Genomic DNA, 57,671 nt, shown 5'->3' with positions numbered 1-57,671 from the left:
AGCAGAGCTTGTCGAACGGCTCGGTCTGGGCGCCTTGCTCAAGCGCTATCCCGAACAACTGTCTGGCGGGCAGCAACAACGTGTCGCCATCGGACGGGCGCTGGCGTCGCGACCGGGCCTGCTGCTGGCCGACGAGCCCACCGGCAATCTCGATGAAGCCACCAGCGATGAAGTCCTGCAATTGCTGCTCGACATCCTCGCGGACAGCCCGACCAGCCTGTTGATGGTGACGCACAGCCCCAGGGTTGCCGCGCGTCTGCAGCGTCAGGCGGTTCTGCATCTGGGACGTCTGCTCCCGGAAGGCGAACGCTGAGATGCCCGTTTTCCATTGGACGCTGAAGGCGCTGCTCAGCCACTGGCGCCGCCATCCCGTGCAGTTTTTCAGCGTGTTGACCGGTCTGTGGCTGGCCACCAGTCTGTTGACCGGCGTGCAGGCACTCAATAGCCAGGCCCGCGAAAGTTACGCCAAGGCCAGCCAACTGATCGGCGGTGAGCCGCAGAAGATTCTGGTGTCGCCCAACGGCGCGAATTTCTCTCAAGAACTGTTTGTCACGCTGCGTCGCGCGGGCTGGCCGGTTTCGCCCGCGCTCAGAGGGCGCGTGACACTCAAGGAAGCGCCCGACGTGCGGCTGACGCTGTTGGGCATCGAGCCAGTGTCGCTGCCCGTCAACACCGCACTGGCCGGCCAGTCGCTGAGCACCGCGCAGATCGTCGATTTTTTCACGCCCCCCGGCGTCACGTGGATTTCTCCCCAGACCCTGTCCGCGCTTGGCCTGCATGAGGGGCAAAGGCCGTTGACCGAATCGGGCCGCGCGTTACCGCCGCTGCACGCGCAGGTGGACATGGCGCCGGGGCTGTTGCTGATGGACATTGGCTTCGCCCAGCAACTGCTGAATCAGCCTGATCAGATTTCGCGGCTCGTGCTGCCCAAGGACTTCGCCGACAACGCACCCGCCCTGCCGGCCGCGTTGAACGGCGAGCTGGTCATTCGTAAAAGTGGCGAAGACAACGACCTGGGCCGCCTGACCGAAAGTTTCCACCTGAACCTGGACGCGCTCGGTTTTCTTTCATTCGTGGTCGGGCTGTTCATCGTCCATGCCGCCATTGGCCTTGCACTGGAGCAGCGTCGCGGACTGCTGAGGAATTTACGTGCCTGCGGCGTCAGTGCCCGAAGCCTGATCGCCAGTCTGATCGTCGAACTGGGCGTGCTGGCCCTGCTCGGCGGCATTGTCGGGGTCATCAGCGGCTATTGGCTGGCGAGTGTGCTGTTGCCCGATGTCGCCGCCAGCCTGCGCGGCCTGTACGGCGCCGAAGTGGCCGGGCATTTGAACCTGAGCGTCTGGTGGTGGCTGAGCGGGCTGGGCGTGAGTCTGCTGGGTGCCTTTCTGGCGGGCGCCAGCAGCCTGCTGCGCGCCGCTCGATTGCCGTTGCTGGCACTGGCGAACGCGCAGACCTGGCACGAAACCCACGCCACCTGGCTCAAGCGTCAGGGCTGGATTGCCGGGGTTTGCGCGCTGATTGCAATGCTCGCCGCACTGTTTGGCAACAGCCTGGCGGCGGGCTTCTTGCTGATGGCCAGCCTGCTGCTCAGCGCGGCATTGGGGCTGCCTGTGCTGCTCAACGGCTTGCTCAATGGTCTGCTCGGAAAAAGCCGCTCCGTCCTGGGCCAGTGGTTTCTCGCAGACTGCCGCCAGCAATTGCCGGCGTTGAGTCTGGCCTTGATGGCGCTGTTGCTGGCAATGGCCGCGAACATCGGCGCAGGCAGCATGACCTCGGGCTTTCGACAGACCTTCACGCACTGGCTGGAGCAACGCCTGAGCGCTGAGCTGTACATTAACCCGCAAAACCCGGCTCAGGCCGCGCCGCTGCAAAAATGGCTGAGCGAGCAACCGCTGACGTCCGCAGTGCTGCCCAACTGGCAGGTTTCGCTGCAACTGCACGGCTGGCCGGCCGAGCTGTATGGCGTGATCGATCACCCGCACTACCGCCAACACTGGCCGTTGCTGGAGTCGGCCGACGGCGATCCCTGGGCGCGACTGGCCAGCGAGGATGCGTTGATGCTCAGCGAACAGCTGGCCCGACGGTTGAAGGTCAGCGTCGGCGACGAGCTCAAGGTGCCTGCGCCGGACGGCGACTGGACGCTGCGCGTGGTGGGCATTTACGCGGACTACGGCAACCCCAAAGGTCACATGCTGGTGAACGCCGACCATTTGCTCAAGCACTGGCCACAACTGACGCCCAACCGTTTCAATCTGCGCATCGATCCGCGGGCGATCCCGCAACTGCTACGCGTGCTGCACAACAAATTCACCATTGACGACAGCCGCATCGTCGATCAGATCCAGCTCAAAGCCTGGTCGCGCCAGGTCTTCGAGCGCACCTTCGCCGCCACCGCCGCCCTCAACAGCCTGACCCTGGGCGTGGCGGGCGTGGCACTGTTCATCAGCCTGCTGACCCAGAGCCAGAGCCGGCTCGGTCAGCTGGCACCACTATGGGCGCTGGGCGTCACACGGCGGCAACTGATGCTACTCAATCTCGCGCAGACCTGGCTGCTGGCGGTGCTGACGCTGGTGCTGGCGATTCCGCTGGGATTGTTGCTGGCCTGGTGCCTGGATGCCGTGATCAATGTGCAGGCGTTCGGCTGGCGGCTGCCCTTGCAGGTGTTCCCGATGCAGCTGTTGCGCCTGATGCTGCTGGCGATGTTCGCCACACTTCTGGCATCGGCGTGGCCGTTGTATCGCCTGTATCGCACTCGCCCTGCCGACCTGCTGAGGACGTTCGCCAATGAAGGTTAAGGCGCTGGCCGTGTTCCTCGTCGGGCTCTTGCTGAGCGCGTGCGACGACAAACCGGCGGAAGAAAAAGGCTTCGCCGGGCTGGCCGACGATGCCGCAAGTTACGCCCGGGTAACGCCAGACAAGCGTTTCGCGTTTCCCGACGATCACGGCGCCCACGACGATTTCCGTATCGAGTGGTGGTACATCACCGCCAACCTGACCGATGCCGACGGACAATCGTTCGGCGTGCAGTGGACGCTGTTTCGCAACGCCCTGCCGCGCGCCAGAGAGGAAAAGGGCGCGACCGTCGGCTGGAGCAATCGCAACCTGTGGATGGGGCACGCTGCGGTGACTTCGGAGGATGAGCATTACGCCACCGAACGCTACGCACGCGGCGGTGTAGAACAGGCCGGGGTGAAGCTGACGCCGTTCAGTGCCTGGATCGACGACTGGTCGCTGACCAGCGATGCCGAACACGCCGATCCACTGGCGGACATGCACCTGCAGGCCGCAGGGCCGCAGTTCAGCTATCGCCTGCACTTGAAGGCCGACAAGCCGCTGGTGCTGCAGGGCAAGCAGGGTTTCAGTCAGAAATCCAAGGAAGGTCAGGCCTCGTATTACTACAGCCAGCCGTTCTTTCAAGCTGACGGCAGCCTCGAGATCGACGGCAAAACGTATCAGGTCAGCGGGCCTGCCTGGCTGGACCGCGAATGGAGCAGCCAGCCACTGACCGCCGATCAGACGGGCTGGGACTGGTTTTCCCTTCACCTGAACAATGGCGCCGAGGTGATGCTCTACCGAATGCGCAATAAAAACGGCGAGCCGTACCTTACCGGAACCTGGATCAACCGCGACGGCAGTACCGAAATGCTCGCGCCCGGCGACATCGGACTCGAGCCCGAAGACACCACCGAGGTGGAAGGCCGCGACATGCCCACCCGTTGGTCGGTAAAAATCCCCGGCAAGGGCATCGATATCTCGGTCGAGGCGCTCAACCCCAAGGCCTGGATGAACCTGCAGATCCCCTACTGGGAGGGCCCGGTACAGGTGAGCGGAAGTCACGACGGCGTCGGGTATCTGGAGATGACAGGCTATTGAGCTTCAGAGGGTGCACGCATGCCCTGCGGAAGTAGGCTTGCTCGGGGCCGCCATTGGACGAAGATTGAGTTCCCACCACTGCATCTCCGCAGCCTGCGCCGGCCTTTTCCCGGCTGAAGCCGGTCCTACGGACGTCCGGCAGATGTTGAAAGCTGTTCGTAGGACCGGCTTTAGCCGGGAAGGCGTCGGGTGCAACGCCGTTGATCGAAGGCTGGGTTAAAAGCCGCCGGCTCATTCTCACAATAAGCCGCACGCCTTGCCGGATGTGGCCTATGACGCAGTCCTCGCCTTGCGCTTATAACCGATCGTTCTAAAACTCTGGCAAATCCTGCCGGTCAGTCTTTGGGTAGCCGGACTCCCCGTCTACGCTCCCCAACGGAAAACCGGTAAGGATAATATGTGCGGATTAGCTGGTGAATTACGTTTCGACAACCAACCTGCGGACCTCGCCGCGGTAGAACGCATCACCCATCATCTGGCGCCTCGTGGCCCGGATGCGTGGGGCTTTCATAGCCAGGGGCCGATTGCCCTGGGCCACCGCCGATTGAAAATCATGGACCTGTCTGACGGCTCTGCGCAGCCGATGATCGACAGCCATCTGGGCCTGTCACTGGCCTTCAACGGTGCGATCTACAACTTCCCCGAACTGCGTGCCGAGCTTGAAAGCTTGGGCTATCAATTCCATTCCGGTGGCGACACCGAAGTGCTGCTCAAGGGCTATCACGCCTGGGGCGCAGACCTGCTGCCCAAGCTCAACGGCATGTTTGCCTTCGCCATCTGGGAGCGCGACAACAATAGCCTGTTCATCGCCCGCGACCGTCTGGGCGTCAAGCCGCTGTACCTGTCGCGCACCGACAAGCGCCTGCGCTTCGCATCGGCATTGCCCGCCTTGCTCAAAGGCGGCGACATCAACCCGATGCTCGATCCGGTGGCGCTCAATCACTACCTGAATTTCCACGCGGTGGTGCCGGCCCCGCGCACCCTGCTGGCGGGCGTCGAAAAGGTGCCGCCTGCGAGCTGGATGCGCTTCAGCGCCGACGGCAAGGTCGAGCAGAAAGTCTGGTGGACGCTGCCTTACGGCCCGCGCGCCGACGAAGCCAATCTGACCCTCGAAGACTGGCGCGACCGCGTTCTGGACAGCACCCGCGAAGCGGTCGCGATTCGTCAACGTGCGGCCGTCGACGTCGGCGTGCTGCTGTCGGGCGGCGTAGATTCGAGCATGCTGGTCGGCCTGCTGCGCGAAGTCGGTGTGAAAGACCTGTCGACCTTTTCCATCGGTTTTCAGGACGCCGGGGGCGAGCGTGGCGACGAATTCCAGTATTCGGACCTGATCGCGAAGCACTACGGCACCCGCCACCATCAGCTGCGGATCAAGGAAAGCGAAATCATCGAGCAGCTGCCGGCTGCGTTTCGCGCCATGAGCGAGCCGATGGTGAGCCACGACTGCATCGCGTTTTATCTGCTGTCCCGCGAAGTCGCCAAGCATTGCAAAGTGGTGCAAAGCGGCCAGGGTGCGGACGAGCTGTTCGCCGGTTATCACTGGTACCCGCAAGTCGATGGCGCGGCCGATCCTTATGCCGCTTACCGCGATGCCTTCTTCGATCGCAGCTACGACGAGTACGCGCAGACGGTTGCTCCGCAATGGCTGACGGCCAACGACGCCGCTGGTGATTTCGTCCGCGAGCACTTCGCGATGCCGGGCGCCGATGCGGCGGTCGATAAAGCGTTGCGTCTGGACAGCACCGTGATGCTGGTGGACGACCCGGTCAAACGCGTCGACAACATGACCATGGCCTGGGGCCTGGAAGCGCGCACGCCGTTCCTGGATTACCGGCTGGTTGAACTGTCGGCCCGCATTCCTGCGCGGTTCAAGCTGCCCGACGGCGGCAAGCAGGTGCTCAAGGAAGCGGCGCGCCTGGTGATCCCGTCCGAAGTCATCGACCGCAAGAAGGGCTACTTCCCGGTACCGGGTCTCAAGCACCTCGAAGGCGACACGCTGAATTGGGTACGCGACCTCCTGCTCGATCCGAGCCAGGACCGTGGCCTGTTCAACCCGAACATGCTCGACAAGCTGTTGACCGATCCCGATGGTCAATTGACTCCGCTGCGCGGCTCCAAGCTGTGGCAGCTCGCGGCCCTCAATCTGTGGCTCAGCGAACAAGGACTCTGACCGATGAAAGCCAACGCTTCGATCTATAACCAGCGCCTCTTGCGTGGTCAGCCGCCGTCCTACGAGCGCCTGCAGGCACGGCTCGCCGAGGATGGCAGCGCGATGGACGCCGAGCCTCTGGCCCTGCATTGCGGCTGGGGACGCCTGTTGATCGGGCATACCTATCCCGATCCTGCGACGCTGGCAGACGACCTGCTCAATGAAAAGCCCGGGGAGCGCGACATTGCGCTCTATGTGGCAGCGCCCCAGCAAGTGCTGGCACAGTCGCCACAGCAGCTGTTTCTGGACCCCTCCGACACGTTGCGTCTGTGGTTCAGCGACTACCGCCCTGCGCAACGAGTGTTTCGCGGATTTCGCATTCGGCGCGCGCAGAACCAGGACGACTGGACCGCCATCAACAACCTGTACATCGCGCGCGGCATGCTGCCCATCGATCCGAACCTGCTGACGCCTCGCCATCTGGGCGGCCCGGTGTACTGGATCGCCGAGGATGAGAGCACTAATGCGGTCATCGGCAGCGTGATGGGACTCAATCATCAGAAGGCCTTCAACGACCCGGAAAACGGCAGCAGCCTCTGGTGCCTGGCGGTCGACCCGCAATGCACGCGGCCTGGTGTCGGCGAAGTGCTGGTGCGCCATCTGATCGAGCATTTTCAGAGCCGGGGGCTGGCGTATCTGGACCTGTCAGTCCTGCACGACAACCAGCAGGCAAAAAACTTGTACAACAAACTCGGCTTTCGCAACCTGCCGACGTTCGCTATCAAACGTAAAAACGGTATCAACGAGAAACTCTTCCTGGGCCCCGGTCCGCAGGCGGAATTCAACCCTTACGCACGGATCATCGTCGATGAAGCCCACCGTCGCGGCATCGAAGTGCAGGTGGACGATGCCGAGGCAGGCCTGTTCACGCTGATTCATGGCGGGCGCCGAATTCGTTGCCGCGAGTCGTTGAGCGACCTGACCACGGCGGTCAGCATGACGCTTTGTCAGGACAAGCGACTGACGCAGAAAGCGCTCAAAGCCGCAGGTCTTGAAGTACCGGTCCAGCAGATGGCGGGCAATGGCGACGACAACCTTGCGTTCCTCGATGAACACGAGCGGGTGGTGGTCAAGCCGGTGGACGGTGAACAGGGCCAGGGCGTGGCCGTGGATCTGCGCACTATCGATGACGTGCAGGCAGCGGTCGAGCGCGCTCGACAGTTCGACAGCCGTGTGTTGCTGGAAAGCTTCCACGAAGGCCTCGACCTGCGCATTGTCGTCATCGGCTTTGAAGTGGTGGCGGCGGCCATTCGCCGTCCTGCCGAAATCATGGGCGATGGCCGACACACCGTCGGCCAGTTGATCGAAGCCCAGAGCCGCCGACGCGCCGCAGCGACGGGGGGAGAAAGCAAGATCCCGATGGACGACGAAACCCGTCGGACCGTGGAGGATGCCGGCTTCACGTTCGACAGCGTGCTGCCCGCCGATCAGCGGCTGGCGGTCCGTCGCACCGCCAACCTGCACACCGGCGGCTGCCTGGAGGACGTCACCGCAATCCTTCATCCAGTGCTTAAAGATGCGGCTGTCCGCGCCGCCCGCGCCCTCGACATCCCGGTGGTGGGCCTGGACCTGATGGTCCCTGCCGCCGATCAACCGGAATACGTGTTCATCGAAGCCAACGAACGCTGTGGTCTCGCCAATCACGAACCGCAGCCGACCGCCGAACGCTTCGTCGATCTTCTGTTCCCCCATAGCTTGCCTGTGCACGGCTGAATAACAGCAGCGGCAAGCTTCAAGCATCAGCTGCAAGCGAGGTCAGCGCGACCACTTGCGGCTTACAGCTTGAAGCTCGTAGCTGCTCCGATAGGAGCCTCCCATGACCACTGCAAAAATCCTCGAACCGGATCTGAATTACCTGCAGAAAGTCCTGCTGGAAATGCTCGCGATTCCCAGCCCTACGGGCTTTACCGACACCATCGTGCGCTATGTCGCAGAGCGCCTGGAAGAACTCGGCATTCCCTTCGAGCTGACGCGTCGGGGGACGATCCGCGCCACCCTCAAAGGCAAGCAGAGCAGTCCGGACCGGGCCGTTTCCGCTCACCTGGACACCATCGGCGCCAGCGTGCGCGAAGTTAAAGACAACGGCCGGCTGGGCCTGGCACCGGTAGGCTGCTGGTCGAGCCGCTTCGCTGAAGGCAGCCGCGTCAGCGTGTTCACCGACACCGGCGTGATTCGCGGCAGCGTGCTGCCGCTGATGGCGTCGGGGCACGCGTTTAACACCGCCGTCGACACCATGCCCATCAGCTGGGACCACATCGAGTTGCGGCTGGACGCTTACAGCGCCACCCGCGCCGACTGCGAATCGCTGGGCGTCAACATCGGCGACTTCGTGGCGTTCGATCCATTACCTGAGTTCACCGACAGCGGCCACATCAGCGCGCGCCATCTGGACGACAAAGCCGGCGTCGCCGCCCTGCTCGCTGCGCTCAAGGCGATTGTCGACAGTGGCGCGGAACCGATGATCGACTGTCATCCGCTGTTTACCATTACCGAGGAAACCGGCAGCGGGGCGGCGGGCAGCCTGCCGTGGGACGTCAGCGAGTTCGTCGGCATCGACATTGCGCCGGTTGCTCCGGGCCAACACTCCAGCGAACACGCGGTGAGCGTAGCGATGCAGGATTCCGGCGGGCCGTATGACTATCATCTGTCCCGCCACCTGCTGCGCCTGGGGCAGGAAAAAGAGCTCTCGGTGCGGCGCGACCTGTTCCGCTACTACTACAGCGATGCCCACTCGGCGATCACTGCCGGTTACGACACCCGCACGGCGTTGCTGGCCTTCGGCTGTGACGCGACCCACGGTTATGAAAGGACGCACATCGACAGCCTCAACACCTTGAGCCGGCTGCTGACCGCCTACATCATGAGCCCGCCGGTCTTCGCCAGCGATGCGCATCCGTCCAACGCTTCACTGGAAAACTTCAGTCACCAACTGGAGCACGACGCGCAGATGGAAAGCGACACCCGCGTGCCGTCCGTGGACACGTTGATGGGCCAGCGCTGATCGGCCCAGTCGTGGAAGCCCGCTCGCGCAGAGTGGGCTTCCTGCAGTCGGCAACTGGTGTGGGAATCTGACATGGCGGATGTAGCCTCGATTCTCGGACCGCGCTAGCATCGCCGCCATCCGCCCCTGCGCACACCGAGAATTCCATGCTGATCCCTCACGACCAACTCGAAGCCGACACCCTTACGCGACTGATCGAGGATTTTGTCACCCGCGATGGCACGGATAACGGTGATGAAACACCGCTGGAAACCCGGGTCCTGCGCGTCCGCCATGCACTGAGCAAGGGTCAGGCGGTGATTTTTTTTGACCTCGACAGCCAGCAGTGTCAACTGATGCTCAAGCACGACGTACCGAAAGAATATTTCGAGGAGTGAAAACCGTCGTCTACCTGCCGGCCCTCTGCGCCGCCAACTGCTGCAGGCGTGCGGCGATCCGTCGGTAGACCTCGGCACGATGGATCTTTACGTACTGCGGCGCCTCGATACCGAGACGAACCTGATTGCCCGTGATGCCCAGAATCTGCACGGTAATGTCGTCGCCGATGGAGAATGTGTCTCCGATTTCCCTCGTCAATACCAGCATGTTTCCTACTCCCTTGGAGGTCACCAAGTCAGCAGGTTGACCCGCAGGCATCGGTGCATCAATGCGTACAGGACAAATCAGTAACGCCCTTCAACGACTTGCGCACATGGCCGACAGACGATTCCTACAAGAAGCCGCGTCGGCTGGACTCCGTGTGAAACCCGCTTTGCAGACGTCAGATTTTTCCTGGCCCGAACAGGCTCGCGTCAAAGGGTCTGGGTCCAGCGAGGGCCCAGCAGGATGATGGTTGCGCCGATCACACAGAACGCGACGCCAATCCAGTCTGAGCCCAGCGGCCGCGCGCGCTCGATGATCCCCAGCCAGGCAATCGAGGCAATGATGTAGATGCCGCCGTAAGCGGCATAGGCCCGGCCGGCAAACTGAGCTTCCGCACGGGTCAACAGCATGGCGAACAGGGTCAGACTGACCAGCGCAGGCACGATCCAGAGCGCACTTTTGCCCTGTCGCAGCCACATCCAGAAGGCGTAACAGCCAGCAATCTCGAACAGCGCCGCGAGGAAGAACCAGAGGTAGTTGAGCACGGGAATTCTCTACAAAGGTGGCCAGAACGATGCCGGCCACCCTATCAGAAATGGCCGGCTTCAGGCCGTCACGAACTGACCGACCTGGCCTTCGCGCGCATCTTCTCGGCCATGATTGCCATCTCGTCGTACAGCATCTGCGGATTTTTCTGCTTGAGATGCCAGGCCATGCGCCCCTGTTCGTGAGGCAGAATCATGAACTCGCCTTCGGCCACTTGCCGGAAGATGTAATCGGCGATGTCACTGGCGCTGATGGGTGAACTTTCCAGCAGTTTGCCAACCTGGGCTTTCATGGCAGGCGTCGGCCCGCGGAAGGAATCAAGCAGATTGGTCTGAAAGAAGGAAGGACACACGACGTGCACGCCAACCTCCGATTGACGAAGCTCGACCAGCAGGCTTTCCGACAACGCAACCACACCGGCCTTGGCAACGTTGTAATTGCTCATCGCCGGACCCTGCATCAACGCTGCCATCGAGGCGATGTTGATGATCTTGCCCTTGCTCTGCGCGAGCAACGGCAGGAACGCTTTGCAGCCTTTGACGACGCCCATCAGATTAATCGCGATCTGCCAGTCCCAGTCCTCGAGTGAAAGCTCGTCGAAGAAGCCGCCAGAGGCCACACCTGCGTTGTTGACGATAATGTCGATGCCGCCGAACTTCTGCTCGCACGCCTGGGCCAATGCGGTCAACTGGCTGTAGTCCCGCACATCGCAGCGTTGCACGAAGCCTTCCCCACCCGCCTCGCGCACGCCTTTCAACGTCTCTTGCAGCCCGCCGTCAGTGATGTCCGACAGCGCCAGTCGCCAGCCTTCACGCGCCCAGCGCAGCGCGATCTCGCGACCCAGTCCGGACCCGGCGCCAGTGATCATGATGCGATTTTGCATAGCAATTGCCTTGTCGGTTACGAGGGAGTTGGCCTCAGTTTAAACAGACAAATTGTCCGACAACCCCTTCATCAGCTCGCTGAATATGCAATGCAAACCGCCACCCGCCTGAGCAGATTTCACTTCGCCTCATCGGCAACGGCGGGCGAATAAAGACAATAAACAAAAGATGCGACGGTGAGTCGACGTACCAAACCGAGGACGACTGTTAGCTTGCTTGCTATTACGGCAGGTTCAGAACTTTCTGCCGACCCATCCGTCAATCATTAGTTCCGGACTCAAACCGCCTCTTACAAGAGGAGATAAAGCGATTTAACATCATGAGAAGCCAACCAATAAATATTACAAGCCCATAATTTATAAGCCTTTTTTTCTGTTGTTAATTTTTATTTCCTGAAATCAGAACCTTTTGATTATGCCGACAGTCGGATTAATCAGGCAGCACAACATTTCGCCAAGTTGGCAGAATCTTGAACTGCACGGCCATCTACCAAGTACACAAGAAGGAACTCGTCATGGGCATCGGCACAATTCTTATCATCATTCTGATCCTCCTGTTGATCGGCGGTCTTCCCGTCTTCCCACACTCCAGAAGTTGGGGCTACGGTCCGTCGGGTATCATCGGTACGATCCTGGTGATTCTGTTGATTCTGGTGCTGCTCGGCAGGATATGACCTCCTGGCAACCAGTGAAAAAACCCGCCTTCGTGGCGGGTTTTTTTATAGGTAGCAAATAGAAGTCCCTCCACTCTTCTCAAGGCCAGATGCATTCGATGCCAGGAGCAGATTCATCCGCGAAACACCCGCTCGCAGGCGATACATTGAGGGGCCGGCCCCACTTCCGCAGCCGTGAAACCCATAAAAAACCCCGCCGAAGCGGGGTTCATGTAGCGTTGAAACCTCAGATCAGTGAGAAACCGCCCCACTGGCGCCGAGGCCGGTCTGCGAACGCACGAACTGCGGGAAGAACAGGGCTCGCTCGCCCTCGGCCGCTTTCGACTTGTCGGTGATCGAGAAGAACCAGATCCCCACGAACGCGATGATGATCGAGAAGAATGCCGGGTATTCGTACGGGAAGATGGCCTTTTCGTGGTGCAGGATCTGCACCCAGATGGTCGGGCCGAGAATCATCAGCACCACGGCGCTGATAAGCCCCATCCAGCCGCCGATCATGGCGCCGCGGGTGGTCAGGTTCTTCCAGTACATCGAGAGCAGCAGCACAGGGAAGTTGCAGCTGGCTGCGATCGAGAACGCCAGGCCCACCATGAACGCGATGTTCTGACTTTCGAAGGCGATACCCAGCACGATGGCAACGATTGCCAGCGCGACGGTGGTGATCTTCGATACGCGGATTTCATCTTTCTCGTTGGCTTTGCCCGCCTTGATCACACTGGCGTACAGGTCATGGGACACCGCCGATGCACCCGCCAGTGTCAGACCTGCCACCACCGCTAGGATGGTCGCGAACGCCACCGCCGAGATGAAGCCCAGGAACAGACTGCCGCCTACCGCGTTGGCCAGGTGAACCGCCGCCATGTTGTTACCGCCCAACAGAGCGCCCGCTGCATCCTTGAACGCCGGGTTGGTGCTGACCAGCAGGATCGCGCCGAAGCCGATGATGAAGGTCAGGATGTAGAAGTAGCCGATGAAGCCGGTCGCGTAGAGAACCGATTTACGAGCCTCCTTCGCGTCGCTCACAGTGAAGAAGCGCATCAGGATGTGCGGCAGACCGGCGGTGCCGAACATCAGCGCCAGACCGAGAGAGAACGCAGAGATCGGATCTTTCACCAGACCGCCCGGGCTCATGATGGCCTCACCTTTAGGGTGAACCTTCACGGCTTCGGAGAACAGGACGTTGAAGTCGAAGTTGACGTGCTTCATCACCATCAGCGCCATGAACGATGCGCCGGAGAGCAGCAGCACGGCCTTGATGATCTGTACCCAGGTGGTCGCCAGCATGCCGCCGAAGAGCACATACAGGCACATCAGGATACCGACGAGCACGACCGCGACGTTGTAGTCCAGGCCGAACAGCAGCTGGATCAGCTTGCCGGCACCGACCATTTGCGCGATCAGGTAGAACGCCACCACCACCAGCGAACCGCAGGCGGACAGGGTACGGATTTCCTTCTGCTTCAGGCGGTAAGACGCCACGTCAGCGAAGGTGTATTTACCCAGGTTGCGCAGGCGTTCGGCGATCAGGAACAGAATGATCGGCCAGCCGACGAGGAAGCCGATCGAATAGATCAGGCCGTCGTAACCGGAGGCGTACACCAGAGCGGAAATACCCAGGAAGGACGCAGCCGACATGTAGTCACCGGCAATGGCAAGGCCGTTCTGGAAACCGGTGATCTTGCCGCCAGCCGCGTAATAGTCCGCTGCCGACTTGTTCTTCTTGGCCGCCCAGTAGGTCACGCACAACGTGGCGCCGACGAAGATCACGAACATGACGATCGCGGCCACGTTGAGCGGTTGTTTCTGCACAGCGCCAGTCAGGGCATCCGCCGCCCAGAGTGTCGGTGCAAAGGCCGCAAGGCCCAAAGCTGCAAACAGGCGCCTGATCATTGTTGTGCCTCCTTCAGGATCGCGTTGTTCAGCTCATCGAATTCGCCGTTTGCGCGACGAACGTAGATGGCGGTCAACACGAACGCGGAGATGATCAGACCCACGCCGATTGGCATTCCCCAGGTAATGGATGATGTGGCGCTGAGTTTGGCGCCAAGCACTTGAGGCCCGTAAGCGATCAGAAGGATGAAAGCGGAATAGAGCCCAAGCATGATCGCCGAGAGAATCCAGGCGAATCGTTCCCTTTTCGAGACCAGCTCCTTGAAACGGGGGCTGTTCTGAATCGAGAGGTAAATGCTGTCGTTCATTGTTTTTGTCCTCGCAGCACAGATGGATGTCACGTATTGCACTTTAGTCGGCTCTGAGCCGCACTCCAGACGACCTTAGTATTAGAACGACATTAGCTGATGTGCGCGGAGCTGCACTTTCCGTCACCGGCGGAAAACCGGAGGCATGTTTGGCGCAAGTGGCGTATCAGGCAGGCCTGCAGGATTGAAGGTTGAGCGTGCTCCGGTTACGTCAGACAGGCGATAAAAAACCGCCTGGCGATCACTCACCAGGCGGTTCGGGTACAGATTAAATCTTTGTGGCGATTTACTTACCGGTCCACTCTTTTACGCGGTCAGGGTGCTTGGCGACCCAGTCCTTGGCGGCTGCTTCAGGCTTGGCGCCGTCCTGAATGGCGAGCATGACCTCGCCGATCTCGTCCTTGCTGGTCCACTGGAATTTTTTCAGGAAGTCAGCCACGTCCGGCGCTTTCTTGGCCAGGTCCAGGCTGCCGATGTTGTCGACGGTTTCTGCTGCACCGTATACGCCCTTTGGATCTTCCAGGAATTTCAGCTTCCATTTGGCGAACATCCAGTGAGGCACCCAGCCGGTCACGGCAATGGATTCCTTCTTGTTCTCGGCGCGGGTCAGCTCGGCGATCATGCCGGCGCCCGAACTTGCCTGCAGTTTGTAACCGTCCAGGCCGTAGTCTTTGATCGCCTGATCGGTCTTGATCATGACGCCCGAGCCTGCGTCGATACCGACGATTTTTTTCTTGAAAGACTCATCGGTCTTCAAATCAGCCACCGAGTTGGCTTTTACGTACTCCGGCACGATCAGGCCGATTTTCGCGTCCTTGAAGTTCGGACCATAGTCGGTGACCTTGTCCTTGTTCTTGGTCCAGTACTCGCCGTGGGTCACAGGCAGCCAGGCGGACAGCATCATGTCCAGTTTGCCGGTTGCCACGCCCTGCCACATGATCCCGGCAGCGACCGCCTGCAGTTTCACGGGGTAGCCCAGTTTTTCCTTGATCACTTCGGCGGCCACGTTTGTCGTCGCAACGCTGTCGGACCAGCCATCCACATAGCCGATGCTCAGCTCCGGTTTAGTGTCGGCAAGGGCCAGCGTGGAACTGATGGCAAGCGCCAGAGCGGCACCCGCACCCAGGATTTTTCGCATCTTCATCTTTACTTCCCCGGTAGTCCTGAACCCGACGGTCGTCGGGAATCGTTAACGTTTTTTTTGTCCGCGGCCCGCGCCCGCATTTGGCGCATCGCAGGACATTCACGCTTCAACCACTTGCCTGCGCAGCTGCACACGCTGCGTTGACCAGCCGATCATCTGCCCCCACCGACCTTGTGCCTTTCCTGTCAGCGACACTCAAACAGGTGGAAACGACATCACCAGGCCATCAACGACAGACAGGTCGTAAAACGAGGAACAGTCCGTCCGAAAATTGCATGGTTAATCGAATACCCCGCCTGACTCCCTTTCCCAAAAGCGTCGTTATCCCCGCAATGGGCTGCGAGGCAGTGGTTGAAAACAGGCGTTCAGGGTGCGTCAGCGATGACCGCAATCCCAGGTTTCATGGCCGGTTCACGGCGGATCGTGCGACGAGCCTCGCGCCCACAGATGTAACGGCGCCGTCTTGCTAGACTGCGGCCTTCTGCCCCCTCTCGGCTCGATCATGTCCGCCACCTCCCGCTCGCCTGTTGTGCTTTACCTCTTCTCCTGTCTGATCGGGCTGATCGTGATGTGCGGTTACTGGTATGGCCTGGGCCGGCCCGTGGTTCTGCCGGATGCCGCGACGCCAACCCATAAACTGCAATGCGCGTCTTACACGCCCTTCGATAAGGATCAGTCGCCTTTCGATCAGCCATTCACCCTGCGCCCGGCACGCATGGACGCTGACCTTGCCTTGCTGGCGACGCGTTTCGAATGCATCCGCACGTACTCGATGACAGGCCTGGAAGCGATTCCGGAGATCGCCCGCAGACACGGTCTGAAAGTCATGCTCGGGGCGTGGGTGAATGCCAATCCGGTGGACACGGCGAAGGAAATCGCGGCTCTGATCAAGGCAGCCAATGAGGCACCGGACGTTGTCACCTCTGTCATCGTCGGTAACGAAACCCTGTTACGCAAGGAAGTGACGGGCGCTCAACTCGCCCGGCTGATCGGCCAGGTCAAAGCCCAGGTGAAGCAGCCGGTCACCTATGCCGATGTCTGGGAATACTGGCTGCAGTATCCCGAAGTCGCGCCGGCCGTGGATTTCCTGACGATCCATTTGCTGCCGTACTGGGAAGATGACCCCACCGGTATCGATGACGCGCTGGCCCATGTCGCGCAGATCCGTCAGGTGTTCGGTCACACATTTGCGCCCAAGGACATTGTCATAGGCGAGACCGGTTGGCCAAGCGAGGGGCGTCAGCGAGAAACGGCACTGCCGAGCCGGGTCAATGAGGCGAGGTTCATTCGCAGCTTTGTGGCGATGGCTGAACAGAACGGCTGGCATTACAACCTGATCGAAGCCTTCGACCAGCCGTGGAAACGTGAGGCCGAGGGCGCGGTGGGCGGTTACTGGGGGCTGTTCGATGCCGACCGCCAGGAAAAGGGCGTGCTGGCCGGGCCGGTTTCGAACTTGCCGTACTGGCCGCACTGGTTGGCAACAAGTGGCGCGATCAGCCTGCTTGCGCTGTCCATCGCAGGCCCGACTGCCCAGGCCCGCCAGGCGCTGGTGCTGCCGTTGATGGCCGCGTTCGGCGGTTGCTGCATCGCCACGTGGGGCGAACTGGCGCGCGTGAACAGCCGCTTCGTGGGCGAGTACATCTGGGCGGCGGCGCTGGTGGGCCTGAATCTGGTGGTGCTGGTGCATGCCGCGCTGTCCCTGTCGGAAAGAACCGGCTGGCGCGGTCGCGCCTTCAACGCTCTCGAACGCCGCGCGGGCTGGTGGCTGAGCGCGGCAGGTTTCGCTGCGGCAGTGATGATGCTGGCGATGGTGTTCGACCCGCGCTATCGCAGCTTTGCGACGCCAACGCTGTGGTTGCCCGCCCTCTTTTATCTGTTCCGGCCAGTGCGCGCGCCATGCCGGGAGATCGCTCTGCTGGCGTCCATCGTCGGCATCGGCATCGTTCCACAGTTGTTTCGTGAAGGGCTGAGCAATCCACAGGCCTGGGCGTGGGCGGCGGCCAGTGCCGTCATGACCCTGGCGCTGTGGCGCAGTCTGCGGGTCACCCGCACGGTCGCGGTAACCGAAACGCCGCTGTTACCCGATCCAGAGCGTTCGGCGGGATGACGGGGCAAGGAACACATTGTGTTACCGATGGACCGATTCCAAATAAGAATGCGGGTAACACGGAAACAGAATAGCGACGTCGAACGGGGGCTCCCAGGGCCTATCTAGACCAACCCATTGATTCTAAAGGCTTTGCAAAAGTTGGCACGGCACCTGCTATATCTCTGGCATAACAAGAACAAAATGTGAAAACCCAATAAAAATAAGATGAATCGGCTCTGACATAACAAGAACAACGGTACAGAGACGCAGCCAACAGATTTTTTTGGAGTAGATGTGCTTTACAGAGGCCTCACGCCTCACAGCCCGACCGAGAACAATAAAACTACCTTCAGGTAGCGTCCAGAACGGGTTGGATACTTCGCCAAACGAAGGCATCGAAGCAGATCAGCGCTCAAAAAAATACGTTTGCTCTTGTGTCCCGGATGGGGACCACTGAAGACGCTGTAGAGGGACCGGTTGCCAAAAACAACAACAGACCGCCCTACAACAATAAAAAAGAGCACGTGCAACGATTTAAAGGGGAGCCTCGGCTCCCCTTTATGCTGTCTGGCGTTTGGAGTTGCTGCGGTCGAACGCGACCCCGGGCAGATCGCCTGCAAGCAAGGCGCCTGCGCCCTCTCGGCAGAATCAAAAGCGGATCACCGCGCCCGCACCAACCGCAACCCCGCAATCACCACCGCGAACACCGCCAGACTGGCCGTGTACAGCACCAGCGCCAACACGCCCAGCAGCAATCCTACGATGGCCAGCCCGCGGCCGCGGCCTCGCGGAACGAAAAACGCGACCAGCGACACGATCAGCGCGCCCCAGCCGAACACGCCGAAATGGATCAACAGCCCCAGTTTCGCCCGCACAACACATTGCCATTGCGAAGCACCGTCGGCACACAAACCGACCCATCGCACCTCCTCCATCAACCCGTAGCGCAGGCCGTAACTGGCGGCCAGCCAGAGAGCCAGTGCAATAAACGCTAAAAACAGCGGCAAACGATGCGACACGGAACGCTCCTGACGAAAAACGACGCCCAGCATAGCCGCTGGCAGCACGGGATACGTACCGGTATGCATTAAAAGCACATACGCACACGCCATCCGAGCCAGAACGTGTATTGTCGCCTAGGATTTGTACGGGGCAGCGCGGTAAATAATGCAGAATGCCACTACGGCACTTTTCGCACTCCCCCTGTGTCATAGCCTGCGTATCTCAACAGCACTTCTTTCCCAAGGGATTCAGTCATGCTTCGTTTTCTACGCCTCGCCGCCCTCTCCGGCGGCCTGTTTTTGAGTGCGTCCGTGATGGCGGTCGACATCGACCCGTCCAGCTATGGCTTCCCCTTGACCAATCCGTTCGAAGCGACGATCGCCACGACCCCACCGGATTTGCGTGCCAAGGTGCCTGAAGACGCCGACATCGATCAGGACGATTACAGCCTGACGCTGCGCCCCGAGCGCGAGTTCACGCTGCCGGACAACTTCTGGGCCGTTAAAAAACTGCGTTATCGCCTCGCCAGACAGGACCACCCTGCCCCGCTGATCTTCCTTATCGCGGGCACAGGTGCTCCTTACAACAGCACGCTCAACGAATACCTGAAGCGGCTTTATTACGGAGCCGGATACAACGTCGTTCAGCTCTCGTCGCCAACCAGCTACGACTTCATGAGCGCTGCCTCACGCTTTGCCACGCCAGGCGTGACCAAGGAAGACGCTGAGGACTTGTATCGGGTGATGCAGGCGGTGCGTGCCCAGCAGAACAAACTTCAGGTCACCGAGTATTACCTCACCGGTTACAGCCTCGGGGCGCTGGACGCAGCGTTCGTCAGCAAGCTGGACGAGACCCGTCGCAGCTTCAATTTCAAGAAAGTGCTGCTGATCAACCCGCCAGTGAACCTCTACACCTCGATCACCAACCTGGACAAAATGGTTCAGACCGAGGTTAAAGGCATCACCAACAGCACCACATTCTATGAACTGGTGTTGCAGAAACTGACGCGCTACTTCCGCGAGAAAGGCTACATCGACCTCAACGATGCGCTGCTCTATGACTTCCAACAGTCCAAACAGCACTTGTCCAACGAACAGATGGCGATGCTGATCGGCACGTCCTTCCGCTTCTCTGCCGCCGACATCGCGTTCACCTCGGACCTGATCAATCGACGCGGCCTGATTACGCCGCCGAAAACCCCGATCAGCGAAGGCACCAGCCTCACGCCGTTCCTCAAGCGTGCGCTGCAATGCGACTTCGACTGCTACGTCACCGAGCAAGTCATCCCGATGTGGCGTGCGCGCACTGACGGCGGCAGCCTGTTGCAACTGGTCGATCAGGTCAGTCTGTACGCGCTGAAGGATTACCTGAGCACCAGCAAGAAAATCGCCGTGATGCACAACGCCGATGACGTGATCCTCGGCCCTGGCGACCTCGGATTCCTGCGCAAGACCTTTGGCGATCGCTTGACCGTTTATCCCTACGGCGGTCATTGCGGCAACATGAACTATCGCGTCAACAGCGACGCCATGCTGGAGTTTTTCCGTGGCTAAACGTCTATTGCTTATCGCTGCCCTGCTGTGTGCAGGCGTGGCTCATGCCGACGACGCTCCCATCGTCTCCAAGGCCGCGCCGGTGCAACGCGTCGACAATCCGGACGGTTTCACCGAGCCATTGAAGTCGCTGAAATTCAATCCGGGCCTCGACGCCCAGGAGTTCGAGCGCTCCTCGCTCAACGCCCTGAATGTGTACGACCCGCTGGAGTCCTGGAACCGCCGGGTCTACCACTTCAACTACCGCTTCGACGAGTGGGTATTCCTGCCGGTGGTCAACGGCTACAAGTACATCACCCCAAGCTTCGTTCGCACCGGCGTGAGCAACTTCTTCAGCAACCTGGGCGATATCCCCAATCTGGTGAACAGCCTGCTGCAGTTCAAAGGCAAGCGCTCGATGGAAACCACCGGACGCCTGATCATCAACACCACGCTGGGCATCGCCGGGCTGTGGGACCCGGCCACCAAAATGGGCCTGCCCAAGCAGAGCGAAGACTTCGGCCAGACGCTGGGCTTCTACGGCGTGCCTGCCGGCCCGTACTTCGTATTGCCGATCCTGGGGCCGTCCAACTTCCGCGACACCGGTGGTCTGGCGTTCGACTTCACGGCCGAATCGCAGATCAACTTCCTTAACGTAGCGCAGGTCAGTCAGGACCATCCTGAGCTGTACCTGCTGCGCGCGATCGACCGCCGCTACTCCACCAGCTTCCGATACGGCCAGATGGATTCGCCGTTCGAGTACGAGAAGGTGCGGTACGTGTATACCGAAGCGAGGAAGTTGCAGATTTCGGAATAACCCCAGCCCTCTCGTAGGAGCGTGCTTGCACGCGATTGCAGGTTTTTGCGGCACACCGATGCCGACTGACTGAACGCGTTCGCGGGCAAGCACGTTCCTACGGTGAACAATCTATAAAATCGATTAATCCCTCGCAAAAACGTCACCCATCCATCGCATCAACAGGCATACCATAGGCGTCATTCCCACCTGTTCTGGAGTGAGCCTCATGACTCAATTTCGTAAAGTGCTGTCGATCCAGGCCGGCCAGCCGACTTCGGACGGCGCTGGCGTCAAACTGACACGGGTCTTTGGCGGCCCGGGCGTCGAACTCTTCGACCCGTTCCTGATGCTCGATGAATTCGGTTCGGATAAAGCCGACGACTACATCGCAGGCTTTCCGCCACACCCGCATCGTGGCTTCGAAACCGTGACGTACATGCTCGAAGGCCGCATGCGCCATGAGGACCACATGGGCAACGTCGGCCTGCTGCAAGGCGGTGGCGTGCAATGGATGACCGCCGCACGCGGCGTGATCCACAGCGAAATGCCCGAGCAGGAAGAAGGCCTGATGCGCGGTTTCCAGCTGTGGCTGAATTTGCCGGGCAAGTCGAAGATGGGCGACGCCGGTTACGACGACATCCAGCCCGAACGCATTCCTCGTGTCACCACGCAGAACGGTGTCGAGGTGATCGTGATTGCCGGTCAGTTCGACGACGGTCAGACCCGTCAGGCAGGCGCCGTGCAGCGGCCTGATACCGAACCGCATTACTTCGACTTCCATATGCCGGCAGGCTCGACCGTCAGCCCGCGCGTACCGGAAGGTCATCGAGTGCTGCTTTATGTGTACGAAGGCGAAATAGAGATCGCCGGACAGCCTCAGACACTGGGCAAGAGTCGTCTGGCAAGGCTGTCGGAAAACGGCGAGCTGCAACTGACGGCAGCAGTGGACACCAAGGTGATGCTGATCGCCGGCAAACCGCTGCGCGAACCGATCGTCCAATACGGCCCGTTCGTCATGAACAGCCGCGAAGAGATCGAGCAAGCGTTGCGCGATTTCAGGGATGACAAACTCACGGCGTAGCCGATTGCGAGACGCCGCTGATGCTGCCGGGAACGCCTGACCTGAGGGAGTAAGGCAACTGTGTTTAACGCCTTCGATCAACGGCGTAACACCCGACGCCTTCCCGGCTAAAGCCGGTCCTACGGAAAGCTTGCAGCGTCTGTAGGACCGGCTTCAGCCGGGAAGAGGCCAGGGCTTATTTCGGCAGTGGACGGAAATCAGTCTTCGTCCGATGGCAGCCCCGAGCAAGCTCACACTCACAGAGTCCGCAGACACTTCAATCCAGACGCAGAAACTTCATCAGCTGTTCCTTCTGGGCCATCGCATCGCGTCGGCCCAGTTCGATCAATTCGCTGCAATACCCCGACTCGAACAACAGATAACTCAGCACCCCTGCCCCGCTGGTCTTGGTCGCGCCCGGACCTCGCAGAAACGTGCGCAAGGCTGCTGGCAGTTCCCGGCGATGTCGGGCAGCAATTTCATCGAGCGGCTGACTGGGCGAGATCACCAATACCTCCACCGGCGCCAGCGACTGAACCGGCGTGGGCTGCTCGGAAATCTGCGGCGATGGCTGATGAGGCATGCTCGGGGGCAGCATGCGGCTCAACAGATTCAAACGCTCGAGCAATTCGATATCGCTTTCAAGGCTGTCGATAAACGTGCTGTTGAGCATGTGCCCGCTGATCTGCGCAAGGCTCGGCTGTGCGCCACTCACGGCCCGGTGAACGGGCTTGTTCGCGCCCGGTCCGCGTGGATTGCCGCTGACACCCACGACCAGCACCCGATTGGCGCCCAGGTGCAAGGCCGGGCTGATCGGAGCCGACTGCCGCACGGCGCCGTCGCCGAAATACTCGTGCTCAAGCTTGACCGGGGCGAACAGCAACGGGATCGCGGAACTGGCCAGCAGATGATCCACCGTCAGTTGCGTCGGCTGACCGATACGCCGATGGCGCAGCCAGGCGTCGATGGTGCCCTTGCCCTGATAAAAGGTGACCGCTTGACCTGATTCGTAGCCGAACGCGGTGACTGCCACGGCGCGAAGATGCCGGTCGTTGATGGCCGCCTCGATGCCGGCCAGATTCAGCCGTTCGGTGAGCAGTTCCTTGAGCGGAGAGCTGTCGAGCAGCGCCACTGGCACCTGTTTGCGGCCGATCCCCAAGAGGCTGCGGACAAAAAACCGCGATGCCTGGCGCATGACCCCGGCCCAGTCGCTGCGCAACACCTGATGACTGCGAAAGCTCTGCCAGAACAGGGTCAGCTCGTGAATGGCGGTCCGAAAATGCGCCGCGCCGCTGGCCAGCTTGACGGCGTTGATGGCGCCAGCCGACGTGCCGACGATGACCGGAAAAGGGTTTTGCGCACCCGCGGGCAGCAGGTCGGCGATACCCGCCAGTACGCCGACCTGATAGGCCGCGCGAGCGCCACCGCCGGACAGAATCAGGCCGGTGACCGACTCCGCGACGGCAGGGGCATCGCAAGCGCTGCGCACGGTTTGTTGTTCGATGGCGCTCGTTGTCATGGGCATTCAGCTCTGGGTATCAACCACGCTTTTTATAAAGTTTCGGCTCACCGGGCGGTCGGCTCTTGAAGCGCCGATGCGCCCACAAATACTGTTCCGGGCATTCGGTGACGGCCCGCTCGACCCATTGGTTGATGCGCAGGCAGTCGGCCTCGTCGCTTTCGCCGGGGAAGTCTTCAAGGGGCGGATGGATGACCAGCTTGTAGCCGCTGCCATCGTCCAGACGCTTCTGGGTGAACGGCACGACCCGCGCGCGTCCCAGGGTGGCGAACTTGCTGGTCGCCGGCACCGTGGCTGCCGGAATGCCGAACAGCGGGACGAAGATGCTTTGCTTGGCGCCGTAGTCCTGATCCGGCGCATACCAGATCGCGCGGCCTTTGCGCAGCTGCTTGATCATGCCGCGCACGTCCTCGCGCTCCACCGCGATGGCGTCCAGATTGTGACGCTCGCGGCCGCGGCGCTGAATGTAGTCGAACAGCGGATTCTTGTGCTCGCGATACATGCCGTCGATGGTGTGTTGCTGCCCCAGCAGCGCGGCGCCGATTTCCAGCGTGGTGAAATGCAGCGCCATGAGAATCACGCCTTGCCCGTCCTGGTGCGGCTGCTGGAGGTGCTCCAGTCCTTCGACATGGGCCAGCCTGGCGAGGCGTTGCCTGCTCCACCACCAACTCATGGCCATTTCAAAAAAAGCGATGCCGGTGGACGCGAAATTCTCCTTGAGCAGGCGTTTGCGTTCCGCTTTCGAGTACTGCGGGAAGCACAGCTCCAGATTGCGCGCGGCAATGATCCGGCGATCCGTCGCAAAGTAGTACATGACCGACCCCAGCATCCGGCCGATGGCCACCAGCATGCGAAACGGCAGCTGCACGACCAGCCAGAGCAGGCCCAGCCCCAGCCAGAGCGGCCAGTAGCGCGGATGAAGAAATTCGGCACGAAAACGCGGGCGTTCCATTACAGCTTCCGTCAGGGCAAAGGCGGGCATTCTACATGGGTTAGAGTGGATCGGTGAGGCTTCGTCGGATGCGGCTCCCTTGCGGCTGGCGGGCGATCTCGTTATAAGTCTCGGCACTTTTAGCGACAAGCCGCTGTATGCCGACATGAGCCAAATCGAATTGCAAGATCAGGATCCCGTGTTTCAGTTGAAGGGCAGCATGCTGGCCATAACCGTGCTGGAGCTGGCCCGCAACAACCTCGAAGCGCTGGATCGTCAACTGGCGGCCAAAGTCGCCCAGGCACCCAACTTCTTCAGTAACACCCCGCTGGTCCTGGCGCTGGACAAGCTGCCGCCCAATGAAGGCGCGATCGACCTGCCGGCGATGATGCGGGTCTGCCGCCAGCATGGCCTGCGCACCCTGGCCATCCGCGCCAACCGCATCGAAGACATCGCCGCAGCCATCGCCATCGACCTGCCGGTTCTGCCACCCTCCGGCGCCCGTGAAAGACCGCTCGATCCGACGGAAGGCGAAGTCCGGAAAAAGCCTGAAGTCATCGAGAAACCGCCTGAGCCTCTGATCAAGCCGACCAAGATAATCACGGCTCCCGTGCGTGGCGGTCAGCAGATTTACGCCCAGGGCTCCGATCTGGTGGTGATTTCCTCGGTCAGTCCCGGCGCGGAACTTCTCGCCGATGGCAACATCCATGTGTATGGTCCGATGCGGGGCCGGGCGCTGGCAGGCATCAAGGGCGATACCAAAGCCCGCATTTTTTGCCAGCAGATGGTCGCCGAACTGGTCTCCATCGCAGGCCAGTACAAGGTTTCCGAAGACCTGCGCAGAGATCCGCTGTGGGGCGCCGGGGTACAGGTCAGTCTGTCCGGCGACGTGTTGAACATCACCCGTCTTTAACGGATACTGCGCCATTTTCAAAGCCACTCTGATTCGTCGCGAAAACGATGCAAAGGGAAAGGAAAACCGGGAAATTCGTTTGTTTTCTCGAAACATGAGCCCCAGCCGGGCTCTGGCTTCCACCGTTGCTCGCGTACCGTTGCGTCACGAGGGGCTATTCAGGGACTAGATTCGTTCGAAAAGTCGGCGAGCGAAGGTCAGGCAAGGCAAAAGCAGGCGAGCAAGCGGAGTTTAGGCCCCTAAATGAGCATTGCGAGCCAGCTTTAACGCAGCATGACCGAGCGCAGCCACTTGACGAGCGAAGCTGGCCTTCCTTTTCCTCTAGGGGTGAAACACCTTGGCCAAGATTCTCGTGGTTACATCCGGCAAGGGTGGTGTGGGCAAGACCACCACCAGCGCCGCTATCGGTACAGGCCTCGCACTGCGCGGCCACAAAACAGTGATCGTCGACTTCGACGTCGGCCTGCGTAACCTGGACCTGATCATGGGTTGCGAGCGTCGCGTGGTGTATGACTTCGTCAACGTGGTCAATGGCGAAGCCAACCTGCAGCAGGCACTGATCAAAGACAAGCGCCTGGAAAATCTTTACGTACTTGCCGCCAGCCAGACTCGCGACAAAGATGCCCTCACCCAGGAAGGCGTCGAAAAGGTCCTGATGCAGCTCAAGGAAGACTTCGAGTTCGTGGTATGCGACTCGCCGGCCGGTATCGAGAAAGGCGCTCATCTGGCGATGTACTTCGCCGACGAAGCCATCGTCGTGACCAACCCGGAAGTCTCCTCGGTACGTGACTCGGACCGCATGCTGGGCCTGCTGGCCAGCAAATCCCGCCGCGCCGAAAACAACGAAGACCCGATCAAGGAACACCTGCTCCTGACCCGCTACAACCCGCAGCGCGTCAGCGATGGCGAGATGCTGGGCGTCGAAGACGTCAAGGAAATCCTCTCGGTGACCTTGCTGGGCGTGATCCCGGAATCCCAGGCAGTGCTCAAGGCGTCCAACTCCGGCGTACCTGTGATCCTCGATGACCAGAGCGATGCTGGCCAGGCCTACAGCGACGCAGTTGATCGCCTGCTGGGCAAAGCCGTTGAGCACCGCTTCCTGGACGTAAAGAAGAAAGGATTTCTGGAACGTCTGTTCGGGGGTAACTAATGAGTATTTTTGACTTCTTTCGTGCCAACAAAAAGCCCAGCACCGCGTCGGTAGCGAAAGAGCGTCTACAGATCATCGTGGCGCACGAACGCGGCCAACGCAGCACCCCGGACTACCTGCCAGCCTTGCAGAAGGAACTGGTCGAGGTGATTCGCAAATACGTCAATATCGGCAACGATGACGTGCATGTCGCGTTGGAAAACGACGGCAGCTGCTCGATTCTGGAACTCAATATCACCCTGCCTGATCGTTGATCGAAAAGGCAGCCGCCACGGCGGCTCGGTTGCTCGCATCCTTGCACGGGATGCGGGTGAGCGAGCCGCCGTTGGCGTTTGCTACAGGACCGTTTTTGTCCTGAGACTGTTTAGCTGCGAGGCTGTCTGATGCCGCTGTCCAACGTTCACATTCTCCATCAGGACCCCGCCGTTCTGGTGGTGAACAAGCCTACCCTTCTGCTTTCCGTGCCCGGCCGGGCGGACGATAACAAGGACTGCCTGATCACCCGCTTGCAGGAAAACGGCTATCCCGAGGCGCGAATCGTCCATCGCCTGGATTGGGAAACCTCCGGGATCATCCTTCTGGCACGCGATGCCGATACCCATCGGGAACTGTCCCGGCAGTTTCACGACCGGGAAACCGAAAAAGCCTACACCGCGCTGGCCTGGGGACAACCTGAACTGGACAGCGGCAGTATCGACCTGCCCTTGCGTTATGACCCGCCGACCAAGCCCCGGCATGTGGTCGACCACGAATCCGGCAAACATGCACTGACGTTCTGGCGGGTGCTGGAGCGTTACGACACCCATTGTCGGGTCGAGCTGACGCCGATTACCGGCCGTTCGCACCAGTTGCGGGTGCATATGTTGTCGATCGGGCACCCGTTGCTGGGCGATGGTTTGTATGCACATTCCGAGGCACTGGCGGCGTATCCGCGGTTGTGCCTGCACGCGAGCATGTTGGCGTTCACGCATCCTGTGACGGGTGAGCGGGTGCGGTTTGAGTGCCCGGCGCCGTTTTGATGTTGTTAGTCAGTACAGACTTTGCATGATCGTTCCCGCGCTCCGCGTGGGAATGCGTGGCAAGACGCTCTGCGTCCAACTCGACGCGGAGCGTCAATCGATGCGTTACCACGCAGAGCGTGGGAACGATCAGCAAAAGCACCCCAAGTAACCAAGGGTGCTTGCGCTCGGTTGGGCCCGACTTCGTCGGGTTCCCTCACTCCGACAATGCTCCGTGGGCCCCGAAATGTAGGAGCGCGCTTGCTCTGGGCCGCACTCGGACGATCTGCCGGGAACCGGCAGCAAGACCGGTACAGGCGGCATGTCAGGCATAACCGAGTCGTCTGGTTTTGCTACTGCTGCGCGGTAGATCGCGGGCAAGCGCGCTCCTACAGAATTCGCGTCATCCGAAGTTTTTGCTTTTGATCTTCATACCGAGAACGTTTGGACGACACAAAACGCGACTTGGGTGCAGGCTGAACGCAGGCGTCGCGGAGAGGCCCGAGCGTCATAAACTCAAGCTGCGTCGATACCGACGTCAGATATGCCCCCGCCATAAAATCCTACAACCACCAAGCTCGCTACCTCACTCAGAGGCCTGTAAACTCCCGCCATTGCTGTCTGGAGTAACTTATGCGCGAAGAGCTGAACCAAGGCCTGATCGACTTTCTCAAGGCCTCTCCCACCCCGTTTCACGCCACCGCAAGCCTGGTGCAACGTCTGGAAGGCGCAGGCTATCAGCGACTGGACGAACGCGAGCCATGGCACACCGAAACCGGCGGTCGCTACTACGTCACCCGCAACGATTCCTCCATTGTCGCCTTCAAACTCGGTCGCCTGTCCCCCCTGATCGGCGGCATCCGCCTGGTCGGAGCACACACTGACAGCCCGTGCCTGCGCGTCAAACCGCAGCCTGAGCTGCAGCGCCAGGGTTTCTGGCAACTGGGCGTCGAGGTGTACGGCGGCGCCCTGCTCGCCCCGTGGTTCGATCGCGACCTGTCCCTGGCCGGGCGCGTGACCTTCCGCCGCGACGGCAAGGTCGAAAGCCAGCTGATCGATTTCAAACTGCCCATCGCGACCATCCCCAATCTGGCGATCCACCTCAACCGCACCGCCAACGAAGGCTGGCCGATCAACGCACAGAACGAACTTCCGCCGATCCTGGCGCAGGTCGCGGGCGACGAGCGCGCCGATTTCCGTGCCCTGCTGACCGACCAGTTGGCCCGTGAGCACGGCCTGAACGCCGACGTTGTCCTCGATTACGAGCTGAGTTTCTATGACACGCAAAGCGCAGCGGTGATCGGCCTCAACGGCGACTTCATCGCCGGCGCGCGTCTGGACAACCTGCTGTCGTGCTTCGCGGGTCTGCAGGCGCTGTTGAACGCCGATGGCGACGAAACCTGCCTGCTCATCTGCACCGATCACGAAGAAGTGGGGTCGACGTCGGCCTGCGGCGCCGATGGTCCGATGCTCGAACAAGTGCTGCAACGCCTGTTGCCCGAAGGCGACGACTACGTGCGCACGATTCAGAAATCGCTGCTGATCTCGGCCGACAACGCCCACGGCGTGCACCCTAACTACGCCGAAAAGCACGACGGCAATCACGGCCCGAAACTCAACGCCGGGCCCGTCATCAAGGTCAACAGCAACCAGCGCTACGCCACCAACAGCGAAACCGCCGGTTTCTTCCGTCACCTGTGCATGGCTGAAGAAGTGCCGGTGCAGAGCTTCGTGGTGCGTTCCGACATGGCCTGCGGCTCGACCATCGGACCGATCACCGCCGGCCATCTGGGCGTGCGCACGGTCGACATCGGCCTGCCGACGTTCGCCATGCACTCGATCCGCGAACTGGCAGGCAGCCAGGACTTGGCGCATCTGGTCAAAGTGCTCTCGGCGTTCTATGCCAGTGCCGAGCTGCCCTGACTCGCAGTCGCGCAGGGGCCTGGCATGGCCGCCTGCGCGGACCGCATTATCAAGATAGGCATCCGGTCAAGCCTCACAGGCCGGGTGCCGCGGTGCACGACCTTCGCAGCGCGGCTCACGGGACAGCGCCACGTCCGCACCTCAAGCGCACTACAATCCTATCGCCCGCCCGACTCGAGGTTGATGATCCGGTGACTGCTCCTCCCCGCTTTTGCACCCTGCCACGCCTGTTGCTGATCTTTCTGCTGGCACTGTTCCCCGTCGCCCTGACGCAGGCGGCTGGCCTGCCGAGTCTGCTCAGTGGCCAGACAGCTCAGCCGCAGGCGCAGGAGCCGCTGGGGCAGTCGCTGGATGAAGTGATCACGTCGTTGGAGAACGATCAGCAGCGCAGCAAGTTGCTGGAGGACTTGAAGAAGCTTCGCGATGCCACGCAGAAAGCCCAGCCCAACGCCGAGCAAGGCGTGCTGGGGCTCATCGGCAGTTCCTTCGCGGAGCTGGAGAAACAGTTCACCGGGCAGAACAGTCCGCTCAGCCGCTGGGGCGATGAGGTGTCGCAGGCCCAGGATGAACTGGTCGCATTAATGTTACCGGCCAATCAATGGTGGCCGATCGTCTTCGGTTTCGCGGTGGTCCTTGCGCTCTGGAGCCTGTTGGCGGCGGCGCTGATCTGGCTCGGGCACAAGGTGCGGCTGCGCTTTGGCCTGTCCGAAGAACTGCCACAACACCCACGCCCATGGGACATGCTGCGCTTTGCGCTGCGCAAGCTCGGGCCCTGGCTGGTGGCGCTGGTGATCACGGTGTACCTGAGTTACTCGCTGCCGCCGTCGCTGGGTCGTGATCTGGCGATGGTGCTCGCTTACGCACTGGTGGTCGGCACGCTGTTTTCGGCCATCTGCGTGATCGCGTTCTCCCTGCTGGACGGTCCTCATCGGCATCAGGCGCTGTACATCCTGCGCCACCAGGCCTTCCGCCCGCTGTGGTGGATCGGCAGTTTCGCAGCGTTCGGCGAAGCGTTGAGCGATCCGCGTCTGGTGGCAAGCCTGGGCGTGCACCTGGCGCACACCGCCGCGACACTGGCGAACGTCATGGCCGCGCTGTCGACCGGGCTGTTCATCATCCGTTTCCGTCGGCCCATCGCTCACCTCATTCGCAACCAGCCCCTGGCTCGCCGTCTGAAACGACGCGCGTTGAGTGACAGCATCGAAGTGCTCGGCAGCTTCTGGTACCTGCCCGCGCTTGTGCTGGTGGGCGTGTCGCTGTTTGCGACGTTTTTCTCCGCCGGCGATACCAGCACGGCGTTGCGTCAGGCGCTGATCTGCACGGTGCTGCTGGTGCTGTGCATGGTGATCAACGGGCTGGTGCGGCGCTACGCACAAAAACCGTCCCACGGCCATAAGCGTCATGCACTGTATTCGGATCGTCTCAAGAACTTCTTCTACACCGTCGTGCACCTGCTCATCTGGCTGGTGTTCATCGAACTGGGGATGCGCGTGTGGGGCCTGTCGCTGATTCGGTTTGCCGACGGCGACGGGCATGACATCAGCCTGCGAATCATTGGCCTTGCCACCACGCTGATGTTTGCCTGGCTGGTGTGGATCCTTGCCGATACCGCGATTCATCATGCCCTTACCCGCTCGCGCAAGGGCCTCGCCAACGCCCGTGCGCAGACGATGATGCCGCTGATTCGTAATGTACTGTTCGTGACGATTTTCATCATCGCGGTGATTGTCGCGCTGGCGAACATGGGCATGAACGTCACGCCGCTGCTGGCGGGTGCCGGCGTCATCGGCCTGGCGATCGGTTTCGGCGCGCAGTCGCTGGTTGCGGACCTGATCACTGGCCTGTTCATCATCATCGAGGACTCGCTAGCGATCGACGATTACGTCGACGTCGGCGGTCACCTGGGCACCGTCGAAGGACTGACGATCCGGACCGTGCGGCTGCGGGACATCGACGGCATCGTTCACACCATCCCTTTCAGCGAGATCAAGAGCATCCAGAACTACTCGCGGGAGTTCGGCTACGCGATCTTCCGCATCGCGATCCCGTCGAACATGAACATCGACGACGCCTTGAAAATGATCCGCGACGTCGGCCAGAAGATGCGCACCGATCCGCTGCAGCGCCGCAATATCTGGTCACCGCTGGAGATTCAGGGCGTCGAAAGCTTCGAGTCGGGCAACGCCATTCTGCGTGCACGCTTCAAGACCGCGCCGATCAAGCAGTGGGAAGTCTCGCGTGCCTTCAATCTGTCGCTCAAACGCTACCTGGATGAAGCCGGAATGGACCTGGCGACACCGCGCCTGAACGTGCAGGTCAGCACCAGCGGCGGCAGCGTGAGTGAGTTGCGCGGGAAGAAGGACGGCGCGTCCGCTGACTGATGCACAGCAGGACCGGTGGGAGCGAGTCTGCTCCCACAGGACCAAGCTTTCCCGTCGATCAGCAGCAGGCCGCCCCTTTCTTACAGCATCAAGGGCTGGTTGCCGCCGTCTTGTTGCCTTCGGCCATCGCCACGAACCTCGCCTTGTTCTGCGCGTAATAAGCTGCGACGACTTTTTCCGGCGAGTTACCTGGCTCCCGCGCCGCAGACATCATTGTCTGCAGGTCAGCCTGCGGGATGGAGTAATGGGAGAAGAACCGGGCCACGTTCGGGTATTGCTCACTGAATCCCTTGCGGGCGACGACGTGGATCTGCTCGGTGCCGCCGAACAAATGTTCCGGGTCATTCAGATAGCGCAGCGGGTATTTGGCGAACATCCAGTGCGGACTCCAGGCGTTGACCAGTGACCATTTCCCGCGTTTGAGGTTGCGGTCCAGCTCGCTGAGCATGCCGCTTTCCGAAGACGCGACCATTTTGTAGCCGACGATCTTCTTGTCGTTGAGGACTTTCTCGGTCAGCTTGTACTGCCCGTTGCCCACCTCCGACGTCAGGATCTTGCCGTCGAATTGCTGCGCGATACCCGGCTTGTTCAGGTCGGCAAGGCTCGACACCTCGCTGGCCGGCACGATGTCCGGCACCGCCATGCCGATGCGGCCTTCATACAGCACGCCCAGATCTTCGAGCTTGTCCTTGTACTTGTCGTAGAAAGCCTTGTGCGTACCCGGCAGCCAGACCATGGGAATCAGGTCGATGTTGCCGTTGGCCATCGCTTGAAACTGGATGCCAATGTCGGCCATCACCAGCTTGACCGGCTGTTTCAGCTGATCTTCCAGAACGATGTTGGCCAGCTTGACGGCGATCTCCGTGTCCGACCAGTTCACCCAACCGATGCGAACCGGCGGCTGATCGGCGGCGTGGCTGAGCACGCTCACTGTCGTCAAAGCGATCCCTACCAACCAATACGTTTTTTCTTATACGGCGAATAAGCATCCATCGTGCATGTCCCCTGTCGTGTATGGGTGTTACTGGGTGCGGCAGTGAAAGTGTCGAATCGCCAGTCTCGGCCAGCTGTTCGGCCGATAGTAGCCACACGGTGAGTGTGGACGCAAGCGAAATGTACACAGCCGTCAGCCATGCTTGACACCTATGTACATTCCACCTAATTTTGCGTCAAACCAAGCCTGATGTTCCCTCCCAGGAGCGCACCACGATGTCCAGCGATCCGCTGTTGCAGCCCTACACGATCAAGCACCTGACGCTCAGAAACCGCATCATCACCACCTCCCACGAACCCGCTTATCCCGTGGACGGCATGCCCAAGGATCTTTACCGCGCCTATCACGTGGAGCGGGCGAAGGCCGGCGTGGCGCTGACCATGACAGCCGGTTCGGCCGCGGTGTCGCGAGACAGTCCGCCAGTGTTCAACAACGTGCTGGCGTACAAGGATGAAGTGGTGGGCTGGCTGAAGGACCTGACCGACGAGTGCCACGAACACGGCGCGGCAGTGATGATTCAGTTGACCCATTTGGGCCGCCGCACCCGTTGGGACAAAGCCGACTGGCTGCCGGTGGTTTCGCCCTCGCATCGACGGGAGGCTGCACACCGCGCGTTCCCCAAGAAGCTCGAAGAATGGGACATCGGGCGCATCATCAAGGATTACGTCGATGCCGCCGAACGCATGAAAGCTGCCGGCATGGACGGTCTCGAACTTCAGGCCTACGGCCATTTGATGGATCAGTTCTGGTCGCCACTGACCAACGAGCTCGAAGGGGAATACGGCGGCCCGCTGGAGAATCGGCTGCGCTTCACCTTCGACGTCCTGCGCGGGATCCGCCAGCGCTGTGGCGAGGACTTCCTGCTGGGCGTGCGTTACACCGGCGACGAAGACCTGCCAGGCGGCTTCGGCGCCCAGGAAGGCATCGCGATCTCGCACCTGCTCAAGGACAGCGGGCTGGTGGACTTTCTCAACGTCGTCAAAGGCCACATCGACACCGATGCCGGCCTGACCGACGTGATTCCGATTCAGGGCATGCGCAACTCGCCGCACCTGGATTTTGCCGGCGAGATCCGTGCAGCGACCGGTTTTCCGACCTTCCATGCCGCGAAGATCCCCGACGTGGCGACCGCGCGTCATGCCATCGCCTCGGGCAAGGTCGACATGGTCGGCATGACCCGCGCGCACATGACCGATCCGCACATCGTGCGCAAGATCATCGAAAAGCGCGAAGAGGAGATTCGGCCCTGCGTCGGCGCCAACTATTGCCTGGATCGCATCTATCAGGGTGGCGCGGCCTACTGCATCCACAACCCGGCGACCGGTCGCGAGACCACCATGCCCCACGATATTCCCAAAGCCGCGACCCGGCGCAAGGTCGTGGTGATCGGCGCAGGCCCTGGCGGGCTGGAAGCTGCACGGGTCGCGGCCGAGCGCGGGCACGACGTGACGGTGCTGGAAGCGGCGGATCGGCCCGGCGGTCAGGTTCGGCTGACGTCTTTGAGCGAGCGACGCCGCGAGATGATCAGCATCATCGACTGGCGCATGGCGCAGTGCGAACGCATGGGTGTGAAGTTTCACTTCAACACCTGGGCCGAAGCGCAGACAGTGCTGGATCAGGAGCCGGACGTGGTGATCGTCGCCACCGGCGGCCTGCCGGATACCGAGGTGCTCAGGCAGGGCAACGAGCTGGTGGTATCGGCCTGGGACATCATTTCCGGAGACGTGAAGCCAGGCAGGAACGTGCTGATCTTCGACGACGCCGGGGATCATGCCGCGCTGCAGGCAGCCGAAGTGATCGCACAAAGCGGCGCTCGTCTGGAGATTGTCACGCCCGACCGGGCCTTCACGCCGGAAGTGATGGCCATGAATCTGGTGCCCTACATGCGCAGCCTGCAGGACCTGGACGTGGTGTTCACCGTGACGTACCGCGTGGAGTCAGTGCTCAGGCGCGACGGCAAACTGGTGGCGGTGTTCGGCAGCGATTACGGCAAGGTCAACAAGGAGCGCGTCGTCGATCAAGTGGTCATCAACCACGGCACGTTGCCGATGGACGAGTTGTATTTCGAACTGCGTCCGCTCTCCAGCAACGGCGGCGCGGTCGAACAGCATGACCTGATCGCAGGCAACGCCCAGCATCTGGTGACCAACCCCGAGGGGCGCTTCCAATTGTTTCGCATCGGCGATGCGGTGGCTGCACGCAACACCCATGCGGCGATTTACGATGCATTGCGTTTAGTGAAGGATCTTTAGAAGCCTTGCAAGCGGCGAAGGGGTCACATCCCTCTGCGAGCGACCTCTGCGCCGGCCTGCACCGCCTCACCGATCTGCCGCTCGAAGCCCGCATCCAGCAGGCTCTGCAACGCCGCCGCCGTCACGCCTTTATAAGCGACCAGCGAATCAATCATCGCCTGCGGGTCATGTTCGGCGAGCAACTGACTCGCCGACAGCACCACACCGCGCGCCGCCTGATGCGCGACATCTTCAGGAATGCCCGCCGCCATCGCCTGGTGTGTCAGTGCGGTCATCAACAACGCCGGAAACGCCGGTCCTGTCCCAGACAAGGCACTGAGATAATCGATGCAATCCTCTGTCGGCACTCTGCTCGTCGTGCCGACGCACGCCAGCACATGCTCAATGAAATCGACCTCTGACGCCGACAACTCCAGCGCGCAATGCCAGGGCGTGAAGGACTGTCTGATTTCGACTGCGGCATTGGCCATGGCTCGAACAACGGCCCTCGCCCCCGTCGCCTCGCTGATGGTCTGCGCGGTCACGCCGGCCATCAAGGAGATCACCAGCTTGCCCGACGCATCGATTTTCAGCGCGCTGAACTGCTCAGGGCGCACCGCAAGAACCACAACATCGCTGGCGTCCACCAGCGCCTGATTGTCGCCGACAAGATGCGCGCCGGAGGCGGCAAGCGGATGGCTGCCGGAGCGGTTCGAGAGAAAGAGCTGCGCGGCACTGACGAAGTTCGTCTCCAGCAGCGCCTGCGCCAGCGCGCCACCGAGCCAGCCGGTCCCGCCGATGATGCCGAGGGTTTCAGCTCGCACCGGCGCTCTCCTCGAAGGTTTCAGCCAGCGGCACGAATGCGCCCGGCTCTTTTTCGGCGTAACCAAAGGCGCCGTAGAAGCGGTCGAGCTCGCGCTTCTTCGGCGCCTTGCCGGTAAAGATCGCAACATAGTGCGGGATGCGTCGGAAACGCTCGGTGATGTCTTCGGTGGTCTTCATCGAGATGTAACCGATCTGCGTCAGATAAATCGTTCGGGCACGCGTGTCAGCGGCATCGGCGTCGTAGCCGAAGCGTCGGAACATCGCCGCCAAGCCGTGGATCCGCGCGTCATCCGCCGCGGCGATCTCCGTAGCCACTTCCTCGGACTGCAAGGCCCAGCTGCGGACCGCGAACTCGAACTGCGAATCGAACAGTTCAGGATTCAGCCAGCATTCGAAAACGTTGAGGATCGCTTCGGTGATGTTCTCTGCATAACGTTCGGACTGCTTGAGCATGCCGCCGGTATTTTTGTCTTTCCAGCGCGCCAGCAAGGCGGCAAGCAGTTGTTCGCGATCCTGAAAAAACCAGTAAAAACTGGTGCGTGAAAGGTTCAGGCGCTTGGCCAGTGGCATGACGCGAACCGCATCGATGCCCGATTCTTTCAACGCGTCGTAAGCAGCCTCGAGCCAGCCCTCAGGCGAGCCCCGCCAACCGGAATCCTGGGATTTGCCTCGTTCCTTGCCTGATACCGACATCGGATGTCGCCTTTTGCCCGAATGTGAATGGACGAACTGTACGCCCCTGACTTCACGATGTACATGCGTGTACATTTGCACGACATTCAATCATTCGCTGTGGGCCGTGCTCTCTGAAACGCCAGGCTCGACAGGGGCGGCTCACATCTCTCCCACTACCGCGCTTACGTGGATTGCATCGTGACGCCAGTACTCCAGATCGCAATCGATCAGTCGCCCGCGCTGGTCGTGGTTGACCCTGGCGATGCGCAGTCCGGGGCTGCCGATCGATACTTTCAGGGCAGCGGCGGCCTCGACCGGCAACGCCGTGGGCACGATCTCGAACCGCACCTGACCGTACAGAATGTCGTAGTGACGCGCGTACAACTCGGTCAACGACTGATCCAGGTCGAAGTCGAGGATCTGCGGGAAGTATTCGGGATTGAGGTAGTGCTCGACGTACAGCACCAATCGCTCATCGATGCGCCGCACGCGGCAGATCTGGATCACGCTGGACAATGCAGGCAGTTGCAGCAACTCACAGATGACGGCCGATGCCGGTTGCAGCCGCGCCGATAGCATTTGCGTGGCAGGCACTCGGCCCTGCTGTTGAACCATTGCATGGAAATGACTGCGGCGCATCAGGTCGTAGGCCAGGCGCGGCGGCGAAATGAACCAGCCGCGACGCTCCTCACGGTAGATCAGCCCTTGCGCCTCGAGCTGCACCAGCGCTTCGCGCAGGGTGATACGCGTGGTGTCGAACACTTCGCTCAGCTTGCGCTCCGCCGGAAGCTTGCTGCCGGGCAATAACAGGCCATGTTCGATCTGTTCTTGCAACGCGTTGCAAATGGTCGTCACCGCTCGGGGCACATCTTGGCGCATTTCGTTACCTATCTGGACTAGACCAGCGCTATTTCGGGGCAAGGTCTACTGCCGAACGGCCCGCTTCAGTGATCCACAGCGTAGGCAGCGTAGATGACTGTTGCGTGACAATCCAGCGCGATCTGATTGATAAATCAGGCATAAATAAGAAATTAGCCTTTTTATATCAGCCACTTGGGCATGGTCTACGCTTGTTCGACAGCGATGCCTGATGCCTGCGCTTCACCCAGCAAAAGTCGGTCCATACATGAAAACGTCATGTAACTGGCCTAACTTGGCTCAGGTATTGCTGACCTAGACCAACCCCATCGCAACGCGCACTTCAACGACTTCGTCCTTAGTAACTGTCGAGAAGTACCAAAGGAGCTTCGAATGAAACACCTTTTGCTGGCATCACTCCTGGGTTCGGCCATCGCGCTGAGCACATCGGCCATGGCCGCGGATTCCGACCTCAAGACGCTCGAAGCCGCGGCCAAGGCCGAAGGCGCCGTCAACAGCGTGGGCATGCCCGATGACTGGGCAAACTGGAAAGGCACCTGGACTGACCTCACCGCCAAATACGGTCTGGTGCACATGGACACGGACATGAGCTCGGCTCAGGAAGTGGCCAAGTTCGATGCGGAAAAAGACAACGCCAGCGCCGACATCGGTGACGTGGGTGCCGCGTTCGGCCCTATCGCAACGACCAAGGGCGTGACTCAACCTTACAAGCCGACGACGTGGGATCAGATACCGGACTGGGCCAAGGACAAGGACGGTCACTGGGCACTGGCCTACACCGGCACCATCGCGTTCATCGTCAACAAGAAGCTGCTGCACGGCTCCGAGGTTCCGACCAAGTGGGCCGACCTGAAAGACGGCAAATACAAAGTCACCATCGGTGATGTGAGCACCGCGGCCCAGGCGGCCAACGGCGTGCTTGCAGCGGCGATTGCCATGAAAGGCGACGAAACCAACATCGCACCAGGCCTGCAATTGTTCACTGAACTGGCCAAACAGAAGCGTCTGGGCATCAACAACCCGACCATTCAGACCATGGAAAAAGGTGAAGTGGAAGTTGGCATCGTCTGGGACTTCAACGGCCTGAGCTACAAGGCCAAGATGGCCAATCCTGACGATTACGTCGTGTTGATTCCTTCGGACGGTTCGGTGAAATCCGGCTACACCACCATCATCAACAAATACGCAAAACATCCAAACGCAGCCAAACTGACCCGCGAATACATCTTCAGCGATGAGGGGCAGATCAATCTGGCGAAAGGCAATGCGCGTCCGATTCGTGCAGAAACGGATCTCAAACTGCCCGCCGACATTGCGAAGAACCTGATTCCTTCCGAGCAATATGTCGCCGCCGATCCCAAGCCGATCAAAGATCCGGCCGCCTGGGAAAAAACCTCCAAAGCCCTGCCTCAGCAGTGGAACGAACAGGTCATCGTCGAGATGCAATAACGCTCCACGGCTAACGCAAGTCCCTTGTAGGAGTGAGCTTGCTCGCGATAGCGGTGTGTCAGTCAACACCTATCGGTTACAGGCATTCCGCTATCGCGAGCAAGCTCACTCCTACAGCATAGGGGCCCTCTCCCCCTCCCGGAGTTGCCATGAAACACAACGTCATTCTGATCCTGCTCGACGGCCTGAGTTACAGCGTGGCGCAACATGCGATGGGGCATCTGCTGGCGTATCGGAATGCAGGCCGGGCCGCGCTGTACAAGCTTGAATGCGAATTGCCGGCGCTTTCACGACCGCTGTACGAATGCATCCTGACAGGCGTTGCGCCCATCGACAGTGGCATCGTGCACAACCATGTTTCCCGTCTCTCCAGCCAGCGCAGCATCTTCCATTACGCCGCCGCCGGCGGACTGGAAACCGCCGCTGCGGCCTATCACTGGGTCAGCGAGCTGTACAACCGCAGCCCGTTCATTGCCGGGCGCGATCGTCACACCGACGACGCCGATCTGCCGATCCAGCACGGCCACTTCTACTACGTCGACCACTACCCCGATTCCCACGTGTTCGACGATGCCGAACACCTGCGTACCGCGCATCAGCCGAACTTTCTGTTCATCCACCCGATGAACATCGACGACGCCGGCCACAAGCACGGCCTCGACACTCCGCAATACCGCAATAGCGCGCGTTCGGCCGACATCATCCTGGCCGAGTACCTGCAGCGCTGGCTGGACGCGGGGTATCAGGTGCTGGTGACCGCCGACCACGGCATGAACAACGACCGCTCACACAACGGCCTGCTTCCCGAGGAACGCGAAGTGCCGCTGTTCGTCATCGGCGATGCCTTCAGCCTCGACCCCGATGCGCAACCGAAACAGACCCAGATCTGCGGAACCGTCTGCGAACTGCTCGGCGTGCCCCACGACAAACCTGTCTGCACCGAGGTGCTCAAGTGAATTCACAAAGTCGCGGCAAATGGCTGGGCCTGTTGTGCCTGGTGCCGTTCGCCCTGTTCTTCATTGCGTTTCAGCTCGCGCCACTGGCGTGGGTGGCGATCAACAGCCTGTATTCGGAAAGCGGCTGGGGCCTGGACAACTTCATCAAGGCGTTCAACTCGCGGTTTTATCGTCAGGCCATGCAGTACAGCCTGGAGATCAGCTTCTGGTCGAGTCTGATCGGCATCTTCATCGCCATCCTCGGCAGTTATTCGCTGCGCAAAGTGCCAGGGCGGCTGCGGGATTTCGTCAGCGCTTTTGCTAACATGACCAGCAACTTTTCCGGCGTACCGCTGGCGTTCGCGTTCATCATCCTGCTGGGCTTCAACGGCGCGCTGACGCTTATCCTGAAGCAGGCCGGCATCATCGACGACTTCAACCTGTATTCGAAGACCGGCCTGATCATCCTCTACACCTACTTCCAGATTCCCCTCGGCGTCCTGCTGCTTTATCCGGCGTTCGACGCGCTGCGTGAAGACTGGCGCGAGTCGGCCTCGCTGCTGGGTGCGAGCGGCTGGGATTTCTGGCGACACATCGGCATCCCGGTGCTGACGCCGGCCTTGCTCGGCACGTTCGTGATCCTGCTGGCCAATGCACTGGGCGCCTATGCGACGGTGTATGCGCTGACCACCGGCAACTTCAACGTGCTGCCCATCCGCATCGCCGCGATGGTGGCGGGCGACATTTCACTGGACCCGAACCTGGCCAGTGCGCTGGCCATGATTCTGGTGGGGATGATGACGCTGGTGACCATCGTCCATCAGTGGCTGTTGAAGAGGAGCTACCATGTCTCGCGCTGAACGCGGCCCGGTCGGGCTCTACCACCGCACGGTGGTGTACATCCTGTTTCTGATTCTATTGGCGCCGCTGCTCGGCACCTTCGTGTACTCGATTGCCACCAGTTGGTCGGCATCGATCCTGCCCAGCGGATTCACCTACAAATGGTACGTGGCGCTGTGGAGCGACCCACGGTTTCTCATCGCCTTTGGCCAGTCGCTGCTGGTCTGCGTGGGCGCGCTGATCCTCTCCGTGGTGCTGATCCTGCCGCTGCTGTTCGTGGTGCATTACCACTTCCCGAAGCTCGATGCACTGATGAACATCCTCATCCTGCTGCCATTTGCCGTGCCGCCCGTGGTGTCGTCGGTGGGCCTGCTGCAACTCTATGGTTCCGGCCCGCTGGCGATGGTCGGTACGCCGTGGATTCTGATCGGCTGCTATTTCACTGTGGCGCTGCCGTTCATGTACCGGGCGATCACCAACAACCTGCAGGCGATCAACCTGGTGGACCTGATGGACGCCGCTCAGTTGCTCGGCGCCAGCACGTTCCAGGCGGCGTTTCGGGTGGTGCTGCCCAACCTGCGCAAGGGCCTGATGATCGCGCTGTTGCTGTCGTTCTCATTCCTGTTCGGCGAGTTCGTTTTCGCCAACCTGCTGGTCGGCACGCGCTACGAAACGTTGCAGGTGTACCTCAACAACATGCGCAACAGCAGCGGCCACTTCAACAGTGCACTGGTGATCTCCTATTTCCTCTTCGTACTGCTGCTGACCTGGGCGGCCAACCGACTGAACAAGGACAAAGACTGATATGAGCTTCGTCAGTGTCGAAAACCTGCAAAAGAACTACGCCAGCACAGCGGTCTTCAGCGACATCAATTGCGTGATCAACAAGGGCGAATTCGTCACCCTGCTCGGCCCGTCCGGCTGCGGCAAATCCACCCTGCTGCGTTGCATCGCCGGCCTGACGCCCGTCACCAGCGGCAAGATCTTTCTGGATGGCAAGAACATCGTCCCGGTCTCACCGCAGAAGCGTGGCATCGGCATGGTGTTCCAGAGTTACGCGCTGTTCCCCAACATGAATGTGGAGCAGAACGTCGCCTTCGGCCTGCGCATGCAGAAAGTCAGCGGCGATGAAACGAAGCAACGCGTGGCCGAAGTGTTGAAGCTGGTGGAACTGACCGATTTCGCCAAGCGCTACCCGCATCAGATGTCGGGCGGCCAGTGTCAGCGTGTGGCACTGGCACGCTCGCTGGTGACGCGCCCTCGCCTGCTGCTGCTCGACGAGCCGCTCTCGGCGCTGGATGCGCGGATCCGCAAACACCTGCGCGAACAGATTCGAGCGATCCAGCAGGAGCTGGGCCTGACGACGATTTTCGTGACCCACGATCAGGAAGAAGCGCTGACCATGTCGGACCGCATCTTCCTGATGAACCAGGGCCGCATCGTGCAGAGCGGCGATGCCGAGACGCTGTACACCTCGCCGGTGGACGCTTTCGCCGCCGGTTTCATCGGCAACTACAACCTGCTGGAAGCCGAGGACGCCAGCCGCCTGATGCAGCGACCGATCGGCAGCCGGGTGGCGATCCGACCCGAAGCCATTCAGCTCAGCCTCACCGGCCTGCTCGAAGGCGAGATCCTCAGTCACAGCCTGCTGGGCAACGTGATCCGCTATCGCGTCCAAGCTCACGGCGTCGAACTGGTGGTGGATGTGCTCAACCGATCGGCAAGCGACTTGCACCCGAACGGCCAGCGCGTCACCCTGAACATTGAAGCATCGGCGCTGTGCGAAGTGGCTTAGACGCCACGAGACCTGTAGGAGCGTGGCTTGTCCCGCGATCGGCGGGGAACCCGCCGTAAAACCTGCGAAGGGATTCAGACTGACACACCGCATTCACTTGGGTTGCTGCCGGTTCCCGGCAGTTCGCGGGACAAGCCACGCGCCTACAGTTGATTGCATGTAAATGATTTGAGAGGACAGCGGTAATGGCTTTAGCAATATTCGATCTGGATGAAACGCTGATTCACGGCGACTGCGCCAGCCTTTGGAGCGAGCAGATGGGGCGTCTGGGCTGGGTCGATCCCGAATCGTTCATCAAAAAAGACCACGAATTGATGGAGGCTTACAGTAAGGGCGAGCTGGCGATGGAAGATTACATGGCCTTCAGCCTGGAGCCGATGATCGGCCGTACGCCCGAGGAAGTGGATTTTCTCGTCGGGCCGTGGGTCGAGGACTACATCGAGCCGATCATCTTCAGCGACGCCACCAAGGCCATCGCCGAACATCGCGCCGCGGGTGACCGTATCCTGATCATCTCGGCCTCGGGCGTGCATCTGGTCAAGCCCATCGCCGAACGGATCGGCGTCGACGAGGTGCTGGCGATCGATCTGGACATCGCCCACGGCGTCTACAGCGGCAAGACCACCGGCGTGCTGACCTACCGCGAAGGCAAGATCACACGGCTGATGGAATGGCTGGATCAGGAGGGCGAGAACCTCGAAGGCGCCAGTTTTTACTCGGACTCGCGTAACGATTTGCCGCTGCTGCTAAAGGTGGATTTCCCCCACGTGGTCAATCCGGACCCAACCTTGCTCAAATACGCGCAACAGGCCGGTTGGCCGATTCGCCGCTGGAAGTAGCCCTCACCGGCCACCCTTGGTGGCCTCATGCGAACCGACGGACGGCAGCAAAACCTGTCATTTCTGACAGTAGCCAGACTCCCCAATGCGGCGCCTAATGACTCCAGGCATTCATCGACAGGAGTCAACCCGCCATGGCCGCATCGCCGCTCGATCCCCATCTGAACACCGCCCATCCCAACGCCCTTATCGATCTGGAAATCCCCGGCAGCACCGGTGCGCTTCCGATTCCGCCAGCAGCCGCTGGGGAAACGCTGCTGGGGATCAACCACGGCGCTGCGATGGATAACTTTCCTGAGCAGGGCCTGCAGCTTTACCTGCCGTTCTGGTCGCAAATGTCCGAGGGCGACAGCGTGGAGGTGTGGCTGGATGGCGCAGTCGTTTCGACCGAAGTCATCGAAGCCGCGGAGGTCAATCAACGGGTGACGGCCTTTATCAGGGCCACTCGCCTTCAGCCCGGCCCGCACACCGTAAAATACGTTGTTAAGCGTTTCGGTCAGGCTGCGGAAACGTCCAGTGAAACCCGGATATGGGTCAAGCTCACTCGCCCCGGTGGCCAGGATCAGGACGGTGACACCCCAGGCCATTCGGCGTTGAAACTGACCTTGCCACAGGACGTCATCAACAACGGAGTGGATGCCGACACCGCCGAGGCGGGTGTCCCGGTCACGATCGAACCGTACCCGGACATGCAGCAAGGGGACAGGGTCATGCTCTCCTGGGGTGGCCGCTTCGTGGAACATACGGTGACAGTCGATGAAGTTGACAGCGCCATCGACATTACAGTGGAAAAAGCCGTCATTCTGGAGGCTGGGGACTCCGGTGCGAACGGGCTGGCGGTGACCTACGAAGTGTATGACGTCGTCGAAAACCGCTCCGAGGACTGGGCTGCGGAGACGCGCATCGTTGTGGACACCGGCAGCTCGCGTCTGGACCCTCCCATTGTCGATGAGGCCACCGACAATGTGCTGGACCTGGACGATCTGGGCAACAATCCGGTGACAATCCAGGTGGTAGTGATGAGCCGATTGCAGTTTCTGGCTCAACTCTCAGCTTTGCTGGGCACCCGAGTGACTGCACAGCTGGCAGCCTCCATGGGTAAACAGGCGCTTGCGAGTCTTGTCCCGCTCAAGGCCGACTTCGTGGTAGGCGACCAGATATTCGTGACGTTGACCGGGACCACAGAAGACGGCGATTCCGTTCAGTACGCAGCGGGTCCAGTAACAATCGACCGTATAGGGCATGTCTTCGAGATACCGGTCCCCAACTCGCAGATCCGGAGACTAGCGAAAACCCAGGCCGTATTCGCCTACGATTTGAAGGACGCAGGGGGATCGTTGAAAGCCTCCTCTAAGCGTGCATTTGTCAACGTCATCGGTGAAACCGAACGCATGGCTGCCCCGGTCGCACTGGATGCACAGCAAGGTGCGCTCGATCCGGAGCTGCCGCAGACCACGGTGCGAATTCCGTGGGATGACAGCATGGCGGCAGGCAATGTGATCACCCTGAAATGGATTGGGACGCGGCCCGACCTCGGCGTTACCGACCCGGATTTTGATCCGCACACCATTAATAGTCGGGAAGCCGAGAACAAGACCCCGATCGACTTCACGGTACTCGGTACGCACTTGAAACAAATTGAGGGCGGCACCCTCCAGCTGTATTTCATTCTGGCCAGGGACGACAACGGCACGATTGTCACACGCGAGTCTGCCCGATCAGCAACGCTGGACGTAGGCGCGCGACGCGCCGAATTGCCAGCTCCCGTGGTCGCAGGCGTAGTGAACGGCGCACTGGATCCGGCACTGGACGGAACAACCCTGACCGTGCCCGTTTACGCCGAAATGGCGGCGGGCGATGAGGTCTTCATGCTGTGGCAAGGCAGCCTGGGCGGCGAAGTCGAAAACTCCATCAGGATCAACACGATCACGGTCAACAAACCGGTGATCTTTAACATATACCCGGAGGATATTTCCACCAACGACGGCGGCACCGTTGAGGCTTCTTATCAAGTGCAGCGCGTTAGTGGCAGGACAAGCAAGTCGGATATCAACCCTTTCACCGTCGGTGCAGCTCAACCGTCGCAACCGGTCGCACCTTCGGTGCCCGGCAGTGAGAACGGCATCCTCGAACTGACCGAAGTTGCAAGCGGCGCAAAGGTCCTCATTGCGCCTTGGAAAGGCATGACATCCGGCGACAGCGTCACGATGACCTGGCAGGACGACCTGGGGACTCCCGCCTACACGGCCAGCGAGAACATTACCGGCAACGCGGCAGGGGAAGAAGTGAGCTTCAATGTCGCGCTGGACGAGGTGCGCAAGAGTCTGGGTGGCGAGGTCACGGTCAGCTACGTAGTCACGCCACTGCAAGGCAGCGTCGCCCCGTCACTGCCGCTGAGGTTTGCTGTGCAGGATTCACCTGCCGTGCGATTGCCCGCCCCGTTTATTGTGGAAGCGGTGGGCTCGACGCTAGACCCAGGCTCCGTGCTCAATGGCGCGCATGTGCGAATCGATGCCGGCGCGCGACTTGTTGTCGGAGATGAAGTGACCCTCACATGGGCCGGCCAGTCGGGAGCGGGCAGCGTGTCGCCAACACAAACCGCGAGCGTCGCGGGGGCGATGGTGTTCGACATCGCTTATGCCACCGTCATAGCCAACGACGGAAAAAGCGTGACCCTGAGTTATACCGTCAAACGCAGCGATCTCACCGTAGAAGGGCCCTCGCCGGCCGCGGTCTACGACGTCAAATCCGGCTTGGGCGCAGGCAAGCTCAACGTCATGGGAGCTCGGTTCAACCGCAGCCATTACCGCTCATCCGCGGTACCGCGGCGCATCAGCGCATTCGATGCCACGACCGGCAACGCGATCTCCGCCCAATGGCAGTACGAAGGCGACGGAGCGTCCTGGAATCAAGCGAAAACCTGGCGTGACACACGCCCTGATCTGGTGCTGCGCGTGCAGACCAGCGACGACACCCTGGCCTTGAGCCCGGCCAATGTCATCGGTAGCGGGAATGACACCACTGTCACGGGCAATGCCGCGCTGGTTGCTCATCGCGACTCGCACGACGTGATTGGTTGGGGCAACGCGGCCTTCGGAGCGCAGATTCCCTCCACCATCATCACCATGGACGACATCGTCGAAGTCAGCTGTACCCGCAGCGCATATGCAGCACGTAGGGCGAACGGTTACGTAGTCGTGTGGGGCAATGCGGCGGAGGGCGGCAGTCTTGCTGTTCCGCCCCCCGGTGTTTCGTCAGCCAACTTCGTCGCAGTTTCAAGCAACAGCGTGGCATTTGCCGGAATAAAAACAACTGGCAGCGTCGTTGCCTGGGGCACTGCCGCCTCAGGAGGGACCGTCCCTGTAGACATTGCCGCGCTCACCGATATCTCGCTGGTGGCAGGAGCAGGGACCGCGTTCGCTGCCATAAGACGCACCGGCCAAGTGGTCGCCTGGGGGGCCGCTGCTGCCGGAGGCGTTGTGCCGGACGACATTGCCGGGCTCACCGATATCGTTGAGGTGTCCGGCAATTTCACCGCCTTCGCTGCCATGCGCGGCAACGGCAGAGTGGTCGCGTGGGGCACTGCTGCCAACGGCGGCACTGTACCAACGAATATTGCCGCGCTGACGGACATTGCAGAGCTTGGAAGCAGCACGGCAAGGGCCTTCTCCCTGATCAGAACCACCGGACAGGTTATGACCTGGGGCGACGCAGCTTACGGCGGTACTGTGCCCGAAGACATCGGATCGCTGACAGACATCATCGAGGTCAGCGCCACCTGGCAGGCGTTCGCCGCCCGTCGAGGCAATGGCCATGTAGTTGCGTGGGGGCCAGCCACTCACGGCGGCACCGTTCCTCAGGACATTGCGACGCTCAACGACATCGTGGAAGTGGTCGGCAATGCCAAAGCGTTCGCCGCGCTGCGTCGCAACGGCACCGTTGTCGCCTGGGGCGATGCGACGGTGGGGGGCGACACCACAGCAGTCGTTGCAGAGCTGACCAAAGTGCAAGCGGTCTATGCCAATAGCCAGAGTTTTGTGGCACTCACTTCCGACGGCAGGGTCGTGACCTGGGGTAACGCCGTGGGGGGTGGCGACAGCAGCGCGGTGCAAAATCTGCTGCTTGGAAAAGTCTCGTATCTAGCGACTCCAGCAGCCAGAGGGATGGCGTTGAATGCCAGAAGCAGGCTCGAAAAAAAAAAGCAGCGAGCCGAACAATAGTTGAGTGGAGCCAACCCATGGTCGAGGAAGCGCAGAACGGCTTCCTTGACCCTGGCACCGATCCGGATAGACCCATCGTTGCCCATGTTCCACCGGGAGCGTTGAAGTACCTGGACCGGGTCAACCTCTATGTCGGCAGCAAGTTGATCGACTACATCATGGTCAATCGAAACGGTCCGGGGACAGGCTTTGACTTCAAGATTGCCGCATCTGAATTCATGCCATACGCCGAGACATCCGTCGCCGTTTGGTATGGCGTCGTCCCGGCAGGAGAACAGGAGGAGCAGCCATCGGAAAACCTGGTCCTGACCATCAGTGGCGGATTCGAGGCCAGTGCAACGCTGGATCTGTCAGCCAGAAGCTACATTGTGGCGCAACCGAAACCGCCCTCGGTGCTCCCGGATTTTGTCCACATGACCCGGACGGCGAGTTGGGGTGTCGCGCCCTACACCTACAGCAGCAGCGACGAAACAGTCGCGAGCGTAGATGGCGCGGGTGAGGTGACAGCCAGAGCCAATGGCACTTGCGACATCACCTCAACCGACAGCACCGGTGCGACCCGTCAGTTCTCGCTGACCATCAGCGGCATCGCAGTGGTCCACTTCCTGACCGGCAACGCCGATTGGGCGGGCATGCAAGCGGTCTGTGATGCGGCGGGACTCAGTCCCATCACGCTGGCGCAGTGCAAAGCGTTGTGGACGCAGTACGCCGACGACATGCCGGTAACCACGTACCTGGGCTGGCTCGACTACCCGTTCTGGACTGCCGACAGCGTCGGTGCTGGCACGTACAGCACTTACAACCTCAGCGGCCCGGATGTGAATGAGAACGCCAGCAGCGCCGAGGGCTCACTGCGTCATCAGGCCGTTGGCGTGGCGTCGGATGCAGCACAGCTCGCCGCGTTAAGAAGCTGGCAGCTAAGCAATTGATAGCTGCTCAGCACCTCGCGCGGATCGCAACGGTCCGCGCAGCCCTCAGCTACATCCGCCAGGAGGCGAAAACGTCATGAAGACCTTGATATCCAGCTGTGCCGCGACGCTGTTATTGATCTGTCTCAACGCTCAGGCCATCACCGGCCCGGAAACCGCTCAACTGCTCAATAACCGCTACCAGACCACCACCCAGACCTGCGCAGCCAACAAACCCGCCTGGTACTGCAGCGGCGTGTTGGTTAGAACGCAGCTTCAGTCGCAAGCGCCCAGGCAGTTGTTCTGGGAGCATGACAGCGCAGCCACGGCGCTTGGGGCCGAGGGCCTGATTTACCTGCGTCGCGATCTGAGCATCCGCGATACCCCCACCGCCAATGGCGCCGTATTCACTGATCTTTTCACCGCAGTGGGCGACGGCAAGTCGCTAGAGGTGCTTTGTGCCTACCCTTTCGCCGCGCAGCTAAGCAGTCATGCCGACTTCGGCTGTGCCCTGCCCGCCGGCGCTCGGCAATCTTCGACCAAGACCGGTTCCTGTGTCGGGCTGGGAGTCATCGACACTCAGTCTTGGCTGGCTCACTTTCAACAGACCGGCAATCAGGTGGAGGAGCAGTGTTCACTGGACGCGCTTGACCCGATCCAGTTCGCTATCAGCCTTACCGCACATGAAGGCCTGGGCAGCGAATGGTCGTCCAGCGCCAATCAGGTCCAGGTTAAAAACTGGGACGCCTCGAGTCCATCGAACGTGCCGGTGCAAGCGTTGTTCTACGACACGAGCCAGACCGGAGCACTGGCGGCAGCTCAAGCAGACCAACGTGATTTTTTCACTGCTACCGGACAATGGCTATCGGTGGTGCGCCTGAACCTGAACGACACGTCCGGCAAGGTGTTCGGGTTCAACCTTCAGGACCAGCTTTACGTGGGTTACCAGGTTGCCGCGAGGCTGAACGCCCGTTATGCCGACACGCGTGCTGAATGCCCAGGTGGACAGCCAGCGTATTACTGCAATGGAGTGTTGTTCCGCTCCACCGAAGCGACGAGCGCCTTCCATGCCTGGGATCCCAGCCCGGGCTCGATCAGAAATAACGGCGTTTCTTTTTCCTATGCTCGTCAAGGCCTCGTCATCAATCAGCTCGTGTATAGCCGCCCGTTTGGCTTTATTTTTAAGGAATCGGCGGCACCAGTTGTCCATTCGGCCACCGTCCGATGCGCCTACCCGTATGACGCGGGTACAAGTGGCAGCCCCGACCCCTGCACGTTTCTCGGCGCATGCGAAGCACTGGGGATCGACAGCGTAGCTGCATGGATGGCGCGATACGCGGCTAACCCCGGCAGGGGGTGTGCATTTGAAGGATCCCGCGCAGCACAATTTCAGTTGAGCCTGGAGGTACGGCGTGAATTCCCCAATCGCTCAGACTGGAACGAACTCATACTTGCGGCCTGGCCGCAGAGCATTCCTGACCAACTGCCACTCGAAGCACTGTTCTACCAGTCAGGCAGCGGCGGCCTGCCCCACGAGCAATTCATTCAGAACGACTATTTCCAGCAGACTCAACGGTTCCTGCCAGTCGTCGCGATGAATCTGGCAGCGCTGGATGGCACGATTTTTACCTATGACCCCGCAGACCAACTGGCACCCGGCGCGCCTTCATCACGTCGGGGCCAACGCTATGAGAGCTCCCGCACCGCTAACCATTGACGCCTCCGTGCCCGCTCAACAAGGACGTTCACCATGAAACGCTATTCACGCACCCTTTTCCCCCCACTGGGCCACGACCACTCAACACTCGCGCTGCGCCCGGTGATGATCAGCGGTCTGGTCACACCCGTTAAAGACGGTGACGGCGGGGTCAACATCAGCATCGTCGAAGACAACCCAAACGGTGTGCTCGCCGCCGTCGACCCCTGGCAGGACATGCAGGTGGGCGACCGTGTCGACATCCATTGGGACGGCGTGCCCGTGGGCGGGCGCGACGTTATCGACGCCGACATCGACAAACGCATGTATTTTTATCTGCCAACTGATCCGATCAAGCCCGACTGGGCTGAAAAAGTGCTCTACAGCCTGATCCGTACCGGGTCGACCGTGCCCGATGAATCCGTGCCATTGCGCCTGCGGGTCAAACTCGACCGCCCGGCCGGCTTGGACAGTGATCCACATCTGCCCGGCCACTCGGAACTCGCGGCGCCGCAACTGCCGCAGGACGTTATTGATAACGGCGTTGATGCCCAGTGGGCCAAGAATGGCATCCCGGTGACCATTGCTGCGTACCCGGGCCGGGCCGCTCGCGACACGGTCGAGCTGCGGTGGGGCGTGGTGCCGCTCTTCGGGGTAATCACCGAAGAGCAGGCTGCGGGCACTGCCCCCATCGTCATTGACGTTAACCAGGAGGCGATACTCGCGGCAGGCGACTCCACGAATCTGCTTGTGCACTATCAGGTGTACGACGAGGTCTGGAATTTCTCCGAGCAATGGTCACTGCAGACCTTCGTGCCAGTAGATGCCGGCGCCTGGAAGCTGTCGGCTCCGATCATTCAGGAGGCAATCAATGGCGAGATCGACTTGGGCAATCTGGGCAGCATGGCCGTAACGGTCAAGATCCCTGTCACCGAAGACCCGTTCGAGCGCGACGATACCGTGACCATGACATGGCTCGGCACCACGGAGGCAGGCGCCCCGCTGACGTACAACCAATCGGTCACCATTACGAACATTCCGGCAATCTATGACACCAGCGTGCCCAATGCACTCGTGCGCCAGCTTATCAACGGGACTGCTCAGGCGTCTTATGTCCTGACCAAAGCCAACGGTGACCCGCCGCAGTCATCGAAACGGGCAAACGTGAAAATTACCGGAGTGGCGCCCCTGCAGATACCACGGATTCTGGAACTGATTGGCGATGTGCTCGACCCGCATGCAGAACGCGCTCATGTAGAGATCCCGGTTTACGACCGCATGGCCAACGGTGATCTGATCGATCTGGTCTGGATGGGCACCCGCGTTGACGGCGCGCCCTATCTCTATGAAGCCCAACAAATGGTGTCCGACAACGAGGTAGGCGACGTCGTTTATATCCCTGTGGCGGGTGAACACATCGCCTTGCTCGAAAACGGCACAGTCGACGTCAATTATCGGGTCTCCAACGATGCCTGGCAGATCTTTGATGTGCGGGTGTCGGAGCACCTGTTCGTCAAGGTCGGCCAATACGTGAGTCAATTACCGGCGCCGATCATCGTTGAAGCACCGGACGGGGTGCTTGATCCCGAGGTGAACCCCGGGAATGTCACGCTACGGGTCAACTACGCCGGCACGGTCAATGGCGATACGCTGACCTGGTATTGGCTGGGTCAACCGGGGACGGGCAGCGGCAGCGCCTGGATCCCCATCACCGTGATCATTGCAGGCAAACCGGTCGACTTCACCATTCCTCGATCACTGATCGAGCCCAACATCAATGACGAAGTGAGGGTGCTGTACACACTCAAGCGCGGCGCCACCGGCCTGTTCGAGTACTCGGCAACACTGAACCTGGTGATCGGCAAGCTGATCGGCGAACTCCCCGCGCCTGTCGTCCTCGAAGCGGGCAAGGACAAGCCCCTCGACCCAATGGACGCTCTGAACGGCGTCACGGTTCAAGTCAGTTACGCCAGCATGGAGGAACAAGACGACATCACGCAGATCTGGCTAGGCAGTCCGGGAGTTGGCTCTCCGGCCGATCAGGAAGCGAGTGGGAGTGACAGCGGGCTGGTCAACTTCTCGATCCCTGCGCAGGTGGTCGGGGCGAATATTGGCCGGGAAGTCAGCGTGTCCTATCGCGTCAAACGCTACACCGCTGAGAAGCCGTCCGATCTATTGCGATTGCCCATACTGCCCTTCGGCAACCCAGACAAGGACCTGCCACACCCGGTCATTACGCAGGCAAACAGCCAGACGATGACGCTAAACCTGGCGACGTTCGCCGGCAACGCCACCACCACCGTCGCCAAATGGCCCTTCAGTGCTTCGGGCCAGCGAGTCTGGTTGCGGCTTGAAGGAGAAGGCAGCAGCGGCGGCCTCTATGCAATCACGCTGCTGGACGGAGCCGAACTCACCAGCGCTCAAGCCTCTGACGGCCTGTCGGTCACCCTGCCGCGCACTGAATTGGAAAAGCTTGGCCAGGACACTCGCCTGACAGTGATCTGCAACGTTGCCTTCGATGGCACGGCCAGTGAAAGCACGGCCGTGCAGTTTCCCGTCACAACGTACACCTTCAAGTTGCACCATGACTGGGTCAGTCCGCAGATCATCAGCGTCAAGGACAGCAAGGGCGAGGTCAACGAAGGCGCAATCACGTTTGATACCTCGGTCGCCCTCACCGGCACGTCGACCCTTGAGGCTGAGCTCGAGATTCTCGACGACAAGACGCCTCTGACCAGCACCCGTGCAAATGGCAGCGGCGCATGGAACATCGATCTGTCGGGGTTAAAGATCAAAAACTACAGCCTTACGGCCCACGCGCTGGATGGCAGCGGCCTGATCTCGCAGCCCCGTCGGTTTGAAGTGGTCGCCAACCTGACGCCGACGATCACTCAGGCGGTCGGCTCCAACGGCCCGATCAGCAACGGCGGCAGCACGGTCGAAACCAGTATCACGTTGTCTGGCCAAGGCAGCCCCGATCAGCAGATCGAACTGTTTGAAGGCAAAGACTCCAAAGGCACGGCGCGTACAAACGGTGCAGGTGCCTGGTCGATGACGCTGTCAGATTTGACGGTCGCCTCGCATGCATTCAAAGCCAAGGCGCTATATGGGACGCAGCCTGAATCGACGGAGTGGACGATTATTGTGACGCAGGCGGTCACGCCGACAATCAACAGCGTCAAAGACTCCAACACCGTTGAAATCCCACCCGACGGCTTTACCGTGGACACCACGGTGGTGCTGACGGGCAGTGCCAGCGCGAATCTGGAGGTGGAAATTTTCGACGGCGCAGATTCCAAAGGCAAAGCCAGGGCTGATGCGGGCGGACAATGGACGCTGGAGCTGAAGGGGTTGAGCGTGGCAGTGCATGCCATGATGGCCAAGGCCGACTACGCAAGCCATCCGGAATCACCGAAGCGCAAGTTCACCATCACCGCCGTCGTCACCCCGACCATCACCAGGGTCGAGGATCCACAGGGCAACCCCGTGACCAATGGCGGCTCGACCTACGCCAATACGGTCACCGCCTCGGGCAAGGCCTCGATCGGTCAATCCGTAGAGGTGTTCGACGGCGGCGCGTCCAAAGGCACTGCCAGCGTGAACAGCAGTGGCGACTGGTCGCGGTCGGTGAGTGGCCTGTCGGTCGGCGCGCATAGTCTGACCGCCAGAGCGCTTTATGCGAATAGTCCGGTGTCTTCAGCGTGGGCATTAAACGTTCAAGCTGCCACGGCGCCCACGCTCAGCGTACGCGACTCCCGAGGGGAGGTTGGTCAGGGAAGTAACATAACCGACACGACGGTAACGGTGTCGGGCACGGCTGTGGCCAACGAGCAGGTAGAGGTCTTCGACAATAACGTGTCCAAAGGCACGGAAACAGCGGGCGGTAACGGCGCGTGGAGTCGCTCCGTGGGAGTGCCCATCGGTTCCCACAGCATCAAGGCTGTCGGGAAATATGGCGACAATCCTTCATCGCCGACTCGCAGCTTCAACGTGGTATCGCCGATACCGGATTTCGTGCTGGATACATCGCCCGTGTCGCTGAATGGAGCATTTTGGGGGCTGGCAGACTATCCAGGCCACGTTCCCCTAAATTGGCCAGCGGGGACTACGTATCGCAGGAACCCTTCCAGCGGGGTGGCGCCCTACAGTTATTCGTCGAGTGACACGTCAAAAGTATTAGTCGATAACACCGGTTTCATCATCTCGGTGTCGAACGGTACAGCTACTATTACGGTGCAGGACCAGCAGGGCCGTCGAGGCTCTTATACCGTGACGGTTTCAAATGTGACGTTGGTGCACGGAATTGGCAAGCGTGATTACAAAGATGCGAACCGACAGGCCGCAGCCCTCGGATTACATCTGATGAATATGGGCCAGCTTCGTAGTATTTACAGCCTATACGGGAGTACATTTCCTATGGGGAACTTTCCATACTGGTCAACCGATGGTGCCGGATTTTTACAGAACTACACCAAAAACGTGGTCACAGGTGAGGAAGGAAGAGGAACCGTCACGCTACCTGGCAGCTACTGCGGCGTTCTGGCCATATGAGTGAATCGGGAGAGCTTGAGGGAGCTCTCCCGATAGTCAGAATCACCAGCTATACCGCAACCCCACATTCGCCCCGAATGGCTGTTCAATGTGCTCGCCATTCGAATAGTCGAAGTCAGCATGTAACTGCAGGCTGTCCGAGAATGCCACGGCAACACCGGCACCCAACTCACCGCGCGAGCCGGACAAGTCGTTGTTGAACACGTTGTTGTTGACCTGAACTTCGTTGTTCTTCGCGAACTCGTGCACCCCCGCCACCCGCACATACGGCTGCACGACACTGCCGCCCGCCATCGCAAAGTTGCGCCCTGCGGTCACGCCCACTTTGCCCAGCAGCGAGCGGGTACGGTCCCCTTGCGCTTGCATGCCGTTGTCCAGGCCATAATCTTTGCCCTGAATCACCACGGCAGCCCATTGAGTGAAGGGCTCGACGAAGTAACCGTCGTCCAGTTTGACGTGGCGTCCGAACTCCACCGAACCGCCCAGGCCGTCGTTGTCATAATCGCCCTTGGCACGTGTGCCATCGCTCATGCTGACTTTCGAATCGTTGCGAAAGCGGTTGAGCTTGAGCACGCCGTCGAAATAGTAACCGCTGGCCTGATCCAGCCAGGTGGTGTAGGCGCCCACGTAATAGCTTTTCACGGTGCCTGAGGTGCCACGGCTGATGTCCAGATCAGAAGTGCTGTGGCCGGCGAGCACACCGATCAGCCATTGACCGTCACCCATCGGCAGCGGCGCATCGGCACCCAGCGACAGGCCATGCTGCGTCTGCTGATAACCCACACCGGATGCTTCATCGACGTTGTATTTGTTGCCATAAGAGCGCACCCAGCCACCGGCTTTTCCACCATTGAATCGCAATTCACCCATCCGGCTGCGCAGGGAGGTCAGCTCGCCATACCACACCGTCGGTGCGGTGTTGAACAGCGCCAGCACCGAGCGCGTGCCAGGACTGATCGTCGCTGTCCTCGGATCGAGAAACCAGTCGGTCCCGCCCGCGCCGTTGCTCGTCGACGCCAGTTGGTAGGAATAAGTCCCCACGTCCACCGCGCGATCGCCCGCCAGGGCAAAGGTCGCATTGCCGCCCCCGGTCTGCACGACGGTCAAGGGCTGCGGTGAAGCCGGGTCGACGCCGGATCCTGCGATCTGCAAGGTATGGCTGCCCGTCGCAGAACCACTCACCACAAGGGTGTCATGCTGGTTCGTGGCGTAGTCGACATCCATGACAAAGGTGCCAGTACCCGACAGCGTGCCGACGTTCAGTTGATAGAACTCGCTGGCGGCACCGAACTTCACCGTGCCGGTGTCCATCACCAACGTGTTAATGCTGTTCGACGCGGTCATGTTCCAGATCGAAGGATCGCCCACGGTCAACTGATCGACATCGATCAGATTGCCGGTGAAGACCGAATCATTCTCCAGCAAGACGACACCGGTGCCGTCGCTGGTGATATCGCCCGTCATCCTGCTGGCGCTGAGGCTGATGTCATGCACGCCTGACACATTGCCGATCAGCGTCGAGCCGTTATTCATCGTCAAACTGCCGGTACTGCTGCCATCGGCAGAAATATTGCCGGCCAGGTTGCCCTGATCGAAAGTCAGGTCAGCGGTGCTGTCATCGGAAATATCGATATTGCCTTGCAAGTCACTGGCTTGCACCGTCACGGTGGCGGTAGCGTTGTTGGTCACCTCCAGCGCGTTGCCATTGCCGCCGGTGAGCGTGGTGCCGTTGAGCAGGTTGAGATTCGCCGTAACGGCCGCGCCCTGCCCTGATATCTGGATGGCGGCGCCGCTCGCGCCTTCGACATGAGTGCCCACGAGTTCGACCGTTCCCGAGGCGCCGGTGCTGCCCCGGTAGCTGATGCCGTTGAGCCCGCCGCTCACCGTGCTGTTGCGCAGGGTCATGTTCGAATTGAATGCCTGAATCCCAAAACTGTTGGCGCCGGTGCCCTGAATGGCTGTACCGGTCGCATCCAGGCTGCTGCCAACGGATAGCCGCATCCCACCCGTGACGCCCGTGACGCTCCCCCCATTAATGAGGAAGGTATTCCCGGGGCCGCCTGCCACTTGGACGCCGGAAATGCCGATGCCTGCGCCGGTCACCGAAGAGTTGGTCAACGTCGCCAGCGTGCCGTTCGCTGTAAAGGCAGGGGCGGTGTTGGTTGACGCGATCGTCGCGCCGATGATGTTTGCCACCGAGCCCGCATCCAGAACGATCAGGCCCGCAGAACTCCCGGCGTTGAGATTGAGCGTGCTGGCCCCGCTGCCTCCCACATCCAGAATCTGGCCACCTGCATTGACGTTCAGGGTCGCCCCTGTGGCCATGCTCCAGCTCTCTGGCGTGTCACCTGAGCTGACGGTGACGGACTCGCCCGGCAGCAGGACACGACCCTGGGCAGCGGCGCTGATGCAAAGCGCGAGCGAGATGAAAGTCGAGGGTTTGAAATAGCGGAAAAACAAAGGACGGGATGAGTTCATGTCAGCTCCATGGAATAAACGCCATTCCCGCGGAACTGCTTAGAAGCGCCGTAGGATGAGGGCGCGAAGACTACCTTCTTCAAATTTGCAGCTATGTAGGATTCTTCCTAACGTTTTGAGCGTAGCATCCTACGATAATTAATTATTACCTCTCGTCTTTAAATCCGACCGCGAAAAAAGGCAAGACCGCAACTATGCAGTCTTGCCCAGGCCTGATAGCGCCTTGCTACCTCAAATTTTGCCCAATACAGGACGGGCCGAGCGGACGAAGATCGGCGGGCATTTACCTCCCGCCGAGCGGATAGAGTTCGGCGGGCACGTCCCTCCCGCATTCACCGACGAACAGCGAATCAACAGCGACCCCTCCATCGGGGGAACAGTATCCGAGGTGTACGTCAGCTTCACCGAACCGTTTCGGCCCGCAGGAAACACATGCGTGTCGAACGGCGCGAATAGCTCAACGAATCCCTCGATCGCCTCGTCCGCTGTGATCGTTTTATTATGCACGATAGGGGCTCCTTCCGGCACGGTACCCACGCTGTCGCTATAGGGTTGCCAACTGAATGTCAGCGTCTCCCCGCCCTTGAGCAGTGGAGCGTTGCCCGGCACGTTGACCGTCACGTGCTGGTCGGCGCCAATGAAGGAGTCGCAGTTGAGGATAAGTTCACCGCTGGGCAACTCGACCGCATCCGGAAACTCTGGCGCGGCCAGGATGATCGGCAGCGCCGCCGACACGTCTACCAGCGTGGGAACGCACGACTCGACATTGCCGCTGTCATCGGCAAGACCCACGGTGTAGAAAACCGCCACTTCGGTACTGCTGGGCAGGTCCTTGATGTCGTCCCACTGCACCGTCAATGTATATGGACTGCCTGGCGCGCCCGTCACAGGGTTGAAAGTCCCGACGGGATGATCCAGCGAGTGCCAATAGAGAATAATTCGCTCTCCG

Annotated in this window: 44 protein-coding genes (2 of these 44 only partly in view); 29 read left to right on the top strand and 15 right to left on the bottom strand. The window is 60.6% G+C overall.

Translation table 11 applies throughout. From position 1 onward, the window contains the following. From BMZ10_RS15385 to BMZ10_RS15355, 7 genes are all read left to right on the top strand, one after another. On the top strand, nt 1-313 hold the end of the coding sequence (locus tag BMZ10_RS15385; RefSeq protein WP_093463843.1) for an ABC transporter ATP-binding protein. Its footprint begins 356 nt before the window's first position; only the last 313 of its 669 coding nucleotides appear in the window; its start codon lies beyond the left edge, outside the window; it ends in the stop codon at nt 311-313. 1 nt (nt 314) lies between these two features. Continuing rightward, complete coding sequence (locus BMZ10_RS15380) at nt 315-2,795, top strand: ABC transporter permease (protein ID WP_093463840.1); 2,481 nt, start codon at nt 315-317, stop codon at nt 2,793-2,795. Continuing rightward, complete coding sequence (locus BMZ10_RS15375) at nt 2,785-3,873, top strand: lipocalin-like domain-containing protein (protein ID WP_093463837.1); 1,089 nt, start codon at nt 2,785-2,787, stop codon at nt 3,871-3,873. The genes BMZ10_RS15380 and BMZ10_RS15375 overlap by 11 nt, the downstream gene beginning before the upstream one ends. A 397-nt stretch (nt 3,874-4,270) precedes the next feature. Continuing rightward, nucleotides 4,271-6,043 carry an N-acetylglutaminylglutamine amidotransferase gene (locus tag BMZ10_RS15370; protein ID WP_093463834.1) on the top strand — a complete coding sequence of 591 codons (1,773 nt, stop codon included), beginning with the start codon at nt 4,271-4,273 and terminating at the stop codon, nt 6,041-6,043. A 3-nt stretch (nt 6,044-6,046) separates the two neighbouring features. Then, a complete protein-coding gene (gene ngg / locus BMZ10_RS15365) occupies nt 6,047-7,795 on the top strand; it encodes an N-acetylglutaminylglutamine synthetase (RefSeq protein ID WP_093463831.1) in 1,749 nt (582 codons plus the stop codon). A gap of 103 nt (nt 7,796-7,898) precedes the next feature. After that, nucleotides 7,899-9,083: an osmoprotectant NAGGN system M42 family peptidase gene (locus BMZ10_RS15360; protein ID WP_093463828.1), complete on the top strand. Its 1,185-nt coding sequence runs from the start codon at nt 7,899-7,901 to the stop codon at nt 9,081-9,083. A gap of 146 nt (nt 9,084-9,229) precedes the next feature. Then, nucleotides 9,230-9,460: a YheU family protein gene (locus BMZ10_RS15355; protein WP_093463826.1), complete on the top strand. Its 231-nt coding sequence runs from the start codon at nt 9,230-9,232 to the stop codon at nt 9,458-9,460. Between the two features lie 10 nt (nt 9,461-9,470). On the opposite strand, the gene csrA is transcribed toward BMZ10_RS15355, so the two are convergent. The 3 genes from csrA to BMZ10_RS15340 all read right to left on the bottom strand — a co-directional run bounded on the left by csrA (nt 9,471) and on the right by BMZ10_RS15340 (nt 11,094). Beyond that, on the bottom strand, nt 9,471-9,668 hold the full coding sequence (gene csrA / locus BMZ10_RS15350; protein ID WP_093464186.1) for a carbon storage regulator CsrA: 198 nt from the start codon (nt 9,666-9,668) through the stop codon (nt 9,471-9,473). Nucleotides 9,669-9,874: 206 nt separating this feature from the next. Further along, entirely contained in the window at nt 9,875-10,210 is a 336-nt protein-coding gene (locus BMZ10_RS15345) for a YnfA family protein (RefSeq protein WP_093463823.1), read from the bottom strand. Between the two features lie 68 nt (nt 10,211-10,278). Then, a complete protein-coding gene (locus BMZ10_RS15340) occupies nt 10,279-11,094 on the bottom strand; it encodes an SDR family oxidoreductase (RefSeq protein ID WP_093463820.1) in 816 nt (271 codons plus the stop codon). A gap of 515 nt (nt 11,095-11,609) precedes the next feature. On the opposite strand from BMZ10_RS15340, the gene BMZ10_RS15335 reads away from it, so the two are divergent. Then, the gene (locus tag BMZ10_RS15335) at nt 11,610-11,768 is read left to right on the top strand and encodes a DUF3309 family protein (RefSeq protein ID WP_092410703.1); all 159 of its coding nucleotides are present in this window, start codon (nt 11,610-11,612) and stop codon (nt 11,766-11,768) included. A 231-nt stretch (nt 11,769-11,999) separates the two neighbouring features. Here BMZ10_RS15335 and BMZ10_RS15330 read toward each other — a convergent pair whose 3' ends face one another. The 3 genes from BMZ10_RS15330 to BMZ10_RS15320 form a co-directional block, all read right to left on the bottom strand. After that, a complete protein-coding gene (locus BMZ10_RS15330) occupies nt 12,000-13,658 on the bottom strand; it encodes a cation acetate symporter (RefSeq protein ID WP_093463816.1) in 1,659 nt (552 codons plus the stop codon). Further along, nucleotides 13,655-13,966: a DUF485 domain-containing protein gene (locus tag BMZ10_RS15325; protein WP_093463813.1), complete on the bottom strand. Its 312-nt coding sequence runs from the start codon at nt 13,964-13,966 to the stop codon at nt 13,655-13,657. Before BMZ10_RS15325 ends, BMZ10_RS15330 begins: the two co-directional genes overlap by 4 nt. Nucleotides 13,967-14,252: 286 nt before the next feature. Further along, complete coding sequence (locus tag BMZ10_RS15320; RefSeq protein ID WP_093463810.1) at nt 14,253-15,110, bottom strand: glycine betaine ABC transporter substrate-binding protein; 858 nt, start codon at nt 15,108-15,110, stop codon at nt 14,253-14,255. A gap of 502 nt (nt 15,111-15,612) precedes the next feature. Between BMZ10_RS15320 and BMZ10_RS15315 the strand changes: the two genes are divergently transcribed. Further along, nucleotides 15,613-17,217 (top strand): glycoside hydrolase family 17 protein, encoded by a 1,605-nt coding sequence (locus tag BMZ10_RS15315; protein ID WP_093463807.1) that lies wholly within the window; start codon nt 15,613-15,615, stop codon nt 17,215-17,217. A 641-nt stretch (nt 17,218-17,858) separates the two neighbouring features. Here BMZ10_RS15315 and BMZ10_RS15310 read toward each other — a convergent pair. Then, complete coding sequence (locus BMZ10_RS15310) at nt 17,859-18,218, bottom strand: hypothetical protein (RefSeq protein WP_093464184.1); 360 nt, start codon at nt 18,216-18,218, stop codon at nt 17,859-17,861. Nucleotides 18,219-18,455: 237 nt separating this feature from the next. Here BMZ10_RS15310 and BMZ10_RS15305 point away from each other — a divergent pair, with 237 nt between their 5' ends. The 3 genes from BMZ10_RS15305 to BMZ10_RS15295 all read left to right on the top strand — a co-directional run bounded on the left by BMZ10_RS15305 (nt 18,456) and on the right by BMZ10_RS15295 (nt 21,613). Further along, nucleotides 18,456-19,754, top strand: coding sequence for a serine/threonine protein kinase (locus BMZ10_RS15305; protein ID WP_093463804.1), 1,299 nt, complete (start codon nt 18,456-18,458; stop codon nt 19,752-19,754). Then, complete coding sequence (locus tag BMZ10_RS15300; RefSeq protein ID WP_093463801.1) at nt 19,747-20,550, top strand: MlaA family lipoprotein; 804 nt, start codon at nt 19,747-19,749, stop codon at nt 20,548-20,550. Before BMZ10_RS15305 ends, BMZ10_RS15300 begins: the two co-directional genes overlap by 8 nt. A gap of 208 nt (nt 20,551-20,758) precedes the next feature. Next, nucleotides 20,759-21,613, top strand: coding sequence for a pirin family protein (locus tag BMZ10_RS15295; RefSeq protein WP_093463799.1), 855 nt, complete (start codon nt 20,759-20,761; stop codon nt 21,611-21,613). Between the two features lie 256 nt (nt 21,614-21,869). On the opposite strand, the gene BMZ10_RS15290 is transcribed toward BMZ10_RS15295, so the two are convergent. After that, on the bottom strand, nt 21,870-23,117 hold the full coding sequence (locus tag BMZ10_RS15290) for a patatin-like phospholipase family protein (protein ID WP_256214510.1): 1,248 nt from the start codon (nt 23,115-23,117) through the stop codon (nt 21,870-21,872). Between the two features lie 13 nt (nt 23,118-23,130). Then, nucleotides 23,131-24,063: a lipid A biosynthesis lauroyl acyltransferase gene (locus tag BMZ10_RS15285; RefSeq protein WP_093463793.1), complete on the bottom strand. Its 933-nt coding sequence runs from the start codon at nt 24,061-24,063 to the stop codon at nt 23,131-23,133. Between the two features lie 145 nt (nt 24,064-24,208). Between BMZ10_RS15285 and minC the strand changes: the two genes are divergently transcribed. The 6 genes from minC to BMZ10_RS15255 all read left to right on the top strand — a co-directional run bounded on the left by minC (nt 24,209) and on the right by BMZ10_RS15255 (nt 31,407). Continuing rightward, a complete protein-coding gene (minC, locus tag BMZ10_RS15280) occupies nt 24,209-24,955 on the top strand; it encodes a septum site-determining protein MinC (protein WP_093464182.1) in 747 nt (248 codons plus the stop codon). Nucleotides 24,956-25,292: 337 nt separating this feature from the next. After that, entirely contained in the window at nt 25,293-26,105 is an 813-nt protein-coding gene (gene minD / locus BMZ10_RS15275; RefSeq protein ID WP_093463790.1) for a septum site-determining protein MinD, read from the top strand. Next, nucleotides 26,105-26,359, top strand: coding sequence for a cell division topological specificity factor MinE (gene minE, locus BMZ10_RS15270; protein WP_037013831.1), 255 nt, complete (start codon nt 26,105-26,107; stop codon nt 26,357-26,359). Before minD ends, minE begins: the two co-directional genes overlap by 1 nt. A 129-nt stretch (nt 26,360-26,488) precedes the next feature. Beyond that, nucleotides 26,489-27,124: an RluA family pseudouridine synthase gene (locus tag BMZ10_RS15265; RefSeq protein ID WP_093463788.1), complete on the top strand. Its 636-nt coding sequence runs from the start codon at nt 26,489-26,491 to the stop codon at nt 27,122-27,124. A 612-nt stretch (nt 27,125-27,736) separates the two neighbouring features. Further along, on the top strand, nt 27,737-29,026 hold the full coding sequence (locus BMZ10_RS15260) for a M18 family aminopeptidase (RefSeq protein ID WP_093463786.1): 1,290 nt from the start codon (nt 27,737-27,739) through the stop codon (nt 29,024-29,026). A gap of 191 nt (nt 29,027-29,217) precedes the next feature. Continuing rightward, on the top strand, nt 29,218-31,407 hold the full coding sequence (locus BMZ10_RS15255) for a mechanosensitive ion channel family protein (protein ID WP_256214509.1): 2,190 nt from the start codon (nt 29,218-29,220) through the stop codon (nt 31,405-31,407). A gap of 88 nt (nt 31,408-31,495) precedes the next feature. Here the strand turns inward: BMZ10_RS15255 and BMZ10_RS15250 are convergent, their stop codons facing one another. Next, nucleotides 31,496-32,332 carry a glycine betaine ABC transporter substrate-binding protein gene (locus BMZ10_RS15250; protein ID WP_256214508.1) on the bottom strand — a complete coding sequence of 279 codons (837 nt, stop codon included), beginning with the start codon at nt 32,330-32,332 and terminating at the stop codon, nt 31,496-31,498. A 284-nt stretch (nt 32,333-32,616) separates the two neighbouring features. Between BMZ10_RS15250 and BMZ10_RS15245 the strand changes: the two genes are divergently transcribed. Further along, nucleotides 32,617-34,653, top strand: coding sequence for an NADH:flavin oxidoreductase (locus BMZ10_RS15245; protein WP_093463782.1), 2,037 nt, complete (start codon nt 32,617-32,619; stop codon nt 34,651-34,653). A gap of 23 nt (nt 34,654-34,676) precedes the next feature. Here BMZ10_RS15245 and BMZ10_RS15240 read toward each other — a convergent pair whose 3' ends face one another. The 3 genes from BMZ10_RS15240 to phnR all read right to left on the bottom strand — a co-directional run bounded on the left by BMZ10_RS15240 (nt 34,677) and on the right by phnR (nt 37,011). Continuing rightward, nucleotides 34,677-35,456: a pyrroline-5-carboxylate reductase family protein gene (locus BMZ10_RS15240; RefSeq protein ID WP_093463780.1), complete on the bottom strand. Its 780-nt coding sequence runs from the start codon at nt 35,454-35,456 to the stop codon at nt 34,677-34,679. Next, on the bottom strand, nt 35,446-36,150 hold the full coding sequence (locus BMZ10_RS15235; RefSeq protein WP_093463778.1) for a TetR/AcrR family transcriptional regulator: 705 nt from the start codon (nt 36,148-36,150) through the stop codon (nt 35,446-35,448). The genes BMZ10_RS15240 and BMZ10_RS15235 overlap by 11 nt, the downstream gene beginning before the upstream one ends. A 141-nt stretch (nt 36,151-36,291) precedes the next feature. Then, complete coding sequence (gene phnR / locus BMZ10_RS15230; RefSeq protein WP_093463776.1) at nt 36,292-37,011, bottom strand: phosphonate utilization transcriptional regulator PhnR; 720 nt, start codon at nt 37,009-37,011, stop codon at nt 36,292-36,294. Between the two features lie 372 nt (nt 37,012-37,383). Between phnR and BMZ10_RS15225 the strand changes: the two genes are divergently transcribed. From BMZ10_RS15225 to BMZ10_RS15180, 10 genes are all read left to right on the top strand, one after another. Then, nucleotides 37,384-38,460: an ABC transporter substrate-binding protein gene (locus tag BMZ10_RS15225; RefSeq protein ID WP_093463774.1), complete on the top strand. Its 1,077-nt coding sequence runs from the start codon at nt 37,384-37,386 to the stop codon at nt 38,458-38,460. 149 nt (nt 38,461-38,609) lie between these two features. Further along, nucleotides 38,610-39,416 (top strand): alkaline phosphatase family protein, encoded by an 807-nt coding sequence (locus BMZ10_RS15220; RefSeq protein WP_093463771.1) that lies wholly within the window; start codon nt 38,610-38,612, stop codon nt 39,414-39,416. Next, entirely contained in the window at nt 39,413-40,255 is an 843-nt protein-coding gene (locus tag BMZ10_RS15215; RefSeq protein ID WP_093463768.1) for an ABC transporter permease, read from the top strand. The genes BMZ10_RS15220 and BMZ10_RS15215 overlap by 4 nt, the downstream gene beginning before the upstream one ends. Then, the gene (locus tag BMZ10_RS15210; RefSeq protein WP_093463765.1) at nt 40,242-41,039 is read left to right on the top strand and encodes an ABC transporter permease; all 798 of its coding nucleotides are present in this window, start codon (nt 40,242-40,244) and stop codon (nt 41,037-41,039) included. The genes BMZ10_RS15215 and BMZ10_RS15210 overlap by 14 nt, the downstream gene beginning before the upstream one ends. A gap of 1 nt (nt 41,040) precedes the next feature. Continuing rightward, nucleotides 41,041-42,030, top strand: coding sequence for an ABC transporter ATP-binding protein (locus BMZ10_RS15205; protein ID WP_093463762.1), 990 nt, complete (start codon nt 41,041-41,043; stop codon nt 42,028-42,030). Between the two features lie 185 nt (nt 42,031-42,215). Next, nucleotides 42,216-42,869: an HAD family hydrolase gene (locus tag BMZ10_RS15200; RefSeq protein ID WP_093463759.1), complete on the top strand. Its 654-nt coding sequence runs from the start codon at nt 42,216-42,218 to the stop codon at nt 42,867-42,869. Between the two features lie 134 nt (nt 42,870-43,003). Then, entirely contained in the window at nt 43,004-47,089 is a 4,086-nt protein-coding gene (locus BMZ10_RS15195; protein ID WP_093463754.1) for an RCC1 domain-containing protein, read from the top strand. A 17-nt stretch (nt 47,090-47,106) separates the two neighbouring features. Then, nucleotides 47,107-48,018 carry an Ig-like domain-containing protein gene (locus tag BMZ10_RS15190; protein ID WP_093463751.1) on the top strand — a complete coding sequence of 304 codons (912 nt, stop codon included), beginning with the start codon at nt 47,107-47,109 and terminating at the stop codon, nt 48,016-48,018. A gap of 76 nt (nt 48,019-48,094) precedes the next feature. Continuing rightward, a complete protein-coding gene (locus BMZ10_RS15185) occupies nt 48,095-49,714 on the top strand; it encodes a hypothetical protein (RefSeq protein WP_093463748.1) in 1,620 nt (539 codons plus the stop codon). 33 nt (nt 49,715-49,747) lie between these two features. After that, nucleotides 49,748-54,244 (top strand): Ig-like domain-containing protein, encoded by a 4,497-nt coding sequence (locus BMZ10_RS15180; RefSeq protein ID WP_093463745.1) that lies wholly within the window; start codon nt 49,748-49,750, stop codon nt 54,242-54,244. Nucleotides 54,245-54,286: 42 nt separating this feature from the next. On the opposite strand, the gene BMZ10_RS15175 is transcribed toward BMZ10_RS15180, so the two are convergent. Both BMZ10_RS15175 and BMZ10_RS15170 read right to left on the bottom strand, forming a co-directional pair. Continuing rightward, nucleotides 54,287-56,722, bottom strand: coding sequence for an autotransporter outer membrane beta-barrel domain-containing protein (locus tag BMZ10_RS15175; protein ID WP_256214507.1), 2,436 nt, complete (start codon nt 56,720-56,722; stop codon nt 54,287-54,289). A 231-nt stretch (nt 56,723-56,953) separates the two neighbouring features. Continuing rightward, nucleotides 56,954-57,671: the 3' end of a hypothetical protein gene (locus BMZ10_RS15170; protein ID WP_093463742.1), read on the bottom strand. The gene runs 1,355 nt beyond the window's last position; the window shows 718 of its 2,073 coding nt (coding positions 1,356-2,073); its start codon lies beyond the right edge, outside the window — the gene reads right to left on this strand; the stop codon is at nt 56,954-56,956.

This window comes from Pseudomonas sp. NFR16, assembly GCF_900108875.1.
Classification (GTDB): domain Bacteria; phylum Pseudomonadota; class Gammaproteobacteria; order Pseudomonadales; family Pseudomonadaceae; genus Aquipseudomonas.
This window is presented reverse-complemented; position numbering and strand designations above follow the sequence as displayed.

Excerpts from the sequence above, each read along its gene's own strand:
- BMZ10_RS15380 (WP_093463840.1), top strand. The coding sequence starts at position 315 with ATGCCCGTTTTCCATTGGACGCTGAAGGCGCTGCTCAGCCACTGGCGC.
- BMZ10_RS15375 (WP_093463837.1), top strand. The coding sequence starts at position 2,785 with ATGAAGGTTAAGGCGCTGGCCGTGTTCCTCGTCGGGCTCTTGCTGAGC.
- BMZ10_RS15370 (WP_093463834.1), top strand. The coding sequence starts at position 4,271 with ATGTGCGGATTAGCTGGTGAATTACGTTTCGACAACCAACCTGCGGAC.
- ngg (WP_093463831.1), top strand. The coding sequence starts at position 6,047 with ATGAAAGCCAACGCTTCGATCTATAACCAGCGCCTCTTGCGTGGTCAG.
- BMZ10_RS15360 (WP_093463828.1), top strand. The coding sequence starts at position 7,899 with ATGACCACTGCAAAAATCCTCGAACCGGATCTGAATTACCTGCAGAAA.
- BMZ10_RS15355 (WP_093463826.1), top strand. The coding sequence starts at position 9,230 with ATGCTGATCCCTCACGACCAACTCGAAGCCGACACCCTTACGCGACTG.
- csrA (WP_093464186.1), bottom strand. The coding sequence starts at position 9,668 with ATGCTGGTATTGACGAGGGAAATCGGAGACACATTCTCCATCGGCGAC.
- BMZ10_RS15340 (WP_093463820.1), bottom strand. The coding sequence starts at position 11,094 with ATGCAAAATCGCATCATGATCACTGGCGCCGGGTCCGGACTGGGTCGC.
- BMZ10_RS15335 (WP_092410703.1), top strand. The coding sequence starts at position 11,610 with ATGGGCATCGGCACAATTCTTATCATCATTCTGATCCTCCTGTTGATC.
- BMZ10_RS15330 (WP_093463816.1), bottom strand. The coding sequence starts at position 13,658 with ATGATCAGGCGCCTGTTTGCAGCTTTGGGCCTTGCGGCCTTTGCACCG.
- BMZ10_RS15325 (WP_093463813.1), bottom strand. The coding sequence starts at position 13,966 with ATGAACGACAGCATTTACCTCTCGATTCAGAACAGCCCCCGTTTCAAG.
- BMZ10_RS15320 (WP_093463810.1), bottom strand. The coding sequence starts at position 15,110 with ATGAAGATGCGAAAAATCCTGGGTGCGGGTGCCGCTCTGGCGCTTGCC.
- BMZ10_RS15315 (WP_093463807.1), top strand. The coding sequence starts at position 15,613 with ATGTCCGCCACCTCCCGCTCGCCTGTTGTGCTTTACCTCTTCTCCTGT.
- BMZ10_RS15305 (WP_093463804.1), top strand. The coding sequence starts at position 18,456 with ATGCTTCGTTTTCTACGCCTCGCCGCCCTCTCCGGCGGCCTGTTTTTG.
- BMZ10_RS15295 (WP_093463799.1), top strand. The coding sequence starts at position 20,759 with ATGACTCAATTTCGTAAAGTGCTGTCGATCCAGGCCGGCCAGCCGACT.
- BMZ10_RS15290 (WP_256214510.1), bottom strand. The coding sequence starts at position 23,117 with ATGCCCATGACAACGAGCGCCATCGAACAACAAACCGTGCGCAGCGCT.
- BMZ10_RS15285 (WP_093463793.1), bottom strand. The coding sequence starts at position 24,063 with ATGGAACGCCCGCGTTTTCGTGCCGAATTTCTTCATCCGCGCTACTGG.
- minC (WP_093464182.1), top strand. The coding sequence starts at position 24,209 with ATGAGCCAAATCGAATTGCAAGATCAGGATCCCGTGTTTCAGTTGAAG.
- minE (WP_037013831.1), top strand. The coding sequence starts at position 26,105 with ATGAGTATTTTTGACTTCTTTCGTGCCAACAAAAAGCCCAGCACCGCG.
- BMZ10_RS15265 (WP_093463788.1), top strand. The coding sequence starts at position 26,489 with ATGCCGCTGTCCAACGTTCACATTCTCCATCAGGACCCCGCCGTTCTG.
- BMZ10_RS15260 (WP_093463786.1), top strand. The coding sequence starts at position 27,737 with ATGCGCGAAGAGCTGAACCAAGGCCTGATCGACTTTCTCAAGGCCTCT.
- BMZ10_RS15245 (WP_093463782.1), top strand. The coding sequence starts at position 32,617 with ATGTCCAGCGATCCGCTGTTGCAGCCCTACACGATCAAGCACCTGACG.
- BMZ10_RS15235 (WP_093463778.1), bottom strand. The coding sequence starts at position 36,150 with ATGTCGGTATCAGGCAAGGAACGAGGCAAATCCCAGGATTCCGGTTGG.
- phnR (WP_093463776.1), bottom strand. The coding sequence starts at position 37,011 with ATGCGCCAAGATGTGCCCCGAGCGGTGACGACCATTTGCAACGCGTTG.
- BMZ10_RS15225 (WP_093463774.1), top strand. The coding sequence starts at position 37,384 with ATGAAACACCTTTTGCTGGCATCACTCCTGGGTTCGGCCATCGCGCTG.
- BMZ10_RS15220 (WP_093463771.1), top strand. The coding sequence starts at position 38,610 with ATGAAACACAACGTCATTCTGATCCTGCTCGACGGCCTGAGTTACAGC.
- BMZ10_RS15210 (WP_093463765.1), top strand. The coding sequence starts at position 40,242 with ATGTCTCGCGCTGAACGCGGCCCGGTCGGGCTCTACCACCGCACGGTG.
- BMZ10_RS15205 (WP_093463762.1), top strand. The coding sequence starts at position 41,041 with ATGAGCTTCGTCAGTGTCGAAAACCTGCAAAAGAACTACGCCAGCACA.
- BMZ10_RS15200 (WP_093463759.1), top strand. The coding sequence starts at position 42,216 with ATGGCTTTAGCAATATTCGATCTGGATGAAACGCTGATTCACGGCGAC.
- BMZ10_RS15195 (WP_093463754.1), top strand. The coding sequence starts at position 43,004 with ATGGCCGCATCGCCGCTCGATCCCCATCTGAACACCGCCCATCCCAAC.
- BMZ10_RS15190 (WP_093463751.1), top strand. The coding sequence starts at position 47,107 with ATGGTCGAGGAAGCGCAGAACGGCTTCCTTGACCCTGGCACCGATCCG.
- BMZ10_RS15185 (WP_093463748.1), top strand. The coding sequence starts at position 48,095 with ATGAAGACCTTGATATCCAGCTGTGCCGCGACGCTGTTATTGATCTGT.
- BMZ10_RS15180 (WP_093463745.1), top strand. The coding sequence starts at position 49,748 with ATGAAACGCTATTCACGCACCCTTTTCCCCCCACTGGGCCACGACCAC.
- BMZ10_RS15175 (WP_256214507.1), bottom strand. The coding sequence starts at position 56,722 with ATGAACTCATCCCGTCCTTTGTTTTTCCGCTATTTCAAACCCTCGACT.